Source organism: Deinococcus sp. Arct2-2, from assembly GCF_004801315.1.
GTDB lineage: Bacteria > Deinococcota > Deinococci > Deinococcales > Deinococcaceae > Deinococcus.
Genome location: NZ_SSNW01000038.1, coordinates 1 through 49,429, shown reverse-complemented (window position 1 = coordinate 49,429; position 49,429 = coordinate 1). Strand labels below are relative to the sequence as shown.

The 49,429-nt window shown below is 62.5% G+C and carries 44 protein-coding genes and 1 tRNA gene; 23 read left to right on the top strand and 22 right to left on the bottom strand.

Annotation, left to right across the window (positions count from 1 at the left end; translation table 11 throughout):
• Nucleotides 1–231: 231 nt before the first annotated feature.
• On the bottom strand, nt 232–2,085 hold the full coding sequence (locus E7T06_RS15100; RefSeq protein ID WP_136366606.1) for a menaquinone biosynthesis decarboxylase: 1,854 nt from the start codon (nt 2,083–2,085) through the stop codon (nt 232–234).
• 252 nt (nt 2,086–2,337) lie between these two features.
• Here E7T06_RS15100 and E7T06_RS15090 point away from each other — a divergent pair, with 252 nt between their 5' ends.
• On the top strand, nt 2,338–3,945 hold the full coding sequence (locus tag E7T06_RS15090) for a DUF4153 domain-containing protein (RefSeq protein WP_168733567.1): 1,608 nt from the start codon (nt 2,338–2,340) through the stop codon (nt 3,943–3,945).
• A 51-nt stretch (nt 3,946–3,996) separates the two neighbouring features.
• On the opposite strand, the gene E7T06_RS15085 is transcribed toward E7T06_RS15090, so the two are convergent.
• Entirely contained in the window at nt 3,997–4,869 is an 873-nt protein-coding gene (locus E7T06_RS15085; protein WP_168733566.1) for a DUF1266 domain-containing protein, read from the bottom strand.
• Between the two features lie 62 nt (nt 4,870–4,931).
• Between E7T06_RS15085 and E7T06_RS15080 the strand changes: the two genes are divergently transcribed.
• Together E7T06_RS15080 and E7T06_RS15075 are read left to right on the top strand one after the other, a co-directional pair.
• Nucleotides 4,932–6,140 carry a M24 family metallopeptidase gene (locus E7T06_RS15080; protein WP_136366602.1) on the top strand — a complete coding sequence of 403 codons (1,209 nt, stop codon included), beginning with the start codon at nt 4,932–4,934 and terminating at the stop codon, nt 6,138–6,140.
• A 262-nt stretch (nt 6,141–6,402) separates the two neighbouring features.
• On the top strand, nt 6,403–7,080 hold the full coding sequence (locus tag E7T06_RS15075) for an SDR family oxidoreductase (RefSeq protein WP_136366601.1): 678 nt from the start codon (nt 6,403–6,405) through the stop codon (nt 7,078–7,080).
• Between the two features lie 383 nt (nt 7,081–7,463).
• Here the strand turns inward: E7T06_RS15075 and E7T06_RS15070 are convergent, their stop codons facing one another.
• Nucleotides 7,464–8,153 (bottom strand): HAD-IA family hydrolase, encoded by a 690-nt coding sequence (locus tag E7T06_RS15070; RefSeq protein ID WP_136366600.1) that lies wholly within the window; start codon nt 8,151–8,153, stop codon nt 7,464–7,466.
• 159 nt (nt 8,154–8,312) lie between these two features.
• Here E7T06_RS15070 and E7T06_RS15065 point away from each other — a divergent pair, with 159 nt between their 5' ends.
• Nucleotides 8,313–8,924, top strand: a complete 612-nt coding sequence (locus E7T06_RS15065) for a DedA family protein (protein WP_136366599.1) — start codon at nt 8,313–8,315, stop codon at nt 8,922–8,924.
• A gap of 89 nt (nt 8,925–9,013) precedes the next feature.
• Here E7T06_RS15065 and E7T06_RS15060 read toward each other — a convergent pair whose 3' ends face one another.
• From E7T06_RS15060 to E7T06_RS15040, 5 genes are all read right to left on the bottom strand, one after another.
• Nucleotides 9,014–9,982, bottom strand: coding sequence for an asparaginase (locus tag E7T06_RS15060; protein ID WP_136366598.1), 969 nt, complete (start codon nt 9,980–9,982; stop codon nt 9,014–9,016).
• Between the two features lie 22 nt (nt 9,983–10,004).
• A complete protein-coding gene (locus E7T06_RS15055; protein ID WP_136366597.1) occupies nt 10,005–10,196 on the bottom strand; it encodes a hypothetical protein in 192 nt (63 codons plus the stop codon).
• 21 nt (nt 10,197–10,217) lie between these two features.
• Nucleotides 10,218–11,147, bottom strand: coding sequence for a hydroxymethylbilane synthase (hemC, locus tag E7T06_RS15050; protein ID WP_136366596.1), 930 nt, complete (start codon nt 11,145–11,147; stop codon nt 10,218–10,220).
• A gap of 157 nt (nt 11,148–11,304) precedes the next feature.
• Nucleotides 11,305–11,886, bottom strand: a complete 582-nt coding sequence (locus E7T06_RS15045) for a DinB family protein (RefSeq protein WP_136366595.1) — start codon at nt 11,884–11,886, stop codon at nt 11,305–11,307.
• Nucleotides 11,883–12,989: a tRNA-dihydrouridine synthase family protein gene (locus tag E7T06_RS15040; protein WP_240741091.1), complete on the bottom strand. Its 1,107-nt coding sequence runs from the start codon at nt 12,987–12,989 to the stop codon at nt 11,883–11,885. Before E7T06_RS15040 ends, E7T06_RS15045 begins: the two co-directional genes overlap by 4 nt.
• Before the next feature lie 188 nt (nt 12,990–13,177).
• Here E7T06_RS15040 and E7T06_RS15035 point away from each other — a divergent pair, with 188 nt between their 5' ends.
• Both E7T06_RS15035 and argB read left to right on the top strand, forming a co-directional pair.
• Entirely contained in the window at nt 13,178–13,684 is a 507-nt protein-coding gene (locus E7T06_RS15035) for a GNAT family N-acetyltransferase (RefSeq protein ID WP_136366594.1), read from the top strand.
• Nucleotides 13,685–13,911: 227 nt separating this feature from the next.
• Nucleotides 13,912–14,661, top strand: a complete 750-nt coding sequence (gene argB / locus E7T06_RS15030; protein ID WP_136366593.1) for an acetylglutamate kinase — start codon at nt 13,912–13,914, stop codon at nt 14,659–14,661.
• Nucleotides 14,662–14,772: 111 nt separating this feature from the next.
• Here argB and E7T06_RS15025 read toward each other — a convergent pair whose 3' ends face one another.
• Entirely contained in the window at nt 14,773–15,375 is a 603-nt protein-coding gene (locus E7T06_RS15025; RefSeq protein ID WP_136366592.1) for a GNAT family N-acetyltransferase, read from the bottom strand.
• A gap of 54 nt (nt 15,376–15,429) precedes the next feature.
• Nucleotides 15,430–16,236, bottom strand: a complete 807-nt coding sequence (locus E7T06_RS15020; protein WP_136366591.1) for a TIGR02569 family protein — start codon at nt 16,234–16,236, stop codon at nt 15,430–15,432.
• A gap of 52 nt (nt 16,237–16,288) precedes the next feature.
• On the opposite strand from E7T06_RS15020, the gene murI reads away from it, so the two are divergent.
• The 4 genes from murI to E7T06_RS15000 all read left to right on the top strand — a co-directional run bounded on the left by murI (nt 16,289) and on the right by E7T06_RS15000 (nt 18,674).
• The gene (gene murI, locus E7T06_RS15015) at nt 16,289–17,173 is read left to right on the top strand and encodes a glutamate racemase (RefSeq protein ID WP_136366590.1); all 885 of its coding nucleotides are present in this window, start codon (nt 16,289–16,291) and stop codon (nt 17,171–17,173) included.
• On the top strand, nt 17,170–17,922 hold the full coding sequence (rph, locus tag E7T06_RS15010) for a ribonuclease PH (RefSeq protein WP_168733565.1): 753 nt from the start codon (nt 17,170–17,172) through the stop codon (nt 17,920–17,922). The genes murI and rph overlap by 4 nt, the downstream gene beginning before the upstream one ends.
• A 74-nt stretch (nt 17,923–17,996) precedes the next feature.
• On the top strand, nt 17,997–18,356 hold the full coding sequence (locus E7T06_RS15005) for a DoxX family protein (protein ID WP_136366589.1): 360 nt from the start codon (nt 17,997–17,999) through the stop codon (nt 18,354–18,356).
• Between the two features lie 90 nt (nt 18,357–18,446).
• Nucleotides 18,447–18,674, top strand: coding sequence for a DUF4287 domain-containing protein (locus tag E7T06_RS15000; RefSeq protein ID WP_136366588.1), 228 nt, complete (start codon nt 18,447–18,449; stop codon nt 18,672–18,674).
• 101 nt (nt 18,675–18,775) lie between these two features.
• On the opposite strand, the gene E7T06_RS14995 is transcribed toward E7T06_RS15000, so the two are convergent.
• Nucleotides 18,776–19,984: a VWA domain-containing protein gene (locus E7T06_RS14995; protein WP_136366587.1), complete on the bottom strand. Its 1,209-nt coding sequence runs from the start codon at nt 19,982–19,984 to the stop codon at nt 18,776–18,778.
• Between the two features lie 201 nt (nt 19,985–20,185).
• On the opposite strand from E7T06_RS14995, the gene E7T06_RS14990 reads away from it, so the two are divergent.
• The 6 genes from E7T06_RS14990 (at nt 20,186) to E7T06_RS14965 (ending at nt 27,834) form a co-directional block, all read left to right on the top strand.
• Nucleotides 20,186–20,806 carry a TetR/AcrR family transcriptional regulator gene (locus E7T06_RS14990; RefSeq protein ID WP_168733564.1) on the top strand — a complete coding sequence of 207 codons (621 nt, stop codon included), beginning with the start codon at nt 20,186–20,188 and terminating at the stop codon, nt 20,804–20,806.
• 271 nt (nt 20,807–21,077) lie between these two features.
• Nucleotides 21,078–22,598 (top strand): 2-phosphoglycerate kinase, encoded by a 1,521-nt coding sequence (locus tag E7T06_RS14985; RefSeq protein ID WP_136366586.1) that lies wholly within the window; start codon nt 21,078–21,080, stop codon nt 22,596–22,598.
• A gap of 195 nt (nt 22,599–22,793) precedes the next feature.
• Entirely contained in the window at nt 22,794–23,810 is a 1,017-nt protein-coding gene (locus tag E7T06_RS14980) for a 4Fe-4S binding protein (protein ID WP_136366585.1), read from the top strand.
• Nucleotides 23,811–24,013: 203 nt separating this feature from the next.
• The gene (locus tag E7T06_RS14975) at nt 24,014–26,701 is read left to right on the top strand and encodes a DEAD/DEAH box helicase (RefSeq protein ID WP_240741090.1); all 2,688 of its coding nucleotides are present in this window, start codon (nt 24,014–24,016) and stop codon (nt 26,699–26,701) included.
• Between the two features lie 135 nt (nt 26,702–26,836).
• Nucleotides 26,837–26,910, top strand: a tRNA-Gln gene (locus tag E7T06_RS14970).
• Nucleotides 26,911–27,225: 315 nt separating this feature from the next.
• Complete coding sequence (locus E7T06_RS14965) at nt 27,226–27,834, top strand: DUF4384 domain-containing protein (protein WP_136366584.1); 609 nt, start codon at nt 27,226–27,228, stop codon at nt 27,832–27,834.
• A 204-nt stretch (nt 27,835–28,038) separates the two neighbouring features.
• Here E7T06_RS14965 and E7T06_RS14960 read toward each other — a convergent pair whose 3' ends face one another.
• The 3 genes from E7T06_RS14960 to E7T06_RS14950 all read right to left on the bottom strand — a co-directional run bounded on the left by E7T06_RS14960 (nt 28,039) and on the right by E7T06_RS14950 (nt 31,315).
• The gene (locus E7T06_RS14960; protein WP_136366583.1) at nt 28,039–28,881 is read right to left on the bottom strand and encodes an acyl-CoA acyltransferase; all 843 of its coding nucleotides are present in this window, start codon (nt 28,879–28,881) and stop codon (nt 28,039–28,041) included.
• Entirely contained in the window at nt 28,881–29,990 is a 1,110-nt protein-coding gene (gene menC, locus E7T06_RS14955; RefSeq protein ID WP_136366582.1) for an o-succinylbenzoate synthase, read from the bottom strand. Before menC ends, E7T06_RS14960 begins: the two co-directional genes overlap by 1 nt.
• 227 nt (nt 29,991–30,217) lie before the next feature.
• Entirely contained in the window at nt 30,218–31,315 is a 1,098-nt protein-coding gene (locus E7T06_RS14950; RefSeq protein ID WP_136366581.1) for a M42 family metallopeptidase, read from the bottom strand.
• A 63-nt stretch (nt 31,316–31,378) separates the two neighbouring features.
• Between E7T06_RS14950 and apaG the strand changes: the two genes are divergently transcribed.
• Nucleotides 31,379–31,774, top strand: coding sequence for a Co2+/Mg2+ efflux protein ApaG (apaG, locus tag E7T06_RS14945; protein WP_136366580.1), 396 nt, complete (start codon nt 31,379–31,381; stop codon nt 31,772–31,774).
• Between the two features lie 73 nt (nt 31,775–31,847).
• On the opposite strand, the gene E7T06_RS14940 is transcribed toward apaG, so the two are convergent.
• The gene (locus E7T06_RS14940) at nt 31,848–32,600 is read right to left on the bottom strand and encodes a PIG-L deacetylase family protein (RefSeq protein ID WP_136366579.1); all 753 of its coding nucleotides are present in this window, start codon (nt 32,598–32,600) and stop codon (nt 31,848–31,850) included.
• Between the two features lie 61 nt (nt 32,601–32,661).
• The gene (locus tag E7T06_RS14935) at nt 32,662–33,141 is read right to left on the bottom strand and encodes a DUF4870 domain-containing protein (protein WP_136366578.1); all 480 of its coding nucleotides are present in this window, start codon (nt 33,139–33,141) and stop codon (nt 32,662–32,664) included.
• Nucleotides 33,142–33,289: 148 nt separating this feature from the next.
• On the opposite strand from E7T06_RS14935, the gene rnhA reads away from it, so the two are divergent.
• The 3 genes from rnhA (at nt 33,290) to E7T06_RS14920 (ending at nt 37,196) form a co-directional block, all read left to right on the top strand.
• Nucleotides 33,290–33,850: a ribonuclease HI gene (gene rnhA / locus E7T06_RS14930; protein WP_136366577.1), complete on the top strand. Its 561-nt coding sequence runs from the start codon at nt 33,290–33,292 to the stop codon at nt 33,848–33,850.
• A gap of 423 nt (nt 33,851–34,273) precedes the next feature.
• Entirely contained in the window at nt 34,274–35,674 is a 1,401-nt protein-coding gene (locus E7T06_RS14925; RefSeq protein ID WP_136366576.1) for an MFS transporter, read from the top strand.
• Nucleotides 35,675–35,831: 157 nt separating this feature from the next.
• Nucleotides 35,832–37,196, top strand: coding sequence for an MFS transporter (locus tag E7T06_RS14920; RefSeq protein WP_136366575.1), 1,365 nt, complete (start codon nt 35,832–35,834; stop codon nt 37,194–37,196).
• A 291-nt stretch (nt 37,197–37,487) separates the two neighbouring features.
• On the opposite strand, the gene E7T06_RS14915 is transcribed toward E7T06_RS14920, so the two are convergent.
• Nucleotides 37,488–38,234, bottom strand: coding sequence for an SDR family oxidoreductase (locus tag E7T06_RS14915; protein WP_136366574.1), 747 nt, complete (start codon nt 38,232–38,234; stop codon nt 37,488–37,490).
• A gap of 212 nt (nt 38,235–38,446) precedes the next feature.
• On the opposite strand from E7T06_RS14915, the gene E7T06_RS14910 reads away from it, so the two are divergent.
• The gene (locus tag E7T06_RS14910) at nt 38,447–38,902 is read left to right on the top strand and encodes a helix-turn-helix domain-containing protein (RefSeq protein ID WP_240741089.1); all 456 of its coding nucleotides are present in this window, start codon (nt 38,447–38,449) and stop codon (nt 38,900–38,902) included.
• 189 nt (nt 38,903–39,091) lie between these two features.
• On the opposite strand, the gene E7T06_RS14905 is transcribed toward E7T06_RS14910, so the two are convergent.
• The 5 genes from E7T06_RS14905 to gcvT form a co-directional block, all read right to left on the bottom strand.
• Nucleotides 39,092–40,138 (bottom strand): transposase, encoded by a 1,047-nt coding sequence (locus E7T06_RS14905; protein WP_168733563.1) that lies wholly within the window; start codon nt 40,136–40,138, stop codon nt 39,092–39,094.
• 214 nt (nt 40,139–40,352) lie between these two features.
• Nucleotides 40,353–41,825 (bottom strand): bifunctional UDP-N-acetylglucosamine diphosphorylase/glucosamine-1-phosphate N-acetyltransferase GlmU, encoded by a 1,473-nt coding sequence (gene glmU, locus E7T06_RS14900; protein WP_136366572.1) that lies wholly within the window; start codon nt 41,823–41,825, stop codon nt 40,353–40,355.
• 349 nt (nt 41,826–42,174) lie between these two features.
• On the bottom strand, nt 42,175–45,189 hold the full coding sequence (gene gcvP / locus E7T06_RS14895; protein WP_136366571.1) for an aminomethyl-transferring glycine dehydrogenase: 3,015 nt from the start codon (nt 45,187–45,189) through the stop codon (nt 42,175–42,177).
• Between the two features lie 159 nt (nt 45,190–45,348).
• Nucleotides 45,349–45,711: a glycine cleavage system protein GcvH gene (gene gcvH / locus E7T06_RS14890; RefSeq protein ID WP_136366570.1), complete on the bottom strand. Its 363-nt coding sequence runs from the start codon at nt 45,709–45,711 to the stop codon at nt 45,349–45,351.
• 75 nt (nt 45,712–45,786) lie between these two features.
• A complete protein-coding gene (gcvT, locus tag E7T06_RS14885) occupies nt 45,787–46,860 on the bottom strand; it encodes a glycine cleavage system aminomethyltransferase GcvT (RefSeq protein WP_136366569.1) in 1,074 nt (357 codons plus the stop codon).
• Nucleotides 46,861–47,018: 158 nt separating this feature from the next.
• Here gcvT and E7T06_RS14880 point away from each other — a divergent pair, with 158 nt between their 5' ends.
• The gene (locus E7T06_RS14880) at nt 47,019–47,978 is read left to right on the top strand and encodes a hypothetical protein (protein ID WP_136366568.1); all 960 of its coding nucleotides are present in this window, start codon (nt 47,019–47,021) and stop codon (nt 47,976–47,978) included.
• Nucleotides 47,979–48,181: 203 nt separating this feature from the next.
• Nucleotides 48,182–49,288 carry a hypothetical protein gene (locus E7T06_RS14875; protein WP_136366567.1) on the top strand — a complete coding sequence of 369 codons (1,107 nt, stop codon included), beginning with the start codon at nt 48,182–48,184 and terminating at the stop codon, nt 49,286–49,288.
• Nucleotides 49,289–49,429 lie beyond the last annotated feature (141 nt).

The window sequence follows — 49,429 nt, the reverse complement described above, 5'->3', positions numbered from 1 at the left end:
ATCGACATCACTGTCAACCCGCTGAGATTGCCCTGTCAGGCAACCCTGTTCTCGTCATTTAACATCAGGTTTTCATGCGCCTCAGCGGTGCCTTTCGGCTTTTTCCGCTTTGCCCGATCTCTCGGGCGAAGAGAAATATATGCCCTCACCCCCCCAATGTCAACACCCCCTGCACAGTTGGATGCAAGGGGTGAACACAGGGGCGTGAATGCTAGAGCTTCCGCCCAAGAATCAACGCAGGGAATCGGGTAGGCCGTAGACGTGCCAGCGGGCATCGACGCGGTTTTTGACGCTTTGTTCCATTTCGATTTTGGGCGGCCACTCGCGCACAAAGCCTTCTTCGGGCAGCTTGCGTGCGCCGTCCCAAGCCAGCAGTGCGCCTGTTTTGGTGGGCAGTGTCCACACGTCACGTTCAGCGTCGATGTTGTTCAGAATCGTCCACCACACGTCCTGAATGTCGTGTACATCGGTGAGTTCATCGCAGATCAGGAGGTGACGCACGCCTGCCGAGGCGGGATGCGCGGCGAAGGCTTCGGCCAACTCACGGGCCTGACAGGGGCGGGTTTTGTGGAACGCTACCAGCCAATAGCCGTCGTCGGTCTGGCGCTGCGCCTTCACGCCCTCAAAAGCGGGCAGATCAAGGCTGGCGCGGGGGGCAAAGGTCACGGCTTCGGTGCCGTCGGTGCCCTGATGATCGCGGCTGCTCAGCGCGCTGCCCACTTCTTCAGGCAATTTGGTGGTGGCATCCAGAATGAGTTTGCCGCCGTAGCCCCAGCCCCGGCTGCTGTGATCGAGGACGTCGCTGGGGCCGCGTGTAACGAGGGTATCGCGCCCCGGCACAGCGCGGGCAGCCACCTCGCGCCACACGGCTTCGAAGTTGTTCACGGGCACATCTTTATCGACGACGACGATCACTTTGGCAAACATCATCTGGCCCAGCCCGAACAGGCCATTGGCGACCTTGTAGGCGTGGCCCGGATACTTCTTGTCTATGCCCACTACCACGAGGTTATGGGCGACTCCGGCAGGCGGCATGTGGTAATCCACGATTTCGGGCAGGATCAGCTGTGCGGCAGGCAAAAACAGGCGCTCGGAGGCTTCGATCAGGTAGGCGTCTTCCATCGGCGGGCGGCCCACGATGGTGGCTGGGTAGACCGGGTCGCGGCGCATGGTGATGGCCGTGACGTGAAACAGCGGGTACAGGTCGGGCAGCGTATAGAAGCCGGTGTGGTCGCCAAATGGCCCCTCCATGATCCAGTCTTCCTGCGGGTCTATGTAGCCTTCCAAAATAAATTCGGCATTGGCGGGTACATCGAGGTCTACGGTGATGCCCTTGGTGACCGGATAGCGCTGGCCACGCAAATAGCCTGCCAGAGCGAATTCATCGAGGCCGGGAATGGGCGGCAGGGGCGCGGTGGCGGCGTAGATCAGGGCCGGATCGCCGCCGAGGGCCACTGCCACTTCTAGCCGCTGGCCTAGTTTGCGGGCTTTTTCGAGGTGGCGCGTGCCTGTTTTGTGGCGCTGCCAGTGCATCCCGGTGGTGTTGCGCGACATGATCTGCATGCGGTACATCCCCATATTCCGCTCGCCCGTTTCGGGGTCTTTGGTGATGACCAGCGGCAGCGTCACGAACGGCCCGCCGTCTTGCGGCCAGCAGTTCAGCACGGGCAGTTTGGAGAGGTCTACCTCGTCGCCGCGCCACACCACTTCCTGTACTGGGCCAGTCTTCACCCGTTTGGGAGGCAAGTTGGCCGCGTCCCGCAGTTTAGTCACGTTGCCTAGCATTCCGCCGATGCCGCCGCTGCCCTTCAGGTCGATCAGGGCGCGGACTTTGGCGGCCAAATCGTCCAGATCGGACACGCCTAGCGACAGGGCCGTGCGTTCCCGCGTGCCCATCAGCCCGATCACCAGCGGAAAGGGACTGCCCTTCACGTTCTCGAAGAGGACGGCGGGGCCGCCTGCCTTGACCAAGCGGTCTGCAATTTCGGTGATTTCCAGCTCCCGGTCTACCGGAAAAGACACGCGCACGAGTTCGCCCCGGTCTTCCAGCAGCCGCATAAAAGTTCTCAGGTCAGGAAACGCCATGACGCGAGTCTAGAGGCACGGGGCCGGGGCAACCGTACCGGAGAAGGCAAAAAGGGAGGGCAGTCTAAGGGTCGAGGGTCTAAGGAAGGTCAAGGGCACATGTTTGAGGCGAAGTCGGAATCTGTTCTTAGTCATCTGTTCTTAGTCATCTGTTCTTAGACCCTTAGACACCTTCCCCACTGCCGCCACTTTACAAACCCCGTCCCACTTTTGGCCGACGCCCCGCGCCCACCGCGCCGCTACGGTACGGGCATGACACAACCCGAGCCAGTGCCGCACCTTCCATCTGTGTCCACTTCTGCTCCTGCTGAGATGCATCCCCTGACCCCTGCACCTACGTGGGACGCCGCACCCCGGCCCCGGCCAGAGCGGGCGGCGTGGCCTGCGGTTTCGGCGGCGGTGGCTGGCGTGTCCGCCCACTTGCTCACCGTGCGTACAGGCGGGCAAGTGGGCCTGAATGTAGTGATTTGGGTGACACTTTGGGGCGGCCTGCTGCTGTGGAGTGCGCGGCAACGCGGCGAGAAACCCACCCGCGAAGGGCTGACCCTGCTGGGCGTGGCGTTGGCTTTTGCCCTAACGTTTGCCGTGTGGGATGCACCGGGCGAATTTCAGTTTTTGAATGCTTTGGCCCTGCTGCTGGCACTGGTGCTGGGCGCGGGGGTCTGGCGGCACGCGGGGCTGGCAACCGCCGCCACCGGACGCATGACGGGCATGGTCTTCACCGGCGGATCGCGGCTGTTCTACGGCTCCTTTGCCCTACTGGAACGCTTTCCGTGGGGACGATTGCGCGGAGCCAAGTCTGGGCGGGCAACGCCTTGGCTGACTGGCCTACTACTGACCGTGCCCGTGCTGCTGGTCTTCGGCGGCCTGCTGGCTGGGGCCGACAGCGGTTTTGCCGATCTGATTTCCGGGCTGTGGCGCTGGAATCCAGAGAACTTGATTCAAAGCTTATTTACGGTACTGGTGTGGCTGGCCTTCGCGGGCGGCCTCGCCTATCCGGCGCTGATGGCCCTCTCCCCTACCCTGCTGGGAACCGCCACCGACACGCCAGAAGAACGCGGTGGGCGCTTGGGCCTGATCGAAACAGGAATGCCGCTGCTGGCGCTGGGAGCCTTATTCTTGGTCTTCCTCTTTACGCAACTGCCCTATTTTCTCAGCGGCATCACGCTGCCCGACGGCTTTACTTTTGCCGAATACGTGCGGCGCGGCTTCTCGGAATTGCTGTGGGTGGCTTTTCTGACACTGGGACTGCTGCTGGCCGCTTATGGCCTCACGCGGCCAGAGGTACGGGCGCAGGCCACTTACCGCCTGCTGAATCTGGCCGTATTGCTACCGCTAGCGTTGGTGCTGGTCAGTGCGGCCAACCGGTGGCGGCTGTACACGCTGGCATACGGACTGAGTGAAATTCGCGTGCTGGGCGCGGCCCTCTTGGTGTGGCTGGTGCTGGCGCTGGCGTGGTTGGGCGTGTGCCTGTGGCGCGGCACGTTGCGGCGCTTTGCGTATCCGGCGCTGCTGGGGGGCTTCGGCGCGCTACTGATTGCCACCCTGATCAATCCCGGCGCACTCATTGCCCGCGTGAATGTGGGGCGTGAATTGGCTGCTGTGACCAACGTGACCCGTAGCACGCCGCAGCAGGCCAACGTCTGGACACTGATTCAACTAGGAGCCGACGCTGTGCCGACGGTGGTGGCAAATCTCGACACCCTCATCCTCTACTGTGCTTCAAATGAGGTTTGCCTCGATTCCCCGGCTGCCGTGGTGAAACGGTTGAAGGCAGACTACGGCCAATCCCGTGACCCGCGAGTTTGGAATCTCAGTCAGGAGCGGGCGCGGCGGGCGGTGCTTGGACTTCGGGAGTGAGGGGGAGTTGTCTAAGGGTCTGAGAACAACAAATGCCCAAAGCCCAGCGCCTCAGTTCATCCCCTTCAGCCGCTCTTGGCGTTCCACCGACACGGGCCACGGATCGCGCCGCCACGGACTCTGCGGGTCTTCCATCAGCCAGCGAATGCTTCCCGCATAGCGTTTATTGCGTGTGCCGTCCATCAAGCCGCCGGATTTCCAGAACTCTGCGCCCGCCAAAAAGCTTTGGCCGTACACTTCCCAACTGCCGAACAGGTCTTGGGCGATGATCCGGCACTGACGCAGAATCCGCCAGCATTCGGTTTCCGAGAGGTAGCCCAGCGCGTGGGCCATCGCCGCCACATCTACAGCGCGGGCCAGATCGAAGGCCGCTCCGCCCGCCCCACTCACTTGCTCTTCCCACTTCTTCACCACGCCTGCCTCACGCGCCCTGCCCTTCAAGTCTTCGCCCTCAGCGACGGCCTGCCGCACCTGCAAATAGGGCAAGCGGTGGCCGCTGTCGATCAGCCACGCGAGGCTGTGCAGGGCCGACGTGTGGTCGATAATATCCCAGCCGTCTTCCAGCGCCTTTCGTAATTCGTGTTCTTGGCCCGCAGGCGGCGTGAGGCGGTAGAAGTATTCAAGCTCGCGGGCATCGTCCTCGTGCGGAAAGATTTCCAGCCAGATTTCGGTAAACGGGGCGCGGAGGTTGAGGGCAAAGCGGTCAGCGGGGGCAAGTGCGGCTGAGGCGGCCTCCATACGCTCTAAGCGGGCCTCGGCCTTCGCCTGCTGCTCGGCGGTCTGCACGGCCTTGGCTGCCGCTTCCTCTTCTTTTGCCTCCGCTATGCCTTCGCGTGCGCCTTCCAGCATGGCCCGCCCTGCCCAAATCAGCAGCATGACCACCAACACCACAGCAATAGGCACCAGCAACCGAACAACGTCCATAAGTCTCAAGGTACCCCAGCCGTAAGAATCAGGCTCCATAGGTTTCCGATAGTGTTTGGGGTATGACCAATCCGATTGACCAGATGCGGGCCGCCCTGCAACCCACCGACCTTGACGGCTGGCTGATCTACGATTTTCAGGGCCTCAATCCGCACGCGGCGAAAGTGTTGGGGTTGCCCAAAGAGGCCTTCCTGACGCGAAGGTTTTTCGTATGGGTGCCGCGTGAAGGGCAGGCGGTGCTGCTGCACAACCACATCGAGGGCGGCACTTGGGCCAATCTGTCGGCGGGCTGGGGCGTAGAGCGGCGGGCTTTCGGCTCGCATGACCAACTGGAAACGGCCCTGCGTGACGTGGTGGCCGGAAAGCGTGTGGCGATGGAATACAGCCCACTGGGAGCCGTGCCGTATGTGAGCCGCGTGGACGCCGGAACCGTGGAGCGCGTGCGGGCGGCGGGCGCTGAAATAGTATCGAGCGCCGATCTGCTGCAAGCCTTCCTCGCTTGGAGCGCCGAAGATTTGGCCGCCCACGAGCGGGCCATAGCCGTGCTGATGCAGGCCAAAGACGACGCCTACCGCCTGATTCACGAGCGGTTGAAGGCAGGCCAACCCGTGACCGAACTGGACGCGCAGGCCGTGATCGGGCAGGCGATAGAGGCGGCGGGCATGGTCAGCGGCCACCCCGTGAACGTCAGCTTTGGCGTGAATGCCGCCGATTCCCACTACGAACCCAGCCCCGAACAACACGCCACGTTGGACTGGGGCCTGTGCGTGCTGATCGACTTGTGGGCACAGGAACCGGGCCGCCCGTTTGCCGACGTGACGTGGGTAGGTTACGCAGGTCAGCCGTCTGAGACGTACTTGCAGGCGTGGCAAGCAGTGGCAGCGGCGCGGGATGCGGGCATAGCGCAACTGCTGGCGGGCGGCGACTTGAGCGGCTGGCAGATAGACCGCACCGTGCGCGACACGATGGGCGCACCTTGGAGCGAATTCTTTTTTCACCGCACTGGGCATGACCTCGGCGTGCAGATTCACGGCAGCGGCGCAAACTTGGACGACTACGAAACCCACGACACCCGCCGCCTGACCCCCGGCCTGTGCGTGACTGTAGAACCCGGCACCTATCCGGCAGCGCAGGGCTTCGGCATTAGGACAGAGGTGGATGTGTACCTAGACCCAGCGGGCGCACGCGTGACGACGGATACACAGCGGCAGCCCTTCGTACTGGGCGTGGGCGATTGGGACGCTGTACGGGCGGCGGCTTACGGGGAGTGAGTGGGGGGCTAGGGGGCTTGAGTTTGTGGGTGCTGTGTCTAAAAGGGGCAATCGCTGACGCTCACTCACCCCCTCCCGACCTCCCCCCTCAAGGGTGAGGAGTTAAAACTATAATTCCAGCCTTTGCCTGTTGCCCTTGACCTCCTCAGACCCTAGGCCCTTCCTCCGTCCCACACGCGCCGCCTCGCCCAAAGCCCAACATTACGGCAGGCTTCATCTGGTTCACCCGGTCAGTTTGCGGCAAATGCTCTAGGCTAGGCGCATGGCGAATCTCGGCTCCTCCACGGTCATGCTTACGGGCGCGGGCGGCGCACTTGCCACCGCGATAGCTCAGGAATTAGAAGATGCAGGCGCACAAATCGTGCTGGTAGGGCGGGGCGAAGCGTTGGCGAAGGCCGCTGACCGCTTTCCCGCCACCGAAGTGATAGACGTAGACCTGACCGATCCGGCCAGCATCGACCTGCTCCGCAAGGTGAAGGTAGACACGCTGGTGCATACGGCAGGCGCGTTTGCGATGCAGGACGCGCAGAAGGCGACGACTGCCGACCTGAACGCGATGTTCGGGGCGAATATGCTGACCCTCTTTCACGCAGTACAGGGCGTCTTACCCTCCATGCTGAAGCAAAAAGACGGCCTGATCATGGGCGTCAGCGCAGGCCAAGCGGCCCGCTTAAGTGGCCCCCGCGCCGCGCTGTATACGGCCAGCAAAGCCGCCGTCAGCGCCTATATCCTCAGCCTGCACGACGAACTGAAGGCCAAAGGCGTGCGCGGCTGCGTGCTGTACCCGATGGGGGCCATCGACACGCCTGCCAACCGGGATGCGGGCATGAGTTGGGATAGCCTGATCGACCCGCGTGGGCTGGCAAAAAGTGTGGCCCACGCCCTCACGCGGCCAGACCGGGCACATGTGACGGAACTGAAGGTGTATCCGGACGTGTAGAACTGGTCTTTGGGGGCGGTGTCTAAGGGTCTAAAGGTCTAGGGTCTAAGGAAGGGCGGGAGGGCAATCGCTGACGCTCACTCACCCCCCTCCCCAACCCTCCCCCGCAAGGGGAGAGGGAGCTAAAACCAGTCACCGCCCCTTCAAACCGTACCTACCCAACTGCGTGTGAGGCCGTCGTGCGTGCAACGCGCGGGCCAATTCCATGCTCAAGACGACTGGCGATTCCGCTTCAGATGAGCGATTTAGGTGAGTCTGGACGCGACAAGATCAATCCTGCCTAGTGCAACGTTAGCTCCCCTGACCCCTTTGGGGGCGGGGGCTGGGGGGTGGGGGAATCCAACGTGGGAGAAGACCAAAAACCTGCCTCAAACTCCAAATCTCTACCCCCCAACCGCCACCCGAACCAGTTCCGCCAACCCGCCTTCATATCCACTGATACGCGGCCAAGTCGCCGGAAACGGCTGGGTGCGCGTGACATCGTTGGGGACGACGAGTACACGGGTTCCAGCAGCAACAGCAGCGGTGGCCCCGTTCAAACTGTCCTCTACAGCGATGCATTCTTCGGGCTTCAGGCCCAAGCGGTGCGCGGCCAGTACGTACAGTTCGGGATCGGGCTTGACACGGGCCACATCGTCGCGGGTGGCGAGGACTTCAAACAGGTGCAGCATGCGGTGATGCTCCAGCCAACGCGTAACCCAAGCGCGGTCACTGCTGGTAGCCAACGCGAGGCGCAGGCCCGCAGGCTTCACCGCTTCCAGCACGGCCCGAACGCCGGGGCGCACATCCTGTTCCTGAATATCGGCCAAGATTCTTCCGTGCAGCTCGGCATGTACCCGCTCCCGGTCTGCCCGCACCTCGTCGGGCAGGCCCGCCCAAGGGTCAAAGGCGTCCCAAGTGCCGATGCCCTGCTGCCAATCCGATAGGGCCAATTCGCGGCCATGCGTGCGGTACAGCTCTTGCCAGTGCAAAAACTCACGGCTCTCGGTGTCCAGAATCGTGCCGTCAAAATCAAAAATGAGGGCGCGGATGCCCTGTGCTTTGGCGTCCGACAAGGGGTGTGAAACGGTCATGCGTGCAGTTTAGGCGGGCCGCAGGGTCTTAAAGATGACGGCCCACCTGTGGCTGACCTTAAATCTGCAAAGAGGCCCGCGCTCATCTGGGGCACCCATCGGCACGACAACCTTTAGGCGGACGTTTGCCTTGACGTTCACCCGCTACTCTGGATTTCTATGGCCGAATGGGTGCAAAACGTAATGGAAACCTTTGGATATGCGGGCATTTTGCTGCTGATGATCGTGGAAAACTTGTTTCCGCCGATTCCCAGCGAGCTGATTTTGCCGTCTGCGGGCTTTGCGGCCTCACGCGGGAGCCTGAATGTGGTGATCGTGCTGATCGTGGCTACCGTTGGCAGCGTCATCGGCACTTTGCCGCTGTATTACATCGGGCGGGCGTTTGGAGAAGAAAAGCTGGTGGCGTGGGCCGACAAACACGGCAAATGGCTGACCCTGCGCGGCAAGGATATTCGCCAAGCCGACGCGTGGTTCGATAGGCACGGCACCAAAGCGGTGCTGTTTGGCCGCATGATTCCCGGCATTCGCAGCCTGCTGAGCCTGCCTGCGGGCATGAGCGAAATGCCGCTGCCCAAATTCCTGACCTACAGCGCTGTCGGTTCGGGCATCTGGGCGGCCCTGCTCATCGGCGCGGGCTACCTGCTGGGCGAACATTATGACCGGGTAGAGCAGTACATCAGCCCCATTTCGAGGGTAATTCTGGTGCTGTTGGTGGTGGGCGCAGTGGCGTGGTTCGTGCGGCGGAAGCGGGCGCAGGGGGCAGAATCCTAAAGGATTGTGGAGTGTAGAACGTGGATCGTGGTTTGGCCCTTCCTACGTTCCACGATCCACGTTCGCTTTTGTCCCTTCTCACCCTGCCCCTAAAACACCCCGCCTTCAAACACGCCCCGAATTTCTGCCCTGCTCATGCCCAAGCTCAGCAGCACCATCAGCAGCAAGCGGGCCTTATGGGCGTTGAGGAAGCTGGCGGGAATGGCTCCGGCGGCCACCAACGTCGCGCCGCCGCCCGCGTAGCCGTACACCGGAATTACGGGGCCAGCGTGCGTGCGGGTGGCGATAATCACGGGTTTGGTGGTTGCGGCAATCAGGGGCAAGAGTTCGGCGGGTAGGTTGCCTGTACCCAGCGCGGCAATGACCAAGCCATCGGCCCTCGCCTCGGCTTCGGCATAGCCTTCGCCCGTCCAGCCTGCGGCGGCGTACAGGATTTCCACGCGCGCCGTCAAAACTTCCGGCGCGTAGGTGGGGCGAGGTTCAGGGGTGGCAAAGTAGCGCAGGTGGGCGTGCATCTGCTCGAGCGGGCCAGCCCGGTCTATGCGCCCAATCGGACCGGGATAGCCCCCGAAAGCGTCTACGGCGGTGGTATGCACTTTGGTGACGGTGCGGGCATCAAAAATATCGCCGCTGAACACGGCCAGCGGGCCACGTCCGGCAGTTTGGGGATGCAGCGCCGTATAAGCCGCGTCCAGCAGGTTACCGGGGCCGTCCCAAGAGACTTCCTCGGCGTGTCTCATGCTGCCCGTGAGGACTACCGGAGTTGCCGCCGACAGCGTGAGGTGAAGCAAAAAAGCCGTTTCTTCCAGTGTATCGGTGCCGTGCGTGACCACAATTCCGTCGGCGTCGGGGGCCAGCCGCTCTATCAGGTGCGCCAGATGCAGCATGTGCGCGGGCGTCACGTGCGGGCTTGGCAAGTTGAACGGCTGGTGGTGCGTGACCTGCACACCCGGCAGCCCCGGCACGCTGGGCGGCGTTTGGGGCGTCACGCCGCGTCCATCGGGGCTGGGACGGCTGGCAATCGTGCCCCCGGTATGAATGACCGCGAGGCGCCTCATAAGTAGGTCACTTGTCTGTGGCTCACTTACCCCTGCTTTGCCGAAGAACTGTCCAGATGACGGCAATCGCGAACACCGCCACCGTAAGAGGCAATTCGGCCAGCGCAGCATCGGCGGGGGCCGCGCCTGCACGGGTGCGCTGCACGACACCGATGATGAACCAGAGGGCCGCAGCCACAGCCGCTGTTACCCACACTCGCGCTGTCAGCTTCACAGGTCAGCCTGACTTATGGGCCTACTCGTGGGCCGCGTCTACGAGGGCTTGTGCGCCCCGGTCAAGCAAGTCGGCGGCCAATTCCGCGCCTATATCGGCGCACTCGCCCGCGTCTCCGATGCTGGTGGCCCGAATGACTTTGGTGCCGTCCAGCGCGGCCACCCAGCCCTCTAAGGTCAGCACGCCGCCCTTGATAGTGGCGTGTGCGCCCACCGGAGCCATGCACCCGGCCCCCAGCCCCGCCAAAAACTCGCGCTCGGCGGTAATGCGATCATCGGTGGTGTGATCGTGAATGGCGTAGGCGACTTCCACGTTCAGGTCGTCGTCGGCGCGGGTTTCTAGGGCCAGTGCGCCCTGACCGGGAGCGGGCAGCATGATGTCGGGTTCCAGAAACTCATCGATCCGGTTCCGCATTTCAGTTCTGATCAGGCCCGCTGCGGCCAAAATAATGGCGTCGTAGTCGGGCGTCGCCAGTACCCCAAGGCGAGTGTCGATGTTGCCCCGCAAATCGATGACCTGAAGATCGGGGCGGTAGGCCATCAAGAAGGCTTTACGCCGCACGCTGCTGGTGCCGATGCGTGCGCCTTTGGGCAAGTCGGCCAGCTTTTTCATGCCTTCTTTGCCAATCAATACGTCGCGTGCATCGACCCGCTTGGGAATAGAAGACACTTCTAGACCTTCGGGCTGCACGGTGGGCAAATCCTTGAGGGAATGCACCGCAATGTCGATCCGCTTGGCGATCAGAGCGTCTTCGATTTCCTTGACCCAAAAGCCTTTATCGCCTTTCTGAGCCATTGCCGAAAGGCTTCCCCGGTTCTTGTCGCCGCCCGTAGAGATGGTTTGAATCCGGAAATCCGTTTCAGGCCATTCTTCTTTGAGTCGGGCAACTACCCACCGGGTTTGCGCGAGTGCAAGCGTGCTCCCACGCGTCCCTACCGTGACCGTCCGCATAACTTTCTCAGTATAGACGGCTTTTGGGTGCTGCGCGGGTTACGGGCGGCAAGTGCAAAGACTTGGTACACGTCTGGCCGGGGGCGGGGCAGCAGCAACGCCGCTCAACCCGGTGAGGTCAGCGGCGTCTGGACAAGAAAGCTGGTTTGCGTGGGGGTTAAATGTCGTCTTCCAGATCGATATCGGTGTCTGCTTCCTGCTCTGCGCCGCTGTTTTGGGCCGCCGTGACCTGCGGGCGCACAAAGCGCATGTAGTCCAGCCAAGGGGCCACGTGGCCGAGTTGACGGATCATCAGGGCAACTTGAGCGGTGTGACGCACCTCATGGGTCATCACGTGCCACATCAACTGATCGAGCGATACGGTATCGCTGGCGGGATCGTCTTGCACCAACTTGATGCTTTGGTTCAGGTCGGGTTCACTTTCTAAGAAGGTTTGGGTGTGCTGGCTGACCTCGCGGCCATACTCGATGATCCAGCTCAGGTCGTACTGCGCGGCGTCGGGCTTGATCCAGTCGTGGCGGTATTTGCCGGACTGCTGCACGCCCTCTCCGCGTGCAATGGCGTGTACCCAATGATCTTCGACGTCGGTGACGTGAAGCAGCAAATCTTTGATGGTGTGAAAGCGGTCGCCGTTTTCGATCAGGTTGCGGTTCAGTTCCTCTGCGGGTAAAGCGCGGAGAAAATTCCACAACTGCTCGCGGGCAGCGGACAGGTAGGTGTAATACTCGCGAACATTCATGGTCGGTTCACAGCATACTCTGTAGAAAGGTGATGTGGTGTTGACCCAGCGGGAACCAAGCTGTCAATCCCTGCCCGGTCAGTCAGTAGAGGGTCTTCTAAATATGGAATCAGGCAATTCTTAAGCTGCTCTAATGTTTCGATCTGTACCAGAGCGCCGCGCAAGTCGGGCACATCGGGCAAGTATTGGGGCAAGACTTTGCGCAGGGGCAGCAGGCTGACGCGGCCTGTACCCTGCGGCCCCGCGTAAAACTGGATGTGCAGTTCGGTGTGCCGGAGGGCAGTGGCGGCGCGGGCAGCCAAGCTGGGCCAAGCGTCCTCCCCTGTAGCTAGCGCCCGGAAAATCCACGGATTGCCCACTGCGCCGCGCCCGATCATGACGGCAGACACTCCCGATTGGCGGCGGTGGCGGGCCTGTTCTACGCTGCGAATGTCGCCGCTGCCGATCACAGGCACCTTTACTGCCGCCGCGACGGCTGCAATCGCGTCCCAGTCGGCTTCCCCGGTATACCGCTGGACACTGGTGCGCCCGTGTACCGTAATAATCGCCGCGCCCGCCTCGGCCAAGCCCTGCGCCACTTCTAGGCTGCGGTTGCTGTCCCAGCCGAGGCGAATCTTGGCGCTCACATCCAGCCCAGTTGCGCCGCGCATGGCCTTTATCAATTCGAAGGCCAGTTCGGGCGTTTGCAGTAGGCACGCGCCGCCCTTGCCGCGCACTTTGGGCACGGGGCAGCCCATATTCAGGTCTATAGCCGCCGGAGCAAACCAGCCTTCTGCTTTGGCGACGGCGGCGGCCAACACCTCCGGTTCTGCCCCAAACAGTTGCACCACGCGCCCCACTTCGCCCGCGTAAGGACGGCCCAAATTCAGGCTCTCGGTGTCACTGCCCAGCGCCAGTCCGCGTGAACTGATCATCTCGCTGACCGTCCAAAGTGCGCCCTGCTCGGCGGCCAACTGACGCAGGGGTGCGTCGCTGTAGCCTGCCATCGGAGCCAGCACTGCCCCGCCCCGCCGCGCCTCTGGGGAAGCGAGCCGTGCAGCATAAAAGCCCGGCTGGGGAGCAGTGGGCAGGGCAGGCAGAGCGGGGGCGGGCGCGAACATCATCCCGGTAGGGTAGCGCACCTCCCCCCACCAAACGGTGAATCCAAGATCAACCCGGCCATTCGCTGAATTCATGTTGTATCTGGCGGTGCGGGGGGTATGCTCTGGACAGTCCGGCAACCCACAGACCTTCCTCTGGACTTCCCTTGGAATTTCATCTGTACCATGCTGCCGGATCGGAGGCTTCGACCTTGAACGCGACCCGCTTGGCGCTGCATCACGCGCCACTGCTCCACAGCCTTTACACCGCCGCCCCCGGCTACTTCGCCTTGTTGGGCAGCCGTGTTCCCAGCCTGACCGAAGTCGAGCGCGACGTAGAATTCGCCCTGCTCGACCCACGCCGACGCTTGGAACTGCTGCACGACGACGACGGCAATCTGGTGGGCAGCTTGGACTGCAAACACGATTACCCCCAACCGGGTGACCTGACCATCAACTTGCTGCTGATCCGTGAAGACCGCCAATCGCAACGCTTGGGCGAGCAGGCGATCCGGCATCTGGAGTCGCGTGTGCCGCGTGGCACCACCCGCATTCTGGCGAGTGTGTTGGGCGAAAACCCACGCGGCGCACGCTTCTGGGAGCGGTTGGGCTACACCTTTGCCCTCGACGCCCGCCCGGTGATGACGTGGTATGCCAAAGCGGTAGGTGTGCCCACAGGGAGCGGAAAACGTGCGGTGCAGGGTGTGAGCGCGGACTAGAGGTTTAGAGGTGGAAGGTGAACCCCCCCGTTGCTCACGCAACGCCCCCCCTTAGAGGTGGGGACAAAAGCTGTTGCGCTCCCCTCTAAGGGGGGCTGGCTGCGAAGCAGACTGGGGGGTTTACACACCAAATTGATCTCCAAACTTGCGCCCAGTCGGCCTTCACAGCTCATGAACCATAACCTACGACCTAACTCCCGCCCAACCCCATGCCATCATCAGCTCCTATGATCGTGAAATACGGTGGCAATGCCATGAAAAGTCTGGAGCTTCGGCGGGCGGTGGCGGCAGAAATCGCGGCGCTGCGGGGGCACATCCCTGTGGTGGTGGTTCACGGGGGCGGCCCGGTCATAGAGCGCGAACTGGCGGCGCGGGGCATAGCCAGCGAGTTTCGGGGCGGCCTGCGCGTGACCTTACCCGCAGCGATGGATGTGGTGGAAATGGCGCTGTGCCAACTGAACAAGCAACTGGCGCAGGACATCGGCGGCGCAGTTGGGCTGATGGGACGCGACTGCAACCTGCTGACCGCCGAACCCTTTGACCCGGAATTAGGACGTGTAGGCCGCATCACTGGAGTAAATGCCGACCTGCTGCGAACCCTGCTGGGGGCCGGCATCACACCCGTGGTGGGCTGCGTGGCGGTGGGGCCGGACGGCGACGCCCTGAACATTAACGCCGATACCGCTGCCGGAGCCGTGGCCGGGGCGCTGAATGAAGGCATCATCTTTCTGACCGATGTAGACGGCGTGTACCGCAATTACCCTGACCCCGCCAGCCGCGCCGCCGCCCTGACCCGTGCAGAAGCCGAAGAAGGCATTGGCGCAGGCTGGATCGCGGGTGGCATGATTCCCAAAGTCCGCGCCGCACTGGACGCCCTAGACCGGGGCGCGCCACACGCCACGATTGCCAGCGGCATGGTGGCCGGGGTGCTGGGGGCAGTGGCGCGGGGGGAAGCGGGCACGGTGGTGACGGGGTGAGGAGACGTGAGAATGTTTTAGCTCCCTCCCTCTCGAGGGGGGAGGGTTAGGGACTCGCAGAGCTGCGAAGCAGAGGGGGTGAGTGAGCGCAGCGATTGCACTTCAAACCCCTTAACTCGTCCGACTAAAAATCAGCGTATCCCGCAGTTGGCCCGGATCGTTGGCCGCCACCGTGTCATTTACCAGATGGGCGTCCAGCGTGTACCCCAGCGTGGGCGGAATGCGGGCGCTGCGGTGGTTGGTTGGGTCGCAACGGATTTCTAGACGGCAAAAGCCTAAGCCACCCTCTGCCGCCGGATGCAGGGCCAATTCCGTCAGCGCGTGCGTGACTTCGGTGGCGTAGCCTTGCCCCGCGTGGGCGGTGGCGATCCAATACCCGATTTCGCCCTTGGGCACGCGCCAATCGAGGGCGTGGTAGCCGCTGCTGCCGATCAATTCTAGGGGCACTCCGGCCTGCTCCGGTACGCGCCAGACGTGGTAGCGCAGTTCCCTACGGGCATCAAACTCGGCGGCTACGTCCTCCAATCGGTCACGGGTGGCGATCAGATCAGGCGGCGTCTGCGCCCAGAACATCCACGGTTGCAACTCCGGCAACGACGCTTGAATGGCGGCGCACAAAGCTTCGGCGTCGGCAGGCTGGGGCCGCCGCAACAGCAGGCGCGGGGTACGGACTTCGGGGGGAACGGTGTGGAGAATGGGGGGCGGCGTGGGCATAAGCAAGAGTAGCGGTCAGCAGCGAGGGAAGGCACTTAGGGAGACGCCCGGCTTTTAGGGGGACGCCAGCCGAACCGCCAGATCAACGGCACTCTGGTAAGGATCACTTACCTCCTGTCCGTACTTGATCGGCAGGGGCGACAGTTCTTCAACAATTCTGCGGAAGATCAGCGCACGCAAGAAGAATTGCGGAAAGTCAGGAACAGAACGGACGGCCTCCAGCAAGCCTTCATCTGCACCCTCCCAGACCAATGCGTCGGCAACGACGATAGCGAGCGCAAACCCGGCAGGCCGCCAATACGGAGAAAAGTCGATGACGGCAGGCGCGTCTGGCTCCGAGAACAAGACATTGCCCGTCAGATCGCCGTGGATGAGTTGCGGGGGCGCATGCACGGGCCGGAGCTGCTGGGCCAGCCTCCGCATGTATGGGGCAGCCAAAAAGTCGTCCAGCGGGAGTTCTCCCCAAACCATGCGGTCTGCAGTGGCCCAAGGGTCTGTGCGTGCAGCCAAAAACGCGGGGCGCGGTACAGCGGCCAACGCTTGGTGAAAGTGCTGACTCACTTGCACAATCTCTGTCCAGCGGCCCGGTTCGTGGCGGCCTGTAAGGTAAGTCCACGCCGACCAGCCTTCGACCAGCAAACTGCCGCTGTGGGCACGCAGGGGGCGGGACAGCCGAAAATGAGACTGACTCACTTGCCCCAGCACCTGCGCTTGCCATTCCAATTCTTGAGCCGTGTGGGTGTCCGGCTTCAGCACCGCCTCGCCCACACGCCACACCGTCGTCTGACCGCCAGCCAACGGTTCAGGCCGCCCAGACAGGCCGAACGCCTCCAACACGCTCACCGGGGGTGGAGGATTCACAGGGCGAGTCTAGGCGCTTGCCCCGCTTGCCGCCTCCGCTATCATCCGGGGCGTGAAGCCCGCTGACCCTTCCTGCCGTCCTTTGGGGATTTTTGACAGCGGCGTAGGCGGCCTCAGCGTGTTGGCCGAGATTCGCCGCGTGCTGCCGCAAGAGGACATCGTGTATCTGGCCGATACCGCGCACCTGCCGTATGGCGCACGCGGCGACGACGATTTGCGCGACCTGACGGCACGTGCGGTGGCGGCCCTGCACGCACGCGGCGTCAAGGGCGTGGTGGTGGCCTGTAACACGGCCAGCGCCTTTAGCTTGTCGCATTTGCGCGAGAAGTACGGCCCTCAGTTTCCAGTGATCGGGCTGGTTCCGGCGGTCAAGCCTGCCATTCAGGCCACCCGTTCGGGCGTGGTGGGTGTGTTGGCAACTCCCGGCACCTTACGCGGCACGCTGCTGCAAGACGTGATTCGTCAATGGGCTGTGCCAGCGGGCGTGCAAGTGCTGATGGCGGTCAGTGCTGCATTGGTGCCGCTGGTAGAAGCGGGCCAGCAAGACAGCGCCGAGACACGGGCCGAATTGAGGCGGGTGCTGGAGCCTTTGCAGGCAGCGGGCGCAGACCAGTTGGTGTTGGGCTGCACGCATTATCCGTTTTTGGCCCCGGCCATCCGCGCCGAATTTGGCAACACGTTTGCGCTCATAGACAGCGGCGCGGCGGTGGCCCGGCATACCCGCAGCACGCTGGAACGGCTCGGCCTGCTGCGGCCAGAAGATGTGCCGCACACGCCCCAAATCAGCTACTTCGTCACGGGTTCGCCAGAAGCGGCGCGGCCTGTCATCGCTACCCTGCTGGCCGGGGCCATGCACAATAGGGATCAGAGTTCAGTTCTCCCCCTTCATTCTCCCCCTAGAGCCGACGCGCTCCGAATCGAGCCGATACAGACATGACCAAAATGAACCACGCCACCCGCCTGCCCATCCGCGAGGGCCGCGACAGCCTGACGCCCCGCCCCCTGACCGTGCGCCGCAGCGTGAATCCGCACGCGCCCGGCAGCGCTCACCTCACGATGGGCCGCACCGAAATCTTGGCGACAGTGAGCATAGAAGACAAGGCCGCGCCGCATATGCGTGGGCTGAAAGAAGGCTGGCTGACCGCCGAATACGCGATGTTGCCCCGTGCCACCACAGACCGCCAAGCGCGGGAACGCAGCCTGCAAAATGGCCGCCGCCACGAAATCCAGCGCCTCTTGGGGCGGGCGATGCGGGCCAGCATGGATTTGCGCCCTTTTCGGAACCAGACGCTGTACATAGACTGCGACGTGTTGGTGGCCGACGGCGGAACCCGCGTGGCGAGCATTTTGGCCGCCCACGCCGCCCTGCACGACCTGTGTGACCGCATGGTGCGGGCCGGAAAACTGAGCGAATGGCCCCTGCTGCACAACGTGGGCGCGATCAGCGTCGGCTTTGTGGGCGATGAACTGCGCGTAGACCTTGATTACGCCGAAGACAAGGTGGCCCGCGCCGACCTGAACGTGGTGGCTACCAGCACCGGCCTGCTGATAGAAACGCAGGGCGGAGCCGAAGCTGGCCCGATGACCACAGAGGAATTCACGCGCCTGATGACCAGCGGGGTCACGGCGGTGCAAACCTTGATGGTGGATTTGGGGCAGCAACTCGCGGTGCGTCCGGGCGTCTAGCCCACATGCTGCGCCCATCCGGGCCAAACGTCCCGGCCTGCGCTACACTTTTGGGCATCTCAAGGAGGCTTCACATGGGCGTAACAGGATTCATCGGGCGGGCACTGCTCGCAAGCATTTTTATCAAAAACGGCCTCGATCATCTGCAAAACCCTGAACCCATCGTGCGGGCGGCCAAGGGCGCGGAAGTGCCGGAACCCGAAATAGCCGTGCGGGCCAACAGCGCCGTGATGCTGGGCGCAGGCGCGATGCTGGCCCTCGGCGTGGCTCCCCGCTTCGCCTCTACCGCGCTGGCCGCCAGCCTGATTCCCACCACTGTCATCGGCCACCCCTTCTGGGACAAGAGCGGCAAAGAGCGCAGCAATCAACAGGCTCAGTTTTTGAAGAATCTAGCGTTGTTCGGGGCACTGCTAGCGGTGGGCAGCAGGAAGTAAGCAGGGAGTAAAAAAGATAAGAGAGCGGGCCTGCCAGAAAATTCTATCTGACAGGCCCGCTCTTTCTTAGCCAAAAACGGGGGAATCTATATGGCTAAAACGCCGGAACAGATCAAGCAGAGCTACTACACCAACATTGCGGCCAAGACAAGCATCAACATTCCCGATTGGATGGCCCGCATTCGCGCCAAATTACAGGCTGGAGAACTGGCCCGCCACAGTGACATCGTGAACTGGCTGAAGGCAGAACACAGCTTGGGGCACGGGCACGCCACGTTGCTGGCCCATGACGCGATGAAGGCGGAAGAGGCGGGCTAAAGTTTGGGGCGGAACGTGGAGTGTGGATCGTAGATCGTGGTTTTGCCTTCCCCACGTTCCACGATCCACACTCTTTTTGCTGTTCTGCCGTGCCGACTCCCTTAATTCACCATTTTCGTTTTATTCGTCACAAAGTCCATCAGCACGTACTGCCCAATGTTCTGCGGCGTGGTGAAGTACGCCTTGCCGCGCGTCATTTCGCTGACCCGACGCACGAAGCCCACCAAGTCGGGATCGCGGGCCAGCATGAAGGTATTGACCTGAATTCCGCTGCGGCGGCAGTTGGCAACTTCGCGCAAGGTTGCGCCCAGCACGTAGGGATCGAGGCCATACGCATTTTTGTAGATCCGGCCATCGGGCAGCGTGAGGGCGCTGGGCTTGCCGTCCGTGATCATCACGATCTGCTTCATGTCCTTGTTTTCGCGCTTCAAGAGTTGCTGGGCCAAGCGCAGGCCGCCCGCCGTATTGGTGTGGTACGGCCCGATTTGCGCCTGCGCCAGCTTGCTCACGGTGACTTCTTCGGCGCTGTCGTGAAACAACACGAATTTCACGGTATCGCCGGGGTATTGGGTGCGGATCAGGTGGGCGAGGGCCAGCGCCACTTGCTTGGCAGGCGTAAAACGGTCTTCGCCGTACAAGATCATGGAGTGAGAGCAGTCCAGCAGCACGATGGTCGCGGCGCTGGAGTTGTACTCGGCCTGCCGAATCACAAGGTCAGACTCCTGCAAATTCTCGACGCCCTTGCCCATCACGTTGCCCAGCGTGGCGGTGGTATCGAGGTTCAGGGTGTCGCCAAACTCGTAATTCTTCAGTTCGCCGGTCATTTCTACGCCGCTGGCATACTCGCGGGTATCGTGTGCGCCCGCGCTGCTGCGGCCCAGCCCGCCCATCAGGTCACGCAGCGACTTGTAGCCCAAAAAGTCGATGCTCTTGTCGGTCAATTGAAATTTGGATTCGCCCGATTCGCCCGGCCCGCCGCCCTCGCCGTCTTCAAATTCCTTGCGGATAAAGCCGTCTTGTTGCAGCCTGTCCATCAGGGTCTGAATCTGCTCGCCCAGCTTGGTTTCGCGCACGTCTTCCGACTGCATGGCTTCCATCAACAAGTCTTCGGGAATCATATTGCGCTCGGCCAGCGCCTCCAAAATGGCGTCGAACAGGTCGTCCATGCTGGGCCGCGTGTTGGGATCGGGGTCGTAGGGATCGTTCATGCCCTGCCCCAGCAGAGCTTCCTGAATCATCTGCATCAGTTCCGAAGAATCGAGCTGATCCAGTTCACCCTCGAACTTGCTGTACCGCGTCAGGCGTGCCATACCACAGCATGGCGCTTGCGGGGGGCGGCATTTGTAACGGTGAAGCAGGTTGGTGAAAAGACGTGAGTGGGTAGTGGTGAGTGGGAAAAGACGAAGACCTCATTCAATGCCAGTCCTTTGCGCCTTTCCCGTTCCTACTGACCACTCCCTTTTTTTGTACAGGGTGCAATTTTGAACTCAGGACGCGCTATCTTGCACGTTATGGATTCGTCTTCGCTGAGGGAGCGCCAAAAGGAACGTCGCCGCGCCCGCATTTACAGCGTGGCTATTGACTTGTTTAAACGGGGCGGGTTTCAGACCACGACAGCCACCGATATTGCCAAAGCCAGCAATGTTTCTCGCGGCACTTTCTTTAATTACTACCCCTACAAAGAAGCCGTGTTGCTGGATTACGGCAGCGAAGTGATGACCCGCCTGCGCGACCACGCCGAGGCCCGCCTAAAGGAACATACGCCGCCCCTGACCGTGCTGTACGAAGTCTGGGACTTGTTGGCCGACGAAAACTCCCGCGAGCGCGACCTGTTTCCGCCGCTGGCTTACGAGGTCATGAACCCCAACCCCGAACGTGCCCGCACCGCGTATCAGGCGTTGCCACTCAGCAAAGTCATCGAATTGATCTTGCGCCCGCTGCATCAGGCAGGGCAGATGCGAACCGACCTGAGTTTGCAGCGCATCAGCAACCTGATTGCCGACACGTACCTGATGGTGGCCCTGCGTTGGAGCGCCTACGGCACCGAGCGCACCCTGCAAGAAGAAATGCGGCTGGCGCTGACGCTGCTGCTGGAAGGGGCGCTGAGGCGCGAGCCGGTGGCGCGGAACTAGGGGACTGCGTTTGTGGGTGAACCCCCCCGTTGCTGACGCAACGCCCCCCTTAAGGGGAGGACAACAGCTTTTGCGCTCCCCTCAAGGGGGGCTGGCTACGAACTGGCACAGCTCCGCAGGAGAGCAGACTGGGGGGTTTACTCGCCAACGCCAAATTCCAACAATGTAGGCATCTTGAAAGGCCGGGGCGAGTAGACTGCCCCGGTTGACTTTTGCCTTTCACCGCTTTACTTAGTCTCCCCCGCCCCCCTTCCCGCCGAGGTTTCCGCCGTTGACTCAGCCCGAACTCACTGTTGGCACGTCCCGCTACTCTTGGCCGTTTAGCCGGGGGTTGGTGGTGGAGTCGTTGATCAATGCGGGGGCGTCGGGCGCGGTGGCAGCGGCAGTGGCGCGGCGGGTAGAACAGCAACTTCGGGCGGCGCGGCGGATTCTGGTCACGCCTGAGGAACTGCAAGCGCTGGTGGTAGAAGTGGCGCGGGACGTGGCGGGCGAGGCGGTGGCGCACGCCGCACAGCAGCAAACGCCCGCCTTTGTAGACATCATGGTGACGGCCAAAAAAGGCGAATTGCCCTTTAGCCGGGGCGTGTTGGCCCGCACGCTGGAAGACGCGGGCTTGTCTCAGCGCGACGCTTACGCCACCGCCAGCGCTGTAGACGTGCAGATGCGGCAATCAGGCCTGCGCTCGCTGAGTGCCGAGGCCATAGACGACTTGACCGAGCGCACGCTGGCCGCCCAGTACGGCGAACACATGCGCCTCACTTACCGGTTTTTGCGCCTGAACCGGGGCAAATTGGGCGTCGTCGGTGGGGACGGCAGCGCCCCCAGTCCGTTTTCTAAGGGGCTGTTGGTGCAGTCGCTGTTGGCCGCAGGCGTAGCCCCCGACGTGGCCCGCAAAGTGGCCCGCATAACCCAGCGCGACCTGCGCGGTGCAGAAGACCGGGTGGTGCGCCGTCATGCTATCCGCGAAAAGGTAGAGATGCTGCTGCGCGATGAGGTGGGGCCGGATGTCAGCGCCCGCTACCGCCTCTTGCGTGTGATTCGGCAGCCGCCGCGCCCGTTGGTGGTGCTGCTGGGCGGAGTCAGTGGCACGGGCAAAAGCTTTCTGGCCGCCGAAATCGCTTACCGCCTCGGCATTTCGCGGGTGGTCAGCACCGATTCCATCCGTCAGGTCATGCGGGCGATGGTGTCTCCGGCGCTCCTGCCCACACTGCACGCCAGCACCTTCAATGCGTGGGAGGCGTTGGTGCCACCCGGACAGACGCCGCCCGAACACCCCACCCGCGACGCGCTCTTGGCCGGATTCCGCGAGCAGGTGCAGCAGGTCAGCGTGGGCCTCTCGGCGGTGGTGCGCCGCAGCATCGAAGAAGGCACCAGCGTCGTGCTGGAGGGCGTGCATCTGGTTCCCGGCTACTTGCGGGCCGACGCCTTTGCCGGGGCGTTGGTGGTGCCCATGTTGGTCACGCTGCCCAGCGAATCCGAACACCGCCGCCACTTCGAGAGCCGCGACGAAGAAACCGCCGCCAGCCGCCCGCTGCACCGCTACATGCGCTACTTTGGCGAGATTCGCACCATGCAGGATTACCTAGAGGGGCTGGCCCACGACCTAGACGTGCCTCTGCTGGACGGCCTGACACTGGACGAAAGCGCCGAACAAGCTGTAGACGTGGTGCTGAGCCGCGTGATGGTGGCCCTGACGCCGCAGGAGCGGGGGGCGTTGCTGGGAGAGGCGGGGCTGGAAGGAGTGGGGCTGGGGGAAGTTGGGTTGGTAGAACCGGGGCTGGGGGAAGCGTAAGGCTGGGGTGGAAGGTGAACCCCCCGTTGCTGACGCAACGCCCCCCCTTGAGGGGAGGACTAAAAGCACTTGCGCTCCCCTTAAGGGGGGCTGGCTGCACAGCAGACTGGGGGGTTTACAGGCCAACGTTCCTCGGCACCCCCCACCCCCACCAACCTCGCAGACTTGCCGCCGCCCGCCCGCTAGACTCCGGCCATGTTGCAAGGGGTGCTGTCCCGCTTAGGGGACATGGGAAATTTGACGCCGCGCTATACCGGGCCGCGCTGCCTGCTGGAGCGGCAAGTGGTGGGCGGCTGCGATGCGTGCTACACCACTTGCCCGCACGAGGCGATCGCGGTAGGGATGCTGGGGAACTCGATTACGGTGCTGCCCGACCTGTGTACCGGGTGCGGGTTGTGCGTGCAGGTGTGCCCGTCCGGGGCGCTGGAATACGACCTTCAGGGGCCGCTGCAAGCCGTGAGCGACCAACGCAGTAGCGTAACGGGAAGGCCGCAGGAAGACGCCACCTTGACCTGCTCGCAAAGTGGGGCGGGCGGGCCGCAGTTGCCGTGCTTGGGCCGGGTCACGCCCGCCTTGGTGGCCGCGTCGGGCGTGTGGGACTTGCCTTTGCACCTGATTCACGGCGACTGCGCGGCTTGCCCAGTCGGTGCGCCCGACGTGCCCGAACGCCTAAGCCGCGTGGTAGACGAAGCACAACGCTTACGAGCCACCACCGGACAACCGGCCCAAGTCACCGTGCGCCCCGCCACCGAGGGCGACAAGGGCCGCGACGTGCAGATGTCGAGGCGCGGAGCCTTTGCCAGCCTGTTCCGCGCCGGAAAACAGCAACTCGTGCAGGCCATTCCCGATCAACCTCTGCCGTTTGTGGACTGGAGTGTACCCGCCGAGCGCACTCCCGAGGAATGGCGCTGGCGCGAGCGTACCCTCAAGCCCGCCCCGCCCGAAGACGCGGGCGTGTACTGGCCCGCCCCGCTGGTGGACGACAAATGCATCAACTGCCCGGTGTGTGCCAACGTGTGCCCCACGAGCGCCATCACCCGCGAGCTTCAGCCCGAAGGCGGCGTGCAATTGCTGCTGAACCTGAGCGCCTGCACCGGCTGTATGGCCTGCGTGCATTCCTGCCCGCCCGACGCCATGCACCCGCAAGAAGAATGGCTGCCCGCCGCCTTCCGTGCGCCCATTTTGCTGCGTGAGAGTGAGGGGATGTTGTAGAGCAGAGATTCTGGGTGAACCCCCCCGTTGCTGGCGCAACGCCCCCCCTTGAGGGGAGGACAAGTGCGCTTTTGCGCTCCCCTCTAAGGGGGGCTGGCTGCGGAGCAGACTGGGGGGTTTACACGCCAACGTTTCCGGCCTCAACGCCCCCACCGTAACCCGTCCCCCCGCGCCCTGCTGACCTTCCGGCCTACACTGAAGGCGTGCTGTCTGCCCGCTCCCTTCTCGATCAGCTTGGGCCTGATCCTCTGGCCACACAGTCCACGCGCTACGCCCGTCTAGAGGGCTTCCTGCGCGAGGTGTTGGGCGGGGGTGTGGCGCTGCTGCATGAAGACGAGGCCGTGCCCGCCAACACCGTGAAGGCCGCCGAGTTGGGCTGGACAGACGCCGTGCGCCGGGGCTTCGGCTTTGCCGACGTGTACCGCCATCAGGCCGACACCTACCGTCTGATGCACGCGGGCGAGCATGTGATCGTGACCACGCCCACCGCCAGTGGCAAAACGGGCGCATTTTTTCCGGCAGTCTTCGAGCGGCTGGAGGCCAACCCAGACGCCACCGCCCTCTTTATCTATCCGCTAGTGGCGCTCGGCCAAGACCAGCGCGACAAGCTGAATGCCTTCCGCGATGGGGGCGGTTTTGATTGGCAGATTGCCGCGTTTCAGGGAGGCGCACAGCCCGCCGACGTGTTCAAGGACGGCGTGCGGATGGTCACAGCCACGCCCGACAAATTGCACTGGTCACTCACCCATCCCAAAGTGCGGGCCTTCCTGTCCACCCTGGCCTTCGTGGTGCTGGATGAAGCGCACACCTACCGGGGCGGCTTCGGCAGCGAGGTGGCCGGAATGCTGCGCCGACTGCTGGACTTGGCGCGGGCGCTGGGGGCCAATCCGCAGGTGATTTTAAGTACCGCCACGATTGGCAACCCCGCCGAATTTGCCCGCGAACTGGTGGGGATTGACGCCGTGGAGGTCAGCGAATCGGGCGCAGCGCGGCACGGCAAACGCTACTATCTGGCCGATCACAGAGGGCAGCCGCGCCGCTTTTGGGACGCTGTGATGAACGCCAGCGCCGCGCACGGCCTGAAAGTCCTTGCTTTTTTCCGGGGCCGTTCCCGCGCTGCACGGCTGTATTCCACTTACCGCGCCCAACCGCGCTACGCCCGCGCCGCGCACCTGTACATGGCGGGCACCAGCGACCGCGAAGGCCGCCTGTCCGAGTTTCGTCGGGCAGCCAGCGGCGTCATGTTTGCCACCAATGCTTTAGAGGCGGGCGTGGATATCGGAGACCTAGAAATCGTAATTATCGACGGCTATCCCGGCTCACGCATGGCCTTTCGGCAGATGGCGGGCCGCGCCGGACGGGTGGCCCCCGGCTTAGTGCTGTACCTGCCCGCACTGAACGATCAGGGTGTGCCGCAGCCTGTAGACGCCTTTTACAGCAACACCGGCAATTTTCACGAACTGGTGAACGGCCAGATTGAAAAGGCGGTGGTAGAGGCCGGGAATCCGTATCTGTCGCCCCGGCACAAGGAGCGCCAGAACGAAGAATTCCGGGCGGCGGGCCTGCCTTCGGAGAACTTGCCCGCGCCGCGCTACTGGAACCTGCGCGGCGAGGGCAGCGCCAAATTTGCCGTGATAGAGGCCGCAGAGTGGGCGACGCGGGGAATGCGCTGCTTCGACGCGCCGTTGGAATCGCCCAGCCAGCACTACGCCCTCACCGAAAAGCATGAGGGGGCCGTGTTTTCGTTGGACGGGCAAGGCTACAAGGTGTTGCGCTGGGAGGAACATTCGCCCGGAACGGCCATCATCGTGGAAAAGTTCGAGGCGGCCAACCTATTTACGCGGGGGCTGTATTCCATTGATGTGCAGCCCGCCAAAATGGGCGAGTGGGTGAGGCGCGGCCCGCTGGCTTACCGTCACGGCGAGGTCATTATTCGCCGCCGCTACACCGGATTTTCCATGATGCGCCAAGTGTTCGAGCGCGTGTGCAGCGGGTGTGACCGCGATCCCGGCCCCAGCGAACGCACTTGCCGCGCCTGTGGGGGCCGCATTCAAGACCGGATGCAGGATCACAAGCTCAGCGAACACCTCTACGACAAGCCGCTGGAGTTGCCGCCCTTCCGAACGAGTGCGCTGGAAGTGGGCCTAGACCCGGCGGCCACCGAGCGGCCCACCGCCGTGGCCCATACCCTCAAGCACCTGCTGCAAAAAGTGACGCCAGAGCGCGTGGCCTGCGATGAGGGTGACCTTGCCGGAGCCTTCCGCGAGGGCCGTGACACCTATTTTTTCCTCTACGACGACTGGCTGGGCGGGCTGGGTGTATCGCGCCGTGCGTTCGAGGGCATGGATGATCTGCTGGCCCGCGCCTACCAACTGACCGCCAAAACGTGCTGTAACACGCCCAACGGGTGCTACGAATGCATCGCGGTCAGCCGCTGTTTTGCGCCTTTCTTGCCCAGCGGAGAACGCCGCCCTACCGATAAGGCCGCCACCCACGCGCTCCTCCAAGGCCTCTTGGGTGTGGAGGCCACCACACACGTGCCAGACGCTGCCCCCCTGCCCGACACCACGCCCGTTCTGCCCGCCGCGTGGCCCCTGCAAGCCCGCGAGTTGCTGGATTTGCACGGCCTCTCTTTGCCCGAAGTCAGCGCCCGCCTCGGCATTCCCAGCCGGGAACTCCAGCGGGCGGTCAGCAGCACCGATCCGCTGCGGGTCAGTCATCCCAAATTTGGCGAAGGCGTGTTTATGGGCGGCTCGCATGCGGGAGAGCGGCGTGAAGTGCTGATCTACTTTCCCGGCGTGGGCCAGAAAAGACTCTTGTTGGCCTTCGCGGGCCTGACGGTGGTGCCGGGGCCGGGAGCGCGTGCAGGACGGACTAAACGAGATTCGTAACCGCTTAGAATTCATGAGGTGTAGGCTCCCCTGTTGACCACTCGCGCTTTTCATGCCTATACTCTGGTTCGCCGTTCGGTTTGGGCGGTGTGGGTCATGTGCTTTGGGGTGGCGACATCCGTGGAGTTTAGACATAGGGATATGGTGTAATGGCAGCACAACAGATTTTGGATCTGTTAGTTTAGGTTCGAATCCTAGTATCCCTGCCACAAACGAAGAAGCGGTTCTCTGAAAAGGGGGCCGCTTTTTTCGTGTTTGGGTTGCCCGGTCTACCCCCACCACATCCACCCACTGAGCCGCTGTGATGATTAACTCGGTCACATTCCTGACGCAGCCTTTAGTGTTAGGCCGTTTTGGGCCGCACATGAGACCAAACGCGCTGCGCCTCATCTTCAGTCAGCCGGGCTTCACGGTGAGTCAGGTACGCGGGCCTACTGTAAGGGCACAAAGAACGCACCCGAAATCACGCGCTGGGACAGACCCGACGCCCAAGGTGCGCTCCCCCAATCCCCGGAGGTTTCACCATGTCTACCCTCAAAATGATCTATAAAAAACTCGCTCTTCTGACCGCCGTGAGTGCCGCCGCCCTAAGCAGCGTCTCAAACCCCGCTTTTGCCACGCCGCGCCTGAGCGCCCAAAGCATCATCGTGAACCCGGTGCAGACCACCCTGACGGCCCGTGTGTGGGTAGACCGCGACACCAGCGGCACCCGCGTGCCCAACTACAACGTCGGAGACCGCATTACGCTGTACACCACCGTCAACGAAAACGCTTACGTGTACCTGTTCAACGTGAACCCCGACGGCACCACCGACCAGATTTTGCCCAACCGCATCAGCGCCAGCAACTACGTGCGGGCCGGGACCACCCGCGCCTTCCCCGCCACAGGCGACCAGTTTACCTTTGACGTGACTGGCCCCAACGGACAAAACCGCGTACTGGTCATTGCCAGCCGCCGCGCCCTGAATCTGTCGGAACTCAGCTCCTACCAGAAGGGCCAGAGTTTCGCCACCGTGACGCCCAAGACCCCAGAGCGCTTGGCGCAGGCCCTCAGCATTGTGGTTAACCCGATTGCTCAGCCCGTGCCTCAGCAGGATTGGGTCAGCGACACGGCTTATTACAACGTGTACTGAGGCGCTAAGGCGCGGTGGGTGGTCAGTAGTGAGTGGTGAGTGGGACAGGCTGACTTCGCCGCGCTGAGCGTGGATTGTGGAACGTGGAAACAGATGGGAAAGACGGTAGGGACGCCAGTTAAGCTGGCGTCCCTACCGTCTTTGGTTTGGCTTTTGACCTTCCTACTCACCACTACCCACTGACCACTCACCGCGCGTCAGCGCCTACTCCTTGGACAGCACGTAATAAGCCCTATGCCCCGCCCGCGCCAAATCCGTGATCGCGTAGCCGCGTGCAAGGTAAGAACTCAGCACGTCCCTCAGCGCATGCCGCCACATCAGGCGCACGGGTTCGGGCAGGGTTTCGGCGCGGGTGGGCACCTCGGCCAGCAGGCGGTTTCCAGCCAAATACAGGCGGGTTGCGCCGGGTTCTTGGCTGTACTCGCGGGCTTCGAGGGCCACTTGCCCGCGTGCGGGCGGGGCGGGGCGGTCAGCGTGGGGCTGGGTCAAGTCCCATTCGGCCATCAGGCGGTCAGCGGGAAAGGCGGTGGCCCGGTCATCTTCTAGGGCGTACCAGTCGGCGTGGTAACTGGTCACGGTTGCACCCAACTTGCCCAAGTTCAGGCGGGCGTTGCGGGCAATCAGCGGGTCGAATGTCCACGTCATGCGGGTCAATCCTTGCCGCACGGCGCGTTCTCGCTGCGCCAGTTTCAGGGCCACCGCCATGCCAGAGCCGCGCCAGTCGGGATGCACAGCCAGCAAGTGTGAATGGTGCCAAATCTGCTCGCCCGACAAGGCCGGAAACCCGAAGGCGAGGCCCACCGGAGCGGGGTTACCTTCTTCTGCCGGGTACGCGGCCAGCACGATGCCGCCCATCACAGCGCAAATTCTGAACAGGGTTCCCGGCGTCACCTCGCGGTCTGAGTAGCCCCAAGCGTCTACCTGCACGCCTTCTAGGGCACGCATGGCCCAAGGATCGGTGACGTCGCGGATGATGTAGGAGCGGGTAGGACTGCGACTGGAGGCCGGATTGGAGGCCGTCCCCGGATTGGCGGGCGGTTCCTGCATCAAGCGGTGCGCTCCTCGTGCAGTTCCGCGATGCTGGCAATAAATTCGCGGTTGAGGGTCACGCCGATGCCGGGGCCGGTGGGCACAGGCATCAGGCCGTCTACGGCTTCCAACGGTTCATTGATGACGTCGGTGGCCCAGTAGCGGCTGGCACTGCTGGTATCGCCGGGAAGCGTGAAATTGGGCAGCGTAGACAGGTGGATGTTATGGGCGCGGCCCACGCCACTTTCCAACATGCCGCCGCACCACACGGGCGCACCGAACGCCTGCGAGATGTCGTGAACGCGCCGCGCTTCGGCATGACCGCCCACACGGGCCACCTTCACATTAATCACGCCGCCCGCCCCCAGCGCCAACCCCTTGCGGGCGTCCTGCGCGGTGGTGATGGATTCATCGAGGCACAGCGGCGTGGTCAGGCGGGCCTGCAAGGTGGCGTGATCTACGAGGTCATCCCACGCCAACGGCTGCTCTATATAGGTCAAGCCGAATTCGTCCAGCGCCCGCAGGCGGCCCGTATCAGCCAGCGTGTAGGCGCTGTTGGCGTCCACCGTCAGGCGAATGTCGGGGAAGGCTTCGCGGGTGGCCCGCACCGGCTGAATGTCCCACCCCGGCTTGATCTTGAGCTTGATGCGGCGGTAGCCCTGCTCCACATGCCGCCGCACCACATCCACCGTTGCCGCTTCGTCCGCCTGAATGCCGAGGCTGACGCCCACTTCGACTTCTGTTTTGCGGCCCCCCAGCAGTGTTCCCAGCGGCACTTCCAGCATCCGCGCCCACAAGTCCCACGCGGCCATCTCCACCATCGCCCGCGCCATCTTGTTGCCCCGGAATCCACCCAGTGCGGCCTCTAGGTCTTCCGGGTTGGCAAAAGTCTTGCCCAGAATGCGCGGCAGGAACACATCTTTCAGCAGATGAAGGCCGCCCGCAATCGTCTCTTCGCGGTACATGGGCGCAAATTCCATCGTGCCTTCCGAGAGTCCTTGGAGGCCGCCGCCGTGCAGCACCAGCAGCGGCACCACTTTCTCCGTCTGCACCCCGAAACTCGTTTCAAACCGGAATTTGAGGGGCAAACGCACAACGATAATTTCGGCGGCCTCGATACGCAGCATAGGCGTCAGTATGCCCGCTGGGGTACGTGGAATGGGCCAAAATGAATGGAACCCCCTGAGTGGGGGCAGATTGGGGGGTTGTATTCCAAGGCCGAAGGTAAACCCCCCCGTTGCTGACGCAACGCCCCCCCTTAGAGGTGGGGACTCAACATCTTTTGCGCTCCCCTTTAAGGGGGGCTGGCTACGAAGCAGACTGGGGGGTTTGCCCGGAACCGTTGACGCCAGCCTCAGCGCCCCCAGTTCTCCTCAGTGCCCACGCGCCGCAGCCACGCCGCGATGATGTCGGTGCAGGCTTTCACGTCGCGGGCGTCCACCATCTCGGAGGGCGAGTGCATGTAGCGGTTGGGAATACTGACCACCGCTGTGGGCACGCCCGCCCGCACCAGCGTCAGCGTGTCGGCGTCGGTGCCGCTGTAGCGTCCGGCGGCGCTGAGGGTATACGGAATGTGTTCCGCGCCCGCCGCGTCGATCAGGGCGCGGTTGAGGGCCGGACTGCTGAGGGGATTCACGCTCAGATTCGCTCCCGATCCGAACGGCACCACACCGTACTTTTTCTCGCTCACGCCGGGTTGCTTGGTTTCGTGAGTCACGTCTACGGCAATCCCCGCCACTGGGTTCAGCAGGTAGCCGCCCACCTGCGCCCCAAAGGCGCCGATTTCTTCCTGACTGGTGCCCACCGCCACGACTCGGTGTTTGAGGTCATGGCCCGCCACCGCCCGGAGCGCCTCCAGCACGATAAATGCGCCCACGCGGTTGTCGAGTGCGCGGCTCACGATCTTGTCTCCGATCATCACGGGCATCTGCTCGATCACGGCCACCGTGCCGATCGGAATGCGGGCCTTCACGGTGTCTTTGTCTAGGCCCACGTCGATCCAGAGGTCTTCCAGTTTGCTGGCTTTAGTGCGTTCCTCGGCTTCCATCACATGAATCGCTTTTTTGCCGATGACGCCCAGCAGATCGCCGCCCGGCGCAAGCAGACGCACCCGCTGGCCTACCAGCACTTGTGGATCCCAGCCGCCCACGCCCAGCACGCTCAAAAACCCTTCATCGCTGACATGCGACACGATCAGGCCGATCTCATCCAAGTGGCCCATCAGCGCAATCGTGGGCGCACCTTCTGGCCCAACCTCGGCGTACACGTTGCCGAAATGGTCTTCGGAGACGCGGGCAAAGGCGGCGGCCTCCTGCTTCCAGACATCAGCGGCGCGGCGTTCGGAGCCACTGGGGGCGGCCACAGACAGCAGCTTGAACAAGAACTCTAGGTTGATGATCGGGGCCGAGCCGGACTGCTGATCTGTGGACTGTCCATCTGCGGGTTGTGTCATGGGCCTGAGTCTAAACGTGCTGCCAGGTGTTTGGTTGAACCGCTGGCCCGGTATTCTGGCCGGATGACCGACGCCCCCCTCCTTCCAGTTCAGCCAGACATCCGCGTGAGCGTAGAAGTGCAGTATTTGGCCGCCCACAGCCAACCGGGACGGCACGCCTTCGCCTATGTCATTACCATCGAAAACCACTCGGATCAGACGTGGCAACTGCTGACTCGGCACTGGCAAATTATGGATGCGGGTGGGCGAGAAACAGTGGTAGACGGTGACGGCGTGGTGGGAAATCAGCCTCATCTGGCCCCCGGAGCCGTGTATGTCTACGATTCCTTCGTGACCGTGCAGGACACCCCCGGCATGATGCAGGGCCACTACGGGCTGCGCGACGCTTGGGGCGCGACGGGTCAGGCGGTAATTCCGCCGTTCGTGCTGGAAGTGCCGGGGACGCGGGTGCTGAATTAGGGCGCTTCGTTTTCGGGTGTTTGGTCTAAGGGTCTAGGGTCTGAGGGTCTAAGCAAGGGCCAAGAGCTACCCACTAATCCAGATAAGGCCGCGCCCGCAGGTGTGAGGCCCGCAAGTTGAAGCGTTCGGCGTACTTGACGCCTGCGAGTCGGCCCAGTTGGGCGCGGCCCTCGCGGAACTGGTCTGCCGTCCATGCCCACTTGTAAAAGTCGTGGTAGAAGGCCATGACTTCGGCGGCCACTTCTATGCTGTCGCTGATGTCGGTCAGCACGTCGGGGTAAGGGCTGGCGGGCGCGTAGTACTGATAAAAACGCACCGGATCGCGCCACGCTTGCAGGCGGGTCACGTCTTCGCCGCTCTCTATGCCGCTGTCTCCACCCAAATCAGGAGCCGGGGGCATAGCCGCGCCGCCTGCTTCGTTAATAATTTTGGGAATGCGGGCCAGCGTAATCGCATCGAAGGCGATTTTGGCGGTCATACGGTGGTCGGGGTGCGGGTGATCGTCGCTCCAAGTGATCACGGCATTGGGCCGGAAGCGGGCGTACAGGCGGGCCAGTTGCAGGGCTTCGGCGCGGTCTCCGGTCATGCGGCTGTCGCCCATATCAAAAAAGTGATGCTGCGCCCCGATGCGTCCGGCCACCCACGCGCCGTGTTCGCGCCGCACCCGCGTCACTTCCTCGTGTGAGGCGTCGCCAAATTGCGAGGCCAACTCGCCCAAGGTCGTCCAGACCAACATGATTTCGTCGCCCCGCGCCGCGTGCTGTGCCAACGTGCCCATGCAACCGATCTCGTCATCCGGGTGGGCAAAAACCGCCATGATTCGCATACAGCAAAGATAGGGCAGGCGTGGACGGGAAGGAGAGAATGGCGTCGGCGTTCCTTCCCCACTACCGAATAAACCTGATCGTCAGCGGATACCGGTAAGCCTGCCCGCTGCTGACGCGCACCACCGCTACCAGCATCAGCACCAGCGGCAGCAAAAACAGCACCAGCATGATGGGCAAATAGAAGGCGAAAAACCCGGCGAACGCCCCAAAAAAGGCGAAGGCTCCGGCGTCGGGGCTGCCCACTGCCGCGCCCACCGCGCCGCCCACCAAGCCCACGCTGAACAGAACGAACGCCAACACAGTAAAAATCACGCCGTACAGCCACAAACTCAGTTGAAAATTCAGGGCTTCTTTGCCCTGACCGTCTAAGACGCGGCTGCGGTCTCGGTACACCAGCCACGCCAGCAGCGGCCCCAGCAGATTGCCGATGGTGGGCAGCAGCAAGCCTGCCAGTGGCGACAGGTGGATCAGGATGGCGGGCGTGCGCTCCGGTTCGGGCAGCGTGGTGAGGGCAGAATGGGGCGAGGGCGGCAAGGTCATGCTTGACGTTACGCGGCGCGGGTGTCTACAGTTCCAGGGTTATGAAGAGAAATTGCGATGAGTCGAAGACGAATTCGAGCGAAGCGAGTGGCAACAAGTACGGACTGGCTCTGATTCCCGAACATCCGCAACTGCACCGGATGTCCGTATGACTAGATCAAGCGGCAAAGCGCCCTTCAAAAAGTCTGCCGCGAAAAAGGCAGAAAGCGTGGCGCGAGACCGAATGCCGATCAAGGCCGGGATTCAACCCGCCGAACCGATTGCAGGCGAGCAAATTGACCTGTACAGCGACGGCGCGTGCGATACGCAGGCCGGACACGGTGGCTGGGCCTGCATTCTGCGTTTTGGCGAACGGGAACTGGAACTGAGTGGTAACGAGGAGAACACCACCAACAACCGCATGGAGTTGCGCGGCCTGCTGGAAGGATTAAAAAGCCTGAAACGTCCCTGCCAAGTGCGCGTGATCACCGACAGCCAGTATCTCCGCAAAGCCTTTACCGACGGCTGGATTCTGAATTGGCAGCGCAACGGCTGGAAAACGGCCAGCAAGGAACCGGTGAAAAATCAGGAGCTGTGGGAAGAATTGATAGCGCAGGCCAAAATCCACGCGCTGACGTTTATTTGGGTCAAGGGCCACGCGGGGCACGGCGAGAACGAGCGGGTAGACGTACTGGCCGTGCAGGAGCGCAAAAAGTTGCGGGCGGGGTGAGGGTATAAAGGTTCTAGGAGCTTGGTCTAAGGGTCTAGGGTCTGAGGAAGGTCAAGGGCAATCGCTGGCGCTCACTCACCCCCTCCCCGGCCTTCCCCCCTCAAGGGTGAGGGAGCAAACACCTCGACACCGCCACCCCAGATCGTGCCCGCCCAACTTCGTGTGAGGCCGTCGTCCACGCAGTGGGCGGGCCAACTCCAGTGTCAAGACGACTGGGGATTCAGCTTCAGATGAACGATTTGGCCGAGTGTGAATAAAACAAGATCAATCCTCCCGAGCGGACTCGTAGAGCTGCGAAGTAGAGCGCTTAGCTCCCCTGACCCCTATGGGGGCGGGGGCTGGGGGGCGGGGGGAAACGGTCACAGCCACGCACAAGCCATCCAGCCTATCCCATCTCGCCCCGTCCAGCCTTACCCTAAAGCCATGCCCTCCGCCTCCCCCGTTTCGCCTGCGCCCCTAGACCCGAACGGCGGCTGGCACACTTTCCTTTGGCTGTGGAGTTCTCAGGCGCTGAGTGTGCTGGGCAGCGGCCTCAGCGGGTTTGCCTTCAATATCTACCTGACCCAGACCCGCTTTCCGCTGGAGTCGCAGAAGCCGGAATTGGCGGCGGCCCTGTCGCTCACGGCGCTAGGCTGGGCGCTAGCCGCCATCGTGGGTGCGCCGTTGGCTGGAGCGTTGGCAGACCGATTAGATCGCCGCCGCATGATGCTGACCTGTGACCTGCTGAACGCGGTGCTGTCGGCGGGCGCGGTGGCGTTGGTGCTGTCCGACACGCCCCCCATCTGGTTGTTCATGCTGTTTACAGCGGCGCTGGGGTTAGTGGGTACGTTTCACGGCTCGGCCTTCGATACCAGTTATTCCAGTTTGGTAAGCAAAGAACGCCTGCCGCGTGCCAACGGCATGATGCAGACCCTCTGGAGTCTGTCTGGGCTGCTGAGTCCGGCATTGGCGGCCCTCCTGATCGGGCTGCCCGCACTGGCCCGCAGCGGCGGTGCATCGTCTGTGTTGGCCGGGTCTGGATTGGCGGGGCTGAAAGACGGTGTACCACTGGCGTTCGCACTGGACGCCCTGTCTTTTGTGATAGCAGCGTTGGTGGTCTGGCGGCTCCGCATTCCTAGCCCGGTGCGGGCCGACCTCGCCAAAGGGGCTGCCAACAAGCCCAGTCTGTGGGCCGATATGCGCGTGGGCTGGACATTTATTCTGGCTCGCCGCCCGCTGCTGCACCTGCTGCTCACCTTCGCTTCGGTGAATCTGCTGACCAGTGGCGTGGGCGTCTTGCACCCCCTGTTGGTCAAATTCACGCTGGCCCCCGACCTCGGCGCACGCGGGCTGACTGTAGAAACCGGACTGGCGACCCTCTGGACGGCCATGAGCGCGGGCGGGTTGGCAGGCGGCCTGTTGGTGAGTGCGTGGGGCGGCCTGAAGCGGCGGCGGGTACTGGGTGTGCTGGTGCCGATGGTGCTGGCGGGCGCGGCGCAGGCCCTCAGTGGGGTGGCCGGAACCGTGCTGTTTACGGCGGCAGCGGTGGCTCTGTTCGGCATCATGACCCCGATCATGAACGCCCATTCCCAAAGTATTTGGCAGGCGCAGGTGCCCAGTGAATTGCAGGGCCGCGTGTTCAGCGTGCGGCGACTGATCGCACAATTTACCGTGCCGGTGGGGACGGCCATTTCCGGGGTGTTGGCAGCGCGGTACGCTCCCGGCAGCGTGTTGCTCTGGGCAGGACTGCTCATGGCGGCAGTGTCGGGACTGCAATTGCTGAATCCCGCCATGCGCCGCGTCGAAGACCCCCTTCAGGCTTCTGGCTCTGCGGTCAGGGTGTGATGAAACAGCAGCAGCGCTGAGCCGCCGCCAGACCGGACGCTGCTTTCTCATAAATTAAGACGCTCTGGCACGAGGTTTTCAGCCTTTTTTAGACTGCAAAACTCCCTAGACAAATCTGTACGCAGGGTCACAGCACCCGCACTACAGTAGTGGCCTCATGTCAATCCCCTCTTCATCCGGCGTGCCTGCAAACGGCTGGCGGACATTTCTGACGCTGTGGGCGTCGCAGTCGGTCAGCCGCTTCGGAAGCGCCCTGTCTTGGTTCGCGCTGACCATCTATATGGCCCAAACGCTGTATCCCGCCCCCGCCCAAAAAGCCCAGTTTGCGCTGGCAACGGGCGCACTGGCGATTGCCGCAACCCTACTGGCCGTACTGGTGGCCCCGATTGCCGGAAGCCTCGCTGACCGCACCGACCGCAAACGCCTGATGGCCCTCTGCGACACGTTGGGCGGTCTGCTGACGCTGGGCATGGCGGCCCTGATGGCTTTGACGACTGCGCCGTTTTGGGTGCTGCTGCTGTTCGTGATCGCTACGCAGTCGCTCGATATTTTGCACGAGGCGGCCATGGACGCCAGCCTTGCCATGATCGTGCCCGACGAGCACCTGACGCGGGCCAACGGGCTGTTGCAGACCACCCGCCAAATCAGCGGGCTGTTGGGGCCAGCCGCCGCCGCGCTGCTGATCGGGCTGCCTGTGATGCTGGGCACGAGCGGTTGGTGGGCGAATCTGCCTAATGGCGTGCCGTTTGCGCTAGGTGTAGACGGCCTGAGTTACCTGCTGGCCGCCCTCGTTCTGACCCGCTTATACATTCCCAGCCCCCCACCCGCCGAGAGTGCCGGAGGCGCGGTGGCTACCGTGAAGGCCGATACCCGCCTCGGCTGGACATACCTCGTGCGCCGCCCGCCGCTGCTGCAACTGCTGCTGATCGGGGCCGCCGTGAACTTTGCCGCCAGCGCCATTCCGGTCTACGAAACCCTGCTGACCCGCTACACCCTAGAAGACGACTGGACGGCACGCGGCCTCGGCTTTGCGGCGGCGCTGGCCATTATTACCACCATCACCAGCGCGGGCATGGTGCTGGGCGGCGTGGTCATCAGCGCTTGGGGCGGCCTGAAACACAACCGCGTGTTGGGCATTCTGGTGCCTAGCCTCCTCATCGGACTGGGCATCATCGGCATGGGCCTCAGCCGCAGCTTGCCCCTCACGGCGGCCATGTTCGGCTTCACCGTGTTTGCCATGCCCTTCGCGATGGCCCACAGCGGCGGCATCTGGCAAGCCCAAGTGCCCCGCGAAATGCAGGGCCGCGTGTTCGCCGTGCGCCGCGTGATCTCGCGCTTTACCGTGCCGCTGGGCATGGCGTTGGTGTCGGCCCTCGCCACAAGGTTTCCCCCCGGCCCGGTCATCGTAGGCATGGGTGTACTGGTGGTGGTGGTAGCCGCCCTACAACTGCTGAATCCCAGCGTGCGCCGCGTGGATGACCGGGAATATCTGGACGGTTTGGCAGCGGCAAAAGGCGGATAGAAGAGCAGTCAGTAGTGAGTGGTGAGTGGGAAAAGCGGGAAGCCCTGAGATGGAATCAGGGCTTCCCGCTTTGGTTGTTATTGAGTCCTGTCCAGCTTGGCCGCTTGAGTGGGAAGGTGAACCCCCCCGTTGCTGGCGCAACGCCCCCTTAGAGGTGGGGACTAAAAGCTTTTGCGCTCCCCTTGAGGGGGGCTGGTTGCGAAGCAGACTGGGGGGTTCGCCCGCAATCATCAACTCTGAGCCGTTCGCCCTTCCTTAGACCTTAAACCTTTAGACCCTTAGACCTGCTCCTTACTCCCGGTTAATCTGGCCGAACATAAACTCGTACTTCCCCGTCGCCTCGGCCAAGCGAAGCGGCTTTACGCGCTCTACCAGCACTTCCCCGCCGTGCGGCAACTGGCCCAACAGCGACATGGTTTCGTCTATGAACTCTTGCAGCGGCATGGCGTGAGGGTCATTGGCCTGCTGCGCTCCCATCAGTTCGGTTTGCACGTAGGGCGGCACGAGTTCAAACACTTCTACCGCCGTGCCGCGCAGTTGGTGGCGCAGCGATTCGGTGTAGGAATGGATCGCCGCTTTGGTGGCGCTGTAGGTGGGCGTCAGGGCCATAGGCACGAAGGCCAGCCCCGAAGAAACGGTCATGATGGCGGCGTTGGGCTGGGCCAGCAACTGCGGAAGCAACGCCGCCGTAAGCCGGATCGGGCCAAGCAAATTGGTGGCAATCGTCGCTTCGGCAGAGTCCAGATTGCCGCTCTGAATGTCCTCGGGCTGCATGATTCCGGCGTTGTGAATGACCACGTTCAGGGCCGGAAAATCGGCAGTGAGGCGGGCAGCCACTTTGCGAATGTCTTCGGCATCGGCAATATCGAGCACAACTGATTTAATGCCCGGATTGGCCGCGACGGTTTCATCCAGTACCGCTTGGCGGCGGCCCGCAATGATGATCTGGTTGCCCGCCGCATGAGAAGCTTCGGCCAGAGCGCGGCCAATGCCCGATCCGCCGCCCGTAATCAAAATGGTGTTGCCTGTATGGTTCATGGTGGTTCTCCTGAGAGCATTTGTCAAAAGTGTTGTTGAGTTTTGACCGAACGAAGTGAGTGAATTAAGCGAGTATTTGGGAGAATCGAAGCATCAGAAGCTTTTTTCTGACGCTGTGATACGGACAAATGCTCTGAACGTATCGTAGACTTCACACGTACCAACGGGAAGAAGGCACCGCAGAGCGCCATACTTACCTAAAGGAGAGTGACGTGCTAGACACAGTTCCGGAGCAACATCAGACCTTAATGGAGCAGAGGCGAGCGGCCTATGCCCAGTTGCCCAAATACCTGGAAGCGCCTGCCGAACAGGATGACCCCGAATTGGACGCCCTCGTGCGCGAGATTATTGGCCGCGTAGCCGACAAATGGACGATGTTGGCCTTGGAGACCTTGACCGAGCATGGCCCACTGCGCTTTACCCGGCTGGGAGAACTGATCGGGGGCGTGAGCCAGAAAATGCTGACCAAAACCGTGCGTCAGATGGAGGCCGATGGATTGGTCACCCGCACTGTGTTTCCAGTCATTCCACCCAAAGTGGAGTATCAGTTGACCGAACTCGGCCTCAGCCTCAGCGAAGCCTTTTGCGGCGTGTGGGTGTGGGCCGAGCAGCACCGGGCCACGATTGAGGAGGCGCGGCGGGTGTTTCAGGAACGGCGGGAGGGCTGAGGTTATGGGGAGGAAGTCTAAGGGTCTAAAGGTCTAGGGTCTAAGGGAAGGGCAATCGCTGGCGCTCATTCACCCCCTCCCCAACCCTCCCCCCTCAAGGGTGAGGGAGCTAAACCAAGCTTTTAGCCCTTGCTTTTTACCCTCGCCCCTTGTGGGAGCAAGAGTTTCCACAGTTACCCCAATGGCGTGTCAGGCGGCGTGAAGTTGTTGTGATACAGGCTGCACCTCGGTCAGGACGTACAATTCTGTGTGTTGTGCCGCTCGGCGCTGAGCCGCTCGCCACGTGAGTTGCGGCTGCTCCTGACGGACGAGCAGCACCGCATGGAGCGCCTCGACCACGCACCAAGCCCAGTTGTCTTGGGCCTGAATGGTTCGACAGCGGCAGCGTCCTAGACCGAGATTCTGCTTCATCAAGCGGTGAATGACCTCAATGCCCCAGCGGGCCTTCCAGGCCCGCAACAACGTCCGGACGGTCAAGGCAGGGTCAAACGTGCTGAACAGGAAAAAGCAGCTCCATTCGCCGTGCACCTTGCGCCAAATGATGAGCACATCGAACGCCCCGACGTCACGCGACACGGGAAGCCGACGGACACGCCATCCCACCTCGGCAGAGAGATGGCACCGTTCGGGAGGAAAGCGCTGGGCCAGAGCGTTGAGGGTGAGTGTCTCACCCTCAACTTGAACACGCATGTTCCGCTTGGCGCGCACCAGGACAGGAATCTGGGTGTCGTGACTGAAGGTCACGACCTCATCTCGTCCGAACTCTCCATCCAGCAGCACCCCAGCGATGGACACCCCGGCCTCCCGGCACTGCGTGACGGTGTGAATCATCTCTTGGGTCGCGGTGCGGTACGGATACGCGGCGGTCTCCAACAGGCGAGAGACTGTGAACCGCTCCAATAGCGGCGTCGGATCGGCCCCGAACTTCACTAGGGCCGCTGAGGTGAACTGATGCCCCAATTGAGTCCGCGCCTGACCGCTGTAGTGAAAGTTCAGACCCTCCATCTCCACCCCAGCGTGCGGCACCATCACAAAGTCTATGGCCAAGAACGCGCCACAGGGCGCGTTCTTGGCTCGACGCTGAAGATCTTGGTTCGTCGTGAACGAGTGCTGTGCCAGTCCCTGGCACAGGGTGCTTTTCCGGACGGTGCTGTAGGGGGCGATGCCACTCACACTGGTGGCACGGTTCAACAACGCGGTAACGATGCTGAGCGGTAGGCTGGAGGACCGAGGCATAGACACTTCGCATGAAGGCCCACGAGACCGGGGAATTTCAATCCCCACCTCAAGGGCCTTCGTTGCTGTCGCCATAAATCCCCGCGTGGAAACTCTTGTGGGAGAGGGGCGCTGTGAAACAGCGGGGTGAGGGGGCAATTCCGCAGCGAACCCGCCCCAGCACCTTAGACCCTAGACCTTTAGACCCTTAGACCAAGCCCCCAGAAATCTCCGCCTACTGCCGCTCCAGCCAAGCCGCCAGCCAAGGCAACTTCTGGCTCACTTTTTCGCGCATGCCGCCCCAATAGCGGCGCGACCAGCCTTCCATGTTGCGCTGTTTGCCGCGTGCAATCGCCAGTGCGCCTTCGGGAATATCGTCGTGAATGGCGCTTCCGGCAGCGATGAAGGCGGCGTCGCCTACGGTGCGCGGGGCGATCAGGGTGGAGTTGGAGCCGATGAACACGCCCGCGCCCACATTGGTCTGGTGCTTGTTCACGCCGTCGAAATTGGCGATGATCGTGCCCGCGCCGATGTTGGTTTCTGCGCCCACTGTCACGTCTCCGAGGTAGGCGAGGTGTCCGGCCTTGACCCCGGCGTCTAAGCGGGCATTCTTGGTTTCTACAAAGTTGCCGATATGCACGCCCGCACCCAGCACCGAGCCGGGGCGCAGGCGGGCAAACGGCCCCACATCGCTGCCCGCGCCCACAGTCGCGCCGTTCAGCACGCTATGCGCCTTGATGACCACGCCCGATTCCAGCACGCTGTCGGTGATGACGCTGTAGGCTCCCAGTGTTACGCCGCTCGCCACCTGGGTGTTGCCGCGAAGAATCACGCCGGGTTCTACGGTCACGTCTTGGCCCAGTGTTACGGTGTCCTCGATGGTGTTGGTGTCGGGATTGATGAGGGTGACGCCCGCCCGCATATGGCCTGTGTTGATGCGCCGCCGCAAAATCGCTTCGGCTTCGGCCAGCCCGGTGCGGTCATTGGCTCCCATCACTTCGTCTATATCGGCCAACTTGAAGGCGTGGGCGGCGGCTCCGGCGGCGTGGTACAGGGCCAACAAGTCAGTCAGGTAATACTCGCCCGTGACGCTGTTGGGCACGATTTGGCGGGCCAGTTGGGGGGCGCGGGCGTCCATCACATACACCCCGGAATTAAATTCGCGCACCGCTTTTTCAGCGTCGGTGGCTCCCTTCTGCTCCACAATTCGGGTCACGTTGCCTGCCTCGTCGCGGATAATTCGGCCATAGCCGGTGGCGTCGGGCAATTCTCCGGTGAGGATGGTAAACGCGCTACTGCGGGCCTGATGATCGGTCAACATCTCGCGCAAGGTGCTGGGCCGCAGCAAAGGCGTATCGCCGTACAGCACCAGAATATCGGCGTCGTCGGCCTGCACCGAACCAGATGCCGAACCGGATGAGGGCAGCGCCCCGGCCCCGCTGAGGAAGGCGTCGCCCGTGCCCTGTTGCCGCGCCTGCCGCGCAAACGTGACGCCCGTGCCTGCCAACGCCGCTTCTACCTGCGCAGCCCCATGCCCGGTCACCACCACCACGCTGCGTGCGCCAAGTTCCTGCGCGGCTTTCACGGCCCACGCCACCATCGGGCGGCCCCCGACAGGGTGAAGCACTTTCGGCAGGGCAGACCTCATGCGGGTTCCTTGGCCCGCCGCCAATATGATTACGTCCAGTGGACGGTGACTGTTGTTCATCGCTTGGTTAGTTTAAGGGGCCGGGGCGCATTGTGGCCCAGACCCACCCAGACGGGGCGCACACCGTTTGGCAGTCCTACGGTCGAGTTACCGTTGACGACGGCTTTAAGGCGATGGGTGTGGATGTTGCCTTCTGGCAAAAGTGTGCGAATGTCTGACCCAAAAGAAGGCGGAGCCACCCTGTATCGAGTGGCCCCGCTTTTCCAGTGTTTTTGTTTCCTCTTTCCCTTATTACAGCGTTCTAGAAGTCCTCATGACTGAGTTCGCTCTGTGGCCCCCCTCACCCCGCTGCTTTGCAGCGCCCCTCTCCCACAAGGATAGAGGGGACAAGAACTTTTGAAACGCTGTCTTACTCGCTCAGTTGCAACTCGGCGTACTCGCTGATGGGCGGGCAGCTACACACGAAGTTCCGGTCTCCGTACACGTTGTCTACGCGGTTCACGGCGGGCCAGTACTTCCAAGCGCGTTGTGCCCCGGTTGGGAAGGCGGCCACTTCACGGCTGTAGGCCCGGTTCCAGTCGTCCGACATCAGGTCGCCCTGCGTGTGCGGCGCGTGTCTCAGCGGGCTGTCCTCGGCGCTCAGCAGGCCGTCTTCCACTTCCTGAATCTCGCGGCGAATGCCCAGCATGGCGGCCACGAAGCGGTCTAGCTCGGCTTTGGGTTCGCTTTCGGTGGGTTCGATCATCAGGGTTCCGGGTACGGGAAAGCTCATGGTGGGCGCGTGAAAGCCGTAGTCCATCAGGCGCTTGGCGATGTCTTCTTCCGAAATCCCGCTGGCGGCCTTCAGCGGACGAATATCCAAAATGCACTCGTGGGCCACACGCCCGCCGAGGCCATCGTGATCTGGCCCGGTGTACAGAACGGGATACGCGCCGCGCAGTTGGTGGGCGATGTAATTGGCGTTCAAGATAGCAATTTCGGTAGACCGCTTCAGGCCCGCCGCACCCAGCAGACGGATGTACAGGTAAGAAATGGGCAGGATGCTGGCGCTGCCATATGGCGCGGCGCTCACGGCTCCGGTCTGGCTGTCCGAGGTGGCCCGCACGCTATGGTTGGGCAAATACGGCGCGAGGTGGGCCTTGACGCCGATTGGCCCCATGCCCGGCCCGCCGCCCCCGTGCGGAATGGCGAAGGTCTTGTGCAAGTTCAAGTGGCTTACGTCTGCGCCGATAAAACCGGGGCTGGTGAGGCCCACTTGCGCGTTCATGTTCGCCCCGTCCAGATACACCTGCCCGCCGTGCGCGTGAATCAGGTCGCACACCTCGCGCACGTTTTCCTCAAAGACGCCGTGCGTGCTGGGGTAGGTAATCATCAACGCGCCCAGATTGTCGCTGTGCTGCTCGGTCTTCGCCTTCAGGTCTTCAAAGTCGATGTTGCCGATGTCGTCGGTCTTGACGACTACTACGCTCATGCCCATCATGGCCGCCGAAGCCGGGTTGGTGCCGTGTGCGCTGGCCGGAATCAGGCAGACGGTGCGGTGGCTGTCGCCTCTGGCCGCGTGGTATTTGCGGATGGTCAGCAGGCCCGCGTACTCGCCCTGCGCCCCACTGTTGGGCTGCAAACTCACGGCGTCGTATCCGGTCACGTCGGCCAGCCACGCTTCGAGTTCGGTCAGCAAGTGCGCGTAGCCTTCGGTCTGGTCGGCGGGAGCGAAAGGGTGAATCTGCCCGAATTCGGGCCACGTCACCGGAATCATCTCGGTGGTCGCGTTCAACTTCATGGTGCAGCTTCCCAGCGGAATCATGCCGTGCGTCAGGCTGTAATCCTTGTTCTCCAGTTGCTTCAGGTAACGCAACATGCCGTGTTCGGAGTGGTGCGCCGAGAAGGTCGGGTGCGTGAGATAAGGCGTGGTGCGCTGGAGAGGGGCGGGGATGCCTGCCACAGCGTCTGCTTCCAGTGCGGCGAGGTCTGCCACCTGCCCGGTGATGACTTCAATGATGTCGGAGAGGTCGGAAAGTGTGACCGTTTCGTCAAGGCTGATACCAATGCGAGCAGGGCCAAGCAGGCCGACAATCCTGTCCTCAGATTCTGCTTGGGCAAGACGTAAATTAGCCGCTTGAATGGTTGCAGTATCTTTAGACAGTTGTGGTTGTATCCATCGGAAGTTGATTCCGACTTTCCTTGCACGATCAAGAATATCCCCAACACTCAGAGGGCTATCCTGTAATCCGTCTTCTGTGAAATTTATTTGACCGTCAAAGCTTATGGTATCGAAGAAAGTTTTATTCGTCTTAAGTCCCCTGTCTTGCAAAGCCTTCGCCAGCATTCCCGTCATCACATGCACGCGCTCGGCAATCGTCTTAATGCCTTCTGGCCCGTGCCACACGGCGTAGGCGGCGGCCATATTCGCCAACAATGCCTGAGCGGTGCAGATGTTACTCGTCGCCTTCTCACGCCGGATGTGCTGCTCGCGGGTCTGCATCGCCATGCGGAGGGCGGTTTTGCCCTTGCTGTCCTTGCTGACGCCGATGACGCGCCCCGGCATGCTGCGCTGGTAGGCGCTTCGGCAAGCGAGGAAGGCTGCGTGTGGGCCGCCAAAGCCCATCGGGACGCCGAATCGCTGAGAGTTGCCGATCACGATGTCGGCTCCCTGCTCGCCCGGAGGCGTGACCAACGCACAGGCCAGCAAATCCGTTGCCACGATGAGGGCCGCGCCACCTGCATGCACCCGCTCGGCAATGGGCGCGAGGTCATGCAAGTCGCCGTAGGTGCCGGGAGTCTGCACCAGTGCGGCAAATGTTCCTTCTGGCAATTCGGCATCAGCCGCGCCCGTCTGCACGTCGTAGCCAAAGAATTCGGCGCGTGTGCGGATCACGTCCAGCGTTTGCGGGTGAACGTCGTCGGCCACGTAGAACACGTTGCCTTTGGCTTTGGCGGTGCGCTTTGCCAAAGTCATCGCTTCGGCAGCGGCGGTGGCTTCGTCCAGCAGGCTCGCGTTCGCCACTTCCATGCCCGTCAAATCCATCACCATCTGCTGAAAGTTCAGCAGCATTTCCAGCCGTCCCTGAGAAATCTCGGCCTGATACGGCGTGTAGGCGGTGTACCAGCCGGGGTTTTCCAGCAGGTTCCGCAGCACCACAGGCGGCGTGTGCGTGCCGCTGTAGCCCATGCCGATATAACTGCGGAAGACTTTGTTCTTGCCCGCTACCGCCTTCAGGTCTGCAATAGCCTGCGCTTCGGTCACTGGGCCGCCCACCTGCATTTCGGTAGGCCGCACGATGGCCGCTGGAACTACCGTGCTGATGAAGGTTTCGAGGCTGCTGTAGCCAAGTTCTTGCAGCATGGCGGCCTGCTCGCCTTCGCTGGGGCCGATGTGACGGCGGGTGAAATCGTCGGTTTGCAGTAGATCGGTTAGTGGGCGCATGGGGTGGCTCCTGTGTGGGTCTAAGGGTCTAAAGGTCTAGGGTGCAGATGTTCGGCGTGGCAGGGCGGGTGGGTACAGGCTGAGACGGAGGGCAACAAAGCCGCCCCGCTGGTCTTCAAGCCGTTCTTAGACCCTCGACCCTTAGACAATGTCCCCGCCTCAGTTGTTCGCGGCGGCGTACTCCTCGGCGCTCAGCAACTCGGCGCTTTCTTCGGTCACGTCAATCTTGAACAGCCAACCGTCTTCGTAAGGGCTGCTGTTGACGAGTTCGGGGCCACCGCTGAGGGCGTCGTTCACGGCGGTGATGGTTCCGGTGGCGGGCGCGTAGATGTCGGACGCCGTCTTCACGCTCTCCACCACAGCCACAGTCTCGCCTGCGGTCACGATGCGGCCCACTTCGGGGAGCTCCACGTACACCACGTCGCCCAACTGATCCTGAGCAAAGTCGGAGATGCCCACCGTGCCGTCCTCAGACAGCCACTCGTGCGACGGCGCGTATTTCAGTTCACTGGGGGTTTGCATGGTTCATTCTCCCTAATTCTGTGTGGTGCTGTGTGGGATCGGCTATGGCGGCGGGTAGAAGATTTAAGACGGCTTTCAGGAACGCTTATAGAACGGCAACTCTACGCGCCGCGCCGGGTGAAGCTTGCCACGCACTTCTACGTCGTAGGCGTCGGCGTTGCCTGCATCGGCATTCACGAGCGCCATGCCAATCGGGTGGCCCAGCGTGGGGCTGGAGCTGCCGCTGGTGACGTGGCCCACTACCGCGCCGTCGAGAGAAACGGGGTAGCCTTCGCGCACCGGAACCTTGTCCAGCGCCAGCCCGATCAGCTTTTGCTTGGGCGCGGTCTGAATGTGCTCGGCCCCGAGGTGCGCCGTGTTTTTGACCACCCAAGTGTAGGTGCTGCTGAGCGGGTGGATATGATCGGCGAACTCGTGGCCGTAGAGGGGAAAGCCCGCTTCCAGACGCAAAGTATCGCGTGCGCCGAGGCCCGCTGGCGTCAGGCCGATGGCAAGCATCTTGTCCCAGATGGTTTCTGCTTCCGAAGCGTCGGTGAAGACCTCGAAGCCGTCTTCGCCTGTGTATCCGGTGCGGGCCAGCCATACGTCGAATCCGAAGAGTTTGGCCGGAAAGTAGGTGTTCTTTTTGGCGGCGCTCAGGTCAACGCTGCTGTGCGGTTGCAACATCGCCTCGGCCTGCGGCCCCTGCACCGCCAACAGCCCCCAGCGGTCTGATTCATCCGTGAGGGTGACGGCAAAGCCTGCCGCGTGCTGCTGCAAATGCGCCCAGTCTTTGGCGATGTTGGAGGCATTCACCACCAAGAAGAATTCTTCCGCGGCCACGCGGTACACGTAGATGTCGTCTACCAGCCCGCCCGAATCGTTGGGCAACCAGTTGTAAGCGGCGCGTCCGGGCTTCAGCTTGGTCACGTCGTTGGTGGTCACGCGGTTCAGAAAGGCGGCGGCATCTGGCCCCGTAATCCGGAATTCGCCCATGTGCGATACGTCGAAGACGCCTGCCCCTGTTCTCACGGCGTCGTGTTCGGCCTTCACACCGCTGTACTGCACAGGCATCTCCCAGCCGCCAAACGGCACCATTCTGGCCCCGGCACGCAGGTGGGCAGCGTGCAGCGGCGTGCGCTTCAGCGTCGGTTCGGGGGTCAGGGTCACCCGTCAACTGTAGCGAACGGGGGGCGTGGGCGTCCGGGTGGTCAGGACAGTAGGAAGAAGTTTCGCCCCAGTCAGCTCTCTCACAAATCCTCTGTATTGTGGCCTTGATCTCAAACGAGATTTAGGATATAACATAATTAAGCACCAAAAGGAGTGTCATGACAAAAAATTCTTCCACCGAGTTTGCCCGTATCGCCGAGCAGTACCGCGCCCAAACCAGTCTGCTGACCCGCACACAGGAAGCCGAACGCCAGAAGGATCTGGTGCGTGTAGAGCGGGCCACACAGCTCACTACGGGCGGCATCGTGGGCACGCTGGCCGATTTGCAGATCGAATTTAACGCCACGCTGCAAAGTCTGATTGGGAAGCTGGACGGCGAATACGAACGGTTGGAAGAAGTGAGCCGGGCCAAAGTGGTGCAGGGCGAGTACCTGAACGAACTGTCTCAGATCCGGGTAGTGGCCGACGCCCTGTACTTGCAGCGCGTAGAGCATTTGGAAGGTGTGGCGGCGCTGGCCCGCGACGCGCAGCAGGCCGCCGACGCTCTCGCCCGCGAACAGGCCGAGCAAGGCAAGGCGTGGGAAGAACAGCGCCAAGCGTTTGAGCGCAGTACCGCCGCCCGCGAAGCAGAACGGGCCGCCGCGCAGCTTCAGGAAACCGCCGACTACAGCTATGAACAGACCCGCGAGCGCCAAATCGAGCGGGATGACCTGAAGCGCGAAATCCGCGACTTCGAGCGTGACCACGCCGAAGACCGCCGCCTGCGCGAGAAAGACTGGGCTGAAAGGGAAGCCGTGTTGTTGGCGCAGGGCGCGAAACTGGAAGAACAGAAGGCGAAACTGGCGGCCTTTCCCGCCGAATTGGCCGAACTGGTGAGCAAAACCCGCGCCGAGGCCATCGAGGAAGTGAGCCGGGAAGCCAAGGTCAAGGCCGAACTGATGGACAGAGATTGGGAAGGCCAAAAGAGGGTCTACGAGTACCGAATCACGGCGCTGGACGACACCCTCAGCCGTCAGGCGGGCCAGATTCAGTCGCTGACCGAGCAACTGCAAGAAGTGATGAAGCAGGCTCAAGACCTCGCGCTGCGTGCCGTGACTTCTTACTCGCAAAAAGCCTGATTTCGGGCAGGCCTGATTTCCAGACAGCCTGAGTACAGCGGTTTGTGAGTCTTCAAACTTGAGTTCGCTTGGTGGCCCCCTCACCCGTTGCTTTGCAACGCCCTCTCCCACAAGTGGAGAGGGAATGAAACTAACTCAACGCTGTACTGAGCAAGCCAAAGTCATCCCCTTCCCCCCTTTTTGCCTGACCCGAGGACGTGCCCATGACCCTGAAAAAACTGAGCGACAAGAACACCAAAACCGAACTGCTGAGCGGCTACGAAGAATTGCTGGCGACCATCACCAAGCTGCAAGCCGACCAGAAGGCGATTCAGGCCGAAAATCAGAAGTTGGCGCGGCAGGTGGCGGCCAACCAGAGCAACCCGGCTCAAGCTGCTGCTCCTGCGCCCAGTACGGTGACCGAGAAACCCGCTGCTGCTGCCACACGCAACGGCAACACTTTGCAGGCGCTGGAAACCGTGCAGCAAAACTTGGGGGCCACCGCCAGCCAGCTTTCGGAGTGGCTGACGCAGGAGGCCGAGGCCTTGGCCGCCATTCAGGAGCGCGTAACGGCGGAACTGGCCGATCTGAAAAACCTGTATGACCTCCAGCCTAAAGACGGCCTCTTAGGCGAATTGATTGCCAGCCACGACGAACAGGGCCGCCAGTTCTTGGCAGACACGGAAGCCGAGCGCGGCACGCTGAACCTCAGCAGCCGCACCGCGCAGGAAGCGTGGACGCTAGAACAGCAGGCCCAGCGCAAAGCCCTGAGAGACAGCGCCGAAGCCTTCGAGCGCGAGTTCGAGCGCAAGTCGGAAGCAGACCAGTACGCGCTGGAATTGGCCCGCCAACTGGACAGCGAGCAGTACACCAGCGAGATGAACCAGCAACGCCAAACCCTGCAAGACCGCCGTGAAACCGCCGCCAAAGCCTTTGCAGACAGCGAAAAAACTTTGGCTGAGCGCGAGCGTGACGCCGCCGAAACCGGGGCCAAATTTGCCCTGCTGGATCAGGAAAAGGAATCGGCCCTGAAGAAAGCCAAGGATGAAGGCCGGGGAATTGCTACCTACACGGCCAAAACCCGCGCCGACATTCAGGCCAAAGATATGGACGGCCAGCGTCAGGCCTTCGAGTTGCGAATCGAGTCGCTGAACACCAACATTGCCGATCAGCAGGCCCGCATTCAGAGCCTCACGCAACAACTGGAAGCCGCCAGCCGTCAGGTGCAAGACCTCGCCGTGAAGGCCATCGAGGGCGCGTCGGGAGCCAGTTCGTCCAGCGTGCTGCGCGAAATTGCGTTGGAACAGGCCAAGCAGACCAAAAAGTACTGAGCTTTGGTGGACTGAACACGAAATTTGCCCCCACTCGCCCGGTTAATTCCGGCGCGGGCGGGGGTGATTTTTGGCGTTTGTGGGCGAACCCCCCAGTCTGCTCCGCAGCCAGCCCCCTTAAGGGGAGCGCAACAGCCCTTG

Coding starts and splice junctions, on each gene's coding strand:
- E7T06_RS14980 (WP_136366585.1), top strand. CDS start 22,794: ATGTTGCAAGGGGTGCTGTCCCGCTTAGGGGACATGGGAAATTTGACG.
- E7T06_RS15065 (WP_136366599.1), top strand. CDS start 8,313: ATGGCCGAATGGGTGCAAAACGTAATGGAAACCTTTGGATATGCGGGC.
- E7T06_RS14935 (WP_136366578.1), bottom strand. CDS start 33,141: ATGACCTTGCCGCCCTCGCCCCATTCTGCCCTCACCACGCTGCCCGAA.
- hemC (WP_136366596.1), bottom strand. CDS start 11,147: ATGCGGACGGTCACGGTAGGGACGCGTGGGAGCACGCTTGCACTCGCG.
- E7T06_RS14925 (WP_136366576.1), top strand. CDS start 34,274: ATGCCCTCCGCCTCCCCCGTTTCGCCTGCGCCCCTAGACCCGAACGGC.
- E7T06_RS14995 (WP_136366587.1), bottom strand. CDS start 19,984: ATGGCACGCCTGACGCGGTACAGCAAGTTCGAGGGTGAACTGGATCAG.
- apaG (WP_136366580.1), top strand. CDS start 31,379: ATGACCGACGCCCCCCTCCTTCCAGTTCAGCCAGACATCCGCGTGAGC.
- E7T06_RS15075 (WP_136366601.1), top strand. CDS start 6,403: ATGGCGAATCTCGGCTCCTCCACGGTCATGCTTACGGGCGCGGGCGGC.
- E7T06_RS14880 (WP_136366568.1), top strand. CDS start 47,019: ATGACAAAAAATTCTTCCACCGAGTTTGCCCGTATCGCCGAGCAGTAC.
- glmU (WP_136366572.1), bottom strand. CDS start 41,825: ATGAACAACAGTCACCGTCCACTGGACGTAATCATATTGGCGGCGGGC.
- E7T06_RS14990 (WP_168733564.1), top strand. CDS start 20,186: ATGGATTCGTCTTCGCTGAGGGAGCGCCAAAAGGAACGTCGCCGCGCC.
- E7T06_RS15060 (WP_136366598.1), bottom strand. CDS start 9,982: ATGAGGCGCCTCGCGGTCATTCATACCGGGGGCACGATTGCCAGCCGT.
- E7T06_RS14905 (WP_168733563.1), bottom strand. CDS start 40,138: ATGCCTCGGTCCTCCAGCCTACCGCTCAGCATCGTTACCGCGTTGTTG.
- E7T06_RS14875 (WP_136366567.1), top strand. CDS start 48,182: ATGACCCTGAAAAAACTGAGCGACAAGAACACCAAAACCGAACTGCTG.
- E7T06_RS15005 (WP_136366589.1), top strand. CDS start 17,997: ATGGGCGTAACAGGATTCATCGGGCGGGCACTGCTCGCAAGCATTTTT.
- rph (WP_168733565.1), top strand. CDS start 17,170: ATGACCAAAATGAACCACGCCACCCGCCTGCCCATCCGCGAGGGCCGC.
- E7T06_RS14940 (WP_136366579.1), bottom strand. CDS start 32,600: ATGCGAATCATGGCGGTTTTTGCCCACCCGGATGACGAGATCGGTTGC.
- argB (WP_136366593.1), top strand. CDS start 13,912: ATGATCGTGAAATACGGTGGCAATGCCATGAAAAGTCTGGAGCTTCGG.
- E7T06_RS15070 (WP_136366600.1), bottom strand. CDS start 8,153: ATGACCGTTTCACACCCCTTGTCGGACGCCAAAGCACAGGGCATCCGC.
- rnhA (WP_136366577.1), top strand. CDS start 33,290: ATGACTAGATCAAGCGGCAAAGCGCCCTTCAAAAAGTCTGCCGCGAAA.
- E7T06_RS15025 (WP_136366592.1), bottom strand. CDS start 15,375: ATGCCCACGCCGCCCCCCATTCTCCACACCGTTCCCCCCGAAGTCCGT.
- E7T06_RS15045 (WP_136366595.1), bottom strand. CDS start 11,886: ATGAATGTTCGCGAGTATTACACCTACCTGTCCGCTGCCCGCGAGCAG.
- menC (WP_136366582.1), bottom strand. CDS start 29,990: ATGCTGCGTATCGAGGCCGCCGAAATTATCGTTGTGCGTTTGCCCCTC.
- E7T06_RS14915 (WP_136366574.1), bottom strand. CDS start 38,234: ATGAACCATACAGGCAACACCATTTTGATTACGGGCGGCGGATCGGGC.
- gcvP (WP_136366571.1), bottom strand. CDS start 45,189: ATGCGCCCACTAACCGATCTACTGCAAACCGACGATTTCACCCGCCGT.
- E7T06_RS14960 (WP_136366583.1), bottom strand. CDS start 28,881: ATGCAGGAACCGCCCGCCAATCCGGGGACGGCCTCCAATCCGGCCTCC.
- E7T06_RS15085 (WP_168733566.1), bottom strand. CDS start 4,869: ATGGACGTTGTTCGGTTGCTGGTGCCTATTGCTGTGGTGTTGGTGGTC.
- E7T06_RS15080 (WP_136366602.1), top strand. CDS start 4,932: ATGACCAATCCGATTGACCAGATGCGGGCCGCCCTGCAACCCACCGAC.
- E7T06_RS15040 (WP_240741091.1), bottom strand. CDS start 12,989: ATGATGTTCGCGCCCGCCCCCGCTCTGCCTGCCCTGCCCACTGCTCCC.
- E7T06_RS14920 (WP_136366575.1), top strand. CDS start 35,832: ATGTCAATCCCCTCTTCATCCGGCGTGCCTGCAAACGGCTGGCGGACA.
- E7T06_RS15000 (WP_136366588.1), top strand. CDS start 18,447: ATGGCTAAAACGCCGGAACAGATCAAGCAGAGCTACTACACCAACATT.
- gcvH (WP_136366570.1), bottom strand. CDS start 45,711: ATGCAAACCCCCAGTGAACTGAAATACGCGCCGTCGCACGAGTGGCTG.
- E7T06_RS14965 (WP_136366584.1), top strand. CDS start 27,226: ATGTCTACCCTCAAAATGATCTATAAAAAACTCGCTCTTCTGACCGCC.
- E7T06_RS15100 (WP_136366606.1), bottom strand. CDS start 2,085: ATGGCGTTTCCTGACCTGAGAACTTTTATGCGGCTGCTGGAAGACCGG.
- E7T06_RS14950 (WP_136366581.1), bottom strand. CDS start 31,315: ATGACACAACCCGCAGATGGACAGTCCACAGATCAGCAGTCCGGCTCG.
- E7T06_RS15090 (WP_168733567.1), top strand. CDS start 2,338: ATGACACAACCCGAGCCAGTGCCGCACCTTCCATCTGTGTCCACTTCT.